At 46.1% G+C, this 57,671-nt stretch carries 49 protein-coding genes, 1 pseudogene, 1 riboswitch and 1 other annotated feature (1 of these 52 running past the window's edge); of the genes and pseudogenes, 45 read left to right on the forward strand and 5 right to left on the reverse strand.

Annotated features, from left to right (window positions below):
- From AA84_RS19375 to AA84_RS0108150, 3 genes are all read left to right on the forward strand, one after another.
- Positions 1-241: hypothetical protein (locus AA84_RS19375; RefSeq protein WP_037563287.1), on the forward strand; the 241-nt coding region annotated here is incomplete at its 5' end.
- A gap of 231 nt (positions 242-472) precedes the next feature.
- Positions 473-1,450, forward strand: coding sequence for a class I SAM-dependent methyltransferase (locus tag AA84_RS0108145; protein WP_028976791.1), 978 nt, complete (start codon positions 473-475; stop codon positions 1,448-1,450).
- Positions 1,451-1,472: 22 nt separating this feature from the next.
- Complete coding sequence (locus tag AA84_RS0108150; protein ID WP_028976792.1) at positions 1,473-2,684, forward strand: acetate/propionate family kinase; 1,212 nt, start codon at positions 1,473-1,475, stop codon at positions 2,682-2,684.
- Between the two features lie 108 nt (positions 2,685-2,792).
- Here the strand turns inward: AA84_RS0108150 and AA84_RS0108155 are convergent, their stop codons facing one another.
- Positions 2,793-3,890: a M24 family metallopeptidase gene (locus AA84_RS0108155; protein WP_028976793.1), complete on the reverse strand. Its 1,098-nt coding sequence runs from the start codon at positions 3,888-3,890 to the stop codon at positions 2,793-2,795.
- A 249-nt stretch (positions 3,891-4,139) separates the two neighbouring features.
- Between AA84_RS0108155 and AA84_RS0108160 the strand changes: the two genes are divergently transcribed.
- From AA84_RS0108160 to AA84_RS0108205, 10 genes and pseudogenes are all read left to right on the forward strand, one after another.
- Positions 4,140-4,823 carry a metal-dependent hydrolase gene (locus tag AA84_RS0108160; protein ID WP_028976794.1) on the forward strand — a complete coding sequence of 228 codons (684 nt, stop codon included), beginning with the start codon at positions 4,140-4,142 and terminating at the stop codon, positions 4,821-4,823.
- A gap of 21 nt (positions 4,824-4,844) precedes the next feature.
- A complete protein-coding gene (locus AA84_RS0108165) occupies positions 4,845-6,158 on the forward strand; it encodes a DRTGG domain-containing protein (RefSeq protein ID WP_028976795.1) in 1,314 nt (437 codons plus the stop codon).
- A 46-nt stretch (positions 6,159-6,204) separates the two neighbouring features.
- Entirely contained in the window at positions 6,205-7,134 is a 930-nt protein-coding gene (locus tag AA84_RS0108170; RefSeq protein ID WP_028976796.1) for a DHH family phosphoesterase, read from the forward strand.
- Positions 7,135-7,190: 56 nt separating this feature from the next.
- Positions 7,191-10,622 (forward strand): DNA polymerase III subunit alpha, encoded by a 3,432-nt coding sequence (dnaE, locus tag AA84_RS0108175; RefSeq protein ID WP_028976797.1) that lies wholly within the window; start codon positions 7,191-7,193, stop codon positions 10,620-10,622.
- Positions 10,623-10,854: 232 nt separating this feature from the next.
- On the forward strand, positions 10,855-11,727 hold the full coding sequence (accD, locus tag AA84_RS0108180; protein WP_028976798.1) for an acetyl-CoA carboxylase, carboxyltransferase subunit beta: 873 nt from the start codon (positions 10,855-10,857) through the stop codon (positions 11,725-11,727).
- Positions 11,712-12,725, forward strand: coding sequence for an acetyl-CoA carboxylase carboxyltransferase subunit alpha (locus AA84_RS0108185; RefSeq protein WP_028976799.1), 1,014 nt, complete (start codon positions 11,712-11,714; stop codon positions 12,723-12,725). Before accD ends, AA84_RS0108185 begins: the two co-directional genes overlap by 16 nt.
- 30 nt (positions 12,726-12,755) lie before the next feature.
- Positions 12,756-13,715, forward strand: a complete 960-nt coding sequence (gene pfkA / locus AA84_RS0108190; protein WP_028976800.1) for a 6-phosphofructokinase — start codon at positions 12,756-12,758, stop codon at positions 13,713-13,715.
- 21 nt (positions 13,716-13,736) lie between these two features.
- Positions 13,737-15,173, forward strand: a pseudogene (pyk, locus tag AA84_RS0108195) (pyruvate kinase); the annotation flags it as partial.
- Between the two features lie 134 nt (positions 15,174-15,307).
- Entirely contained in the window at positions 15,308-15,736 is a 429-nt protein-coding gene (locus AA84_RS0108200; protein ID WP_028976802.1) for an acyl-CoA thioesterase, read from the forward strand.
- A 21-nt stretch (positions 15,737-15,757) separates the two neighbouring features.
- On the forward strand, positions 15,758-16,156 hold the full coding sequence (locus tag AA84_RS0108205) for an FxsA family protein (protein WP_028976803.1): 399 nt from the start codon (positions 15,758-15,760) through the stop codon (positions 16,154-16,156).
- Here the strand turns inward: AA84_RS0108205 and ytvI are convergent, their stop codons facing one another.
- Entirely contained in the window at positions 16,157-17,299 is a 1,143-nt protein-coding gene (ytvI, locus tag AA84_RS0108210; RefSeq protein ID WP_028976804.1) for a sporulation integral membrane protein YtvI, read from the reverse strand.
- Between the two features lie 264 nt (positions 17,300-17,563).
- On the opposite strand from ytvI, the gene AA84_RS0108215 reads away from it, so the two are divergent.
- The 21 genes from AA84_RS0108215 (at position 17,564) to AA84_RS0108320 (ending at position 39,587) form a co-directional block, all read left to right on the forward strand.
- Complete coding sequence (locus AA84_RS0108215; protein WP_028976805.1) at positions 17,564-18,679, forward strand: citrate/2-methylcitrate synthase; 1,116 nt, start codon at positions 17,564-17,566, stop codon at positions 18,677-18,679.
- A 68-nt stretch (positions 18,680-18,747) separates the two neighbouring features.
- Complete coding sequence (icd, locus tag AA84_RS0108220; RefSeq protein WP_028976806.1) at positions 18,748-20,016, forward strand: NADP-dependent isocitrate dehydrogenase; 1,269 nt, start codon at positions 18,748-18,750, stop codon at positions 20,014-20,016.
- Positions 20,017-20,651: 635 nt separating this feature from the next.
- A complete protein-coding gene (locus AA84_RS0108225) occupies positions 20,652-21,578 on the forward strand; it encodes a phosphate ABC transporter substrate-binding protein (protein ID WP_028976807.1) in 927 nt (308 codons plus the stop codon).
- A 125-nt stretch (positions 21,579-21,703) separates the two neighbouring features.
- Positions 21,704-22,672, forward strand: coding sequence for a phosphate ABC transporter permease subunit PstC (gene pstC / locus AA84_RS0108230; protein WP_028976808.1), 969 nt, complete (start codon positions 21,704-21,706; stop codon positions 22,670-22,672).
- A complete protein-coding gene (gene pstA, locus AA84_RS0108235) occupies positions 22,669-23,553 on the forward strand; it encodes a phosphate ABC transporter permease PstA (protein WP_028976809.1) in 885 nt (294 codons plus the stop codon). Before pstC ends, pstA begins: the two co-directional genes overlap by 4 nt.
- Positions 23,554-23,577: 24 nt before the next feature.
- Positions 23,578-24,381, forward strand: a complete 804-nt coding sequence (pstB, locus tag AA84_RS0108240) for a phosphate ABC transporter ATP-binding protein PstB (RefSeq protein WP_223362592.1) — start codon at positions 23,578-23,580, stop codon at positions 24,379-24,381.
- 71 nt (positions 24,382-24,452) lie between these two features.
- Positions 24,453-25,148 (forward strand): response regulator transcription factor, encoded by a 696-nt coding sequence (locus AA84_RS0108245; RefSeq protein WP_028976811.1) that lies wholly within the window; start codon positions 24,453-24,455, stop codon positions 25,146-25,148.
- Positions 25,132-26,832, forward strand: coding sequence for a two-component system histidine kinase PnpS (pnpS, locus tag AA84_RS0108250; protein ID WP_236628080.1), 1,701 nt, complete (start codon positions 25,132-25,134; stop codon positions 26,830-26,832). Before AA84_RS0108245 ends, pnpS begins: the two co-directional genes overlap by 17 nt.
- A 316-nt stretch (positions 26,833-27,148) precedes the next feature.
- The gene (polA, locus tag AA84_RS0108255; protein ID WP_037563291.1) at positions 27,149-29,779 is read left to right on the forward strand and encodes a DNA polymerase I; all 2,631 of its coding nucleotides are present in this window, start codon (positions 27,149-27,151) and stop codon (positions 29,777-29,779) included.
- Positions 29,780-29,835: 56 nt separating this feature from the next.
- Positions 29,836-30,675 carry a DNA-formamidopyrimidine glycosylase gene (gene mutM, locus AA84_RS0108260; RefSeq protein WP_028976814.1) on the forward strand — a complete coding sequence of 280 codons (840 nt, stop codon included), beginning with the start codon at positions 29,836-29,838 and terminating at the stop codon, positions 30,673-30,675.
- Positions 30,672-31,271 (forward strand): dephospho-CoA kinase, encoded by a 600-nt coding sequence (gene coaE / locus AA84_RS0108265; protein WP_028976815.1) that lies wholly within the window; start codon positions 30,672-30,674, stop codon positions 31,269-31,271. The genes mutM and coaE overlap by 4 nt, the downstream gene beginning before the upstream one ends.
- A gap of 85 nt (positions 31,272-31,356) precedes the next feature.
- The gene (gene nrdR, locus AA84_RS0108270) at positions 31,357-31,836 is read left to right on the forward strand and encodes a transcriptional regulator NrdR (RefSeq protein ID WP_028976816.1); all 480 of its coding nucleotides are present in this window, start codon (positions 31,357-31,359) and stop codon (positions 31,834-31,836) included.
- Between the two features lie 66 nt (positions 31,837-31,902).
- A complete protein-coding gene (locus tag AA84_RS0108275) occupies positions 31,903-33,276 on the forward strand; it encodes a replication initiation and membrane attachment family protein (RefSeq protein WP_028976817.1) in 1,374 nt (457 codons plus the stop codon).
- 24 nt (positions 33,277-33,300) lie between these two features.
- Positions 33,301-34,233, forward strand: coding sequence for a primosomal protein DnaI (gene dnaI, locus AA84_RS0108280; protein ID WP_028976818.1), 933 nt, complete (start codon positions 33,301-33,303; stop codon positions 34,231-34,233).
- A 92-nt stretch (positions 34,234-34,325) separates the two neighbouring features.
- A complete protein-coding gene (locus AA84_RS0108285) occupies positions 34,326-35,153 on the forward strand; it encodes a putative sporulation protein YtxC (protein ID WP_028976819.1) in 828 nt (275 codons plus the stop codon).
- A gap of 536 nt (positions 35,154-35,689) precedes the next feature.
- Complete coding sequence (locus AA84_RS18995) at positions 35,690-35,842, forward strand: YrzI family small protein (RefSeq protein ID WP_160168710.1); 153 nt, start codon at positions 35,690-35,692, stop codon at positions 35,840-35,842.
- A gap of 173 nt (positions 35,843-36,015) precedes the next feature.
- Entirely contained in the window at positions 36,016-36,597 is a 582-nt protein-coding gene (locus AA84_RS0108295; protein WP_028976820.1) for a DJ-1 family glyoxalase III, read from the forward strand.
- Between the two features lie 344 nt (positions 36,598-36,941).
- Complete coding sequence (gene infC / locus AA84_RS0108300) at positions 36,942-37,445, forward strand: translation initiation factor IF-3 (RefSeq protein WP_028976821.1); 504 nt, start codon at positions 36,942-36,944, stop codon at positions 37,443-37,445.
- 75 nt (positions 37,446-37,520) lie between these two features.
- A complete protein-coding gene (rpmI, locus tag AA84_RS0108305) occupies positions 37,521-37,715 on the forward strand; it encodes a 50S ribosomal protein L35 (RefSeq protein WP_010023946.1) in 195 nt (64 codons plus the stop codon).
- A 67-nt stretch (positions 37,716-37,782) separates the two neighbouring features.
- A complete protein-coding gene (gene rplT / locus AA84_RS0108310; RefSeq protein ID WP_028976822.1) occupies positions 37,783-38,139 on the forward strand; it encodes a 50S ribosomal protein L20 in 357 nt (118 codons plus the stop codon).
- A gap of 290 nt (positions 38,140-38,429) precedes the next feature.
- Positions 38,430-39,587: a GNAT family N-acetyltransferase gene (locus AA84_RS0108320; RefSeq protein WP_028976823.1), complete on the forward strand. Its 1,158-nt coding sequence runs from the start codon at positions 38,430-38,432 to the stop codon at positions 39,585-39,587.
- A 65-nt stretch (positions 39,588-39,652) separates the two neighbouring features.
- Here AA84_RS0108320 and sspI read toward each other — a convergent pair whose 3' ends face one another.
- Positions 39,653-39,856: a small acid-soluble spore protein SspI gene (gene sspI / locus AA84_RS0108325; protein ID WP_028976824.1), complete on the reverse strand. Its 204-nt coding sequence runs from the start codon at positions 39,854-39,856 to the stop codon at positions 39,653-39,655.
- A gap of 166 nt (positions 39,857-40,022) precedes the next feature.
- On the opposite strand from sspI, the gene AA84_RS0108330 reads away from it, so the two are divergent.
- The 9 genes from AA84_RS0108330 to AA84_RS0108370 all read left to right on the forward strand — a co-directional run bounded on the left by AA84_RS0108330 (position 40,023) and on the right by AA84_RS0108370 (position 54,167).
- Entirely contained in the window at positions 40,023-40,781 is a 759-nt protein-coding gene (locus AA84_RS0108330) for a TrmH family RNA methyltransferase (RefSeq protein WP_037563298.1), read from the forward strand.
- A gap of 81 nt (positions 40,782-40,862) precedes the next feature.
- Positions 40,863-41,094, forward strand: a binding site (T-box leader).
- A gap of 52 nt (positions 41,095-41,146) precedes the next feature.
- Entirely contained in the window at positions 41,147-42,184 is a 1,038-nt protein-coding gene (gene pheS, locus AA84_RS0108335) for a phenylalanine--tRNA ligase subunit alpha (RefSeq protein ID WP_028976826.1), read from the forward strand.
- A 16-nt stretch (positions 42,185-42,200) separates the two neighbouring features.
- A complete protein-coding gene (gene pheT, locus AA84_RS0108340) occupies positions 42,201-44,618 on the forward strand; it encodes a phenylalanine--tRNA ligase subunit beta (protein ID WP_028976827.1) in 2,418 nt (805 codons plus the stop codon).
- Between the two features lie 538 nt (positions 44,619-45,156).
- Positions 45,157-45,708: a CvpA family protein gene (locus AA84_RS0108345; protein ID WP_037563299.1), complete on the forward strand. Its 552-nt coding sequence runs from the start codon at positions 45,157-45,159 to the stop codon at positions 45,706-45,708.
- A 52-nt stretch (positions 45,709-45,760) separates the two neighbouring features.
- Positions 45,761-47,530: a DNA polymerase/3'-5' exonuclease PolX gene (gene polX, locus AA84_RS0108350; protein ID WP_172968996.1), complete on the forward strand. Its 1,770-nt coding sequence runs from the start codon at positions 45,761-45,763 to the stop codon at positions 47,528-47,530.
- A gap of 58 nt (positions 47,531-47,588) precedes the next feature.
- Entirely contained in the window at positions 47,589-49,940 is a 2,352-nt protein-coding gene (locus AA84_RS0108355) for an endonuclease MutS2 (RefSeq protein WP_028976830.1), read from the forward strand.
- A gap of 95 nt (positions 49,941-50,035) precedes the next feature.
- Positions 50,036-50,353 carry a thioredoxin gene (gene trxA, locus AA84_RS0108360; protein ID WP_028976831.1) on the forward strand — a complete coding sequence of 106 codons (318 nt, stop codon included), beginning with the start codon at positions 50,036-50,038 and terminating at the stop codon, positions 50,351-50,353.
- Between the two features lie 362 nt (positions 50,354-50,715).
- On the forward strand, positions 50,716-52,497 hold the full coding sequence (uvrC, locus tag AA84_RS0108365) for an excinuclease ABC subunit UvrC (RefSeq protein WP_028976832.1): 1,782 nt from the start codon (positions 50,716-50,718) through the stop codon (positions 52,495-52,497).
- A gap of 61 nt (positions 52,498-52,558) precedes the next feature.
- A riboswitch (Lysine riboswitch) is annotated at positions 52,559-52,758 on the forward strand.
- 176 nt (positions 52,759-52,934) lie between these two features.
- On the forward strand, positions 52,935-54,167 hold the full coding sequence (locus tag AA84_RS0108370; protein WP_028976833.1) for an aspartate kinase: 1,233 nt from the start codon (positions 52,935-52,937) through the stop codon (positions 54,165-54,167).
- A 90-nt stretch (positions 54,168-54,257) separates the two neighbouring features.
- Here AA84_RS0108370 and AA84_RS0108375 read toward each other — a convergent pair whose 3' ends face one another.
- Positions 54,258-54,725 carry a YslB family protein gene (locus AA84_RS0108375; protein ID WP_010026146.1) on the reverse strand — a complete coding sequence of 156 codons (468 nt, stop codon included), beginning with the start codon at positions 54,723-54,725 and terminating at the stop codon, positions 54,258-54,260.
- Between the two features lie 220 nt (positions 54,726-54,945).
- Here AA84_RS0108375 and fumC point away from each other — a divergent pair, with 220 nt between their 5' ends.
- Together fumC and AA84_RS0108385 are read left to right on the forward strand one after the other, a co-directional pair.
- On the forward strand, positions 54,946-56,334 hold the full coding sequence (fumC, locus tag AA84_RS0108380) for a class II fumarate hydratase (RefSeq protein WP_028976834.1): 1,389 nt from the start codon (positions 54,946-54,948) through the stop codon (positions 56,332-56,334).
- A 132-nt stretch (positions 56,335-56,466) separates the two neighbouring features.
- A complete protein-coding gene (locus AA84_RS0108385) occupies positions 56,467-56,691 on the forward strand; it encodes a helix-turn-helix domain-containing protein (protein WP_010026148.1) in 225 nt (74 codons plus the stop codon).
- A 210-nt stretch (positions 56,692-56,901) separates the two neighbouring features.
- Here the strand turns inward: AA84_RS0108385 and AA84_RS0108390 are convergent, their stop codons facing one another.
- Positions 56,902-57,671, reverse strand: the final stretch of a protein-coding gene (locus tag AA84_RS0108390; RefSeq protein WP_051575107.1) for an AMP-dependent synthetase/ligase. Its footprint extends 832 nt past the window's final position; 770 of the gene's 1,602 nt are visible here — the last part of the coding sequence; its start codon lies beyond the right edge, outside the window — the gene reads right to left on this strand; the stop codon is at positions 56,902-56,904.

Below are 57,671 nucleotides of genomic sequence, written 5' to 3' on the forward strand. Positions count from 1 at the left end.
GAAGCGGCGATTCAGCACCGAAAAGACACTAGTCCATCACACATGGTTGGAGATTAAGGACCGGGCGTATTTTGCCCGGTTTTTCTTAATTGCTTTTACAAATGTGGTGAACCAAAATCGAAATTTGTTGATTGGTGAAACAAAACAGGCGCTAAGTGCGTATGTAGGAAGCAAGATCTATGCATCAATTGCTCTGCTCGCAAATTTGGTCTATAGTGAACATAGGCATGTGAAAGAATAGCAAAATGGAAGGAGTGAGCAACAATGAGACAACTGTGCAATGGCTATGTAACCAGATTTGACACGTGTCGTCTGTTCGTAGCACAGAGCCGCAACGTCATTCCATTTTTTTATAGAATTTCACTATTTTGTCACAAATACATAAATAGGCGCCAAAAACAGCAAGTAATCTTTTTAACTTCGCTGTATAATATACAATGTAAGCGTTTTAATTGGTATGGAGGAAATCGTTTTGCAGACAACAACAGTCAGTGAACTTTTTACAATGATTGATCAAGCAGCACTTTATACAAAAAAAGAACGAAAATCAGATTACTTAACCGCTCTATGCGAAACTGCTGAGGGGTTGGTTCAGGATGAAATTAAGGCTGAAACAATTGCTGATAAACTGAAACCGTTGTATGAACGTTTCTACAATCAGAAGATGACGGCAGAAGATGTACGGCGTTCGCTTCAACTTGCGTTGCTCAAGGGGATGAAAGCATCGCCTCAGCCAAATCACGAATTGACTCCAGATACTTTGGTGCTGCTGATGGGGCATATGGTTGCCATGCTTGCTGGCAAAAAGCCGTTTTCAATACTTGATCCGGCTGTTGGTGCGGCAAACTTGCTGACAGGAATTATGAATCAGTCGGCGACCGATGACATAAAAGCGTTTGGTGTCGATGCAGATCCATTGCTTATTCGTCTGGCTGCGGCGAATGCCAATTTGCAGCAGAAAGCGGTGCAGCTTTTTCATCAAGACGGCTTGAAGCCAATCTTGGCTGACCCGGTCGACTATGTTGTTTGTGATTTGCCGACCGGAGTCTATCCGGATCAAGAAACAGCAAAAAATTATACCTTGAATGCTGTTGATCCGAAGCAGCCGCTGATTCATTTTCTATTTGTGGAACAAGCATTGCGCATGCTTAAAGACAAAGGATACTTCCTTGCGCTTGTTCCCAACCATCTGTTTTCAGATGATCAGGGGCATGTTTTTCACGATTTTCTTCAAAAGAAAGCGACCATTCTCGCATTGATTCAGCTCCCGGTGTCACTCTTTCTTCGAGCGGATCAAGCGAAGAGCATCTTGTTGATGCAGAAGAAAACCGATATCCAGGATCATGCAAAACAAGCATTACTTGCAGAAATGCCCGACTTCTCCAACGAAGTCAAGATGCGCAAGTTTATGCAGCAGCTGGATCATTGGTTTCTACATCGTTCGGTTTAAGAAGACGAGAGGGTGATCGACAATGGCTTTAATACTCGCGATCAACGCCGGCAGTTCATCGCTGAAGTTTCAGCTTCTCGATATGCCTGCTGAGCATTTGGTCACTAAAGGTTCGGTAGAACGTATTGGTTTGTCGGATTCAATTTTTACCATTCAAGTAAATGGCGAAAAACAGCAGGAAATCGCATCCATCTCAGATCATGAAGAAGCAGTTCGTATCTTACTTGATAAGCTCACGGAGCAGAAAATAGTCGGATCATTAGATGAAATTGAAGGCATCGGTCATCGTGTGGTGCACGGAGGCGAAACCTTTGATGATTCGGCACTGGTCACAGATGAAGTGATTCAAAAGATTGAAGACCTTTCCGAACTGGCCCCGCTTCATAACCCGGCCAACCTGGTGGGCATTCGCGCTTTTCGCGATGTTCTCCCGAAGGTGCCGGAAGTTGTCGTCTTCGATACTGCGTTTCATCAGACCATGGACAGCGCTGCTTTTTTGTACAGTCTGCCTTATAAATATTACACGGATTATGGGGTGAGAAAGTACGGATTTCACGGCACCAGCCATAAATATGTTGCCTACCGCGCGGCTGAACTTCTGAAGCAGCCAATTAAAGAGTTGCGCTTGATTTCTTGTCATCTGGGCAATGGTGCAAGTATCACCGCGATCAAAGGCGGCAAATCAATTGACACCTCGATGGGCTTTACTCCGCTGGCCGGATTGACGATGGGGACGCGCTCCGGTGATATTGATCCCGCGCTGATTCCGTACATTATGGATAAGACCGGAATGAATGCCAGCGAAGTTGTGAACGTGCTGAACAAGAAAAGCGGTTTGCTTGGTATCTCCGGATTCTCCAGTGATTTGAGAGATATTGAAAAAGAAGCGAAAAGAGGCAATAAACGGGCGATTCTGTCGATTAACGTGTTTGTCGAACGGATTCAAAAGTACATTGGTTCGTTTGCAGCAAAGATGAATGGTGTTGACGCAATTATTTTTACTGCGGGCATTGGGGAACACAGTTCTATGATTCGCGCCCGCGTTCTTGAAGGGCTCAGTTTTATGGGCGTTGATTGGGATCGGAAGCGCAATCAGGTTAATGGCCAGGAGACATTCATCAGCACCGATCAATCGACTATAAAAGTTCTGGTCGTTCCGACAAACGAAGAAGTGATGATTGCGCGCGATACGGTGCGTCTCTCAAACTCGCAGAAAAAAATTGACGAATCCTAAGTGTACGCAATAATGTATGTAAATTTCCTGAAAAATAATAAGAAGGTGTCTCTTTAGCAAAAATGGCTTTTGAGACACCTTCTTATTTTATGAAGCGTTCGCTTTTATTTAGTCAATAATTTGAAGCTCTTTTGGGAAATGGGTTAATGTTTCCGGGCCGTTTTCAGTGAGGTAAACATCGTCCTCAATACGAACGCCGCCGACGCCTGGAACATAGATCCCCGGTTCGATTGTAAATACCATCCCGGTGGTTAACGTTTTATCATTTGCAGCACTCATTGACGGCTGCTCATGTTCGCCAAGCCCAAGTCCGTGTCCAAGACGGTGCGTAAAGTATTGACCGTAACCGGCATCTGCGATCACTTTGCGAGCGACACCATCCAGATCGCCGATTCGCAGCCCTTTTCGCGCAGCCTTAATCGCTTCTAGATTGGCTTGCAGCGTTGTCTCGTAGATTTTATGTTGTTCGTCGGTTGCGTGTTTGAAGCAAACCGTTCGTGTGATATCAGAACAATAGCCGTCAATGACAACGCCGAGGTCAAACAAAACAAAATCGCCTTCGTGAATCTGATGAGTACCCGGATAGCCGTGCGGGTTGGCAGTGTTTTCGCCGGTCAGTACCATGGTATCAAAGGCCATTTGCGAATAGCCCTGTTTGGCAAGTTCATGCTCAATTTCCGCAACAATCGCAGCCTCTGTTCTGCCTTTTTTGATTGCATCAATGCCCAATTTAACGGCATAATCGGCAATCTCTCCCGCCTTCTTCATGGCTGCAAGTTCATGCGCATCTTTAATATTGCGCATATCTGAAAGGTAGTCTTCGATCGAGCCAAACGTTACTTTTTCGTCAATGCTTTTCAATGCAAGAGCCTTTTGATAAGGCAGTGTTGTTGGTTCGATGAAAACTTTAGTCGAATCAGCATGGCGTCTATCCAAGGCTTTTTTTACAAAAGTCCATGGGTCCTGGTCGTCTCGATATCCGATCACTTCATGACCGAAATCAGAAGCTTGTGCCTGACCGACTTCGAGCTCAGGGCAAATTAAGAAGGGTTCATCTTCAGGAAAGAGAAACAATCCAAGAAAACGTTCATGCGGATCACATTTAAAATGTGTCAGATAGAATACATTCGTCGGATCAGCAATGTATGCGAACCGACCGTCCTGTTTTCTTAACCATGCTTCAATCTGTTTCATTTTCTCTGACAATAAGGGTCACTCCAGTTTCATTCATAATACCTTTAATGTATCACAATCTCGAGCGTTGCGGATAAATCTAAATCGATTTCATTGGAAAAAGGTTGGCGAATCTTCAGGCCAAGCAACCGACCGATGCGGATGGTGTGCAGCGTAGTGTATAATTAAGGTAAAAATTAAACACTTGTCCAAGAACGATCCGATTAGACAAAAACGATTGCTTAAATACGAACAAACATTCTATAATAAGGAGTGAAGAGGATGCATGTGACTTATGTTGGTCATTCAACAGTTCTTATTCAAACGAAAAAGGCAAATTTGATTATCGATCCTTTTATCAGCGGCAATTCGCATACGCCGCTGTCTCTTGACGACTTGCCGAAAATTGATGCTGTTTTGCTCACTCACGGGCATGGCGACCATATTTTGGATACTCAAGCGATTGCTGAGCGGGACGGATCACTTGTGATTGCAATCGCAGAGCTTGCTACCTATTTTAGCTGGAGCGGGCTTCATGTTCATGGAATGTCCATCGGCGGTTCTTATATGTTTCCGTTTGGTAAGGTGAAAATGACGCAAGCGTTCCATGGTTCAAGCATCACCAACGCCGAGCGTAAGCAGATCATCTATGCTGGGATGCCGGCAGGACTGTTGTTAAGTTTGGACGGCAAAACAATTTATCACGCAGGAGATACGGCACTGTTTTCTGATATGAAGCTTATTGGCGAACAAAATGATTTAGATCTCGCCTTCTTGCCAATCGGCGACAACTTCACGATGGGCCCTGAAGATGCTTTGATTGCTGCAAAGTGGCTTAAGGCAAGACGTATTGTCCCCATTCACTACAATACGTTCCCCGTCATCACTCAGGATGCCGATAAATTTACAGATCAGCTTGGCGGACATGGATATGTATTGTCACCTGGTCAAACACTAGAGCTGTAGGGGCTGTTTGGAGCGATTGAAATGGAGACGAAGCACGAGCAGATCATAAAATATATTGAAAATCTGGAAATCGGGAGTAAAATTTCGGTGCGCCAGACTGCAAAAGCACTTCAAGTCAGCGAAGGAACGGCCTATCGCGCAATTAAAGATGCAGAAACCCAAGGATTAGTCAGTACGGCTGAACGTGTCGGAACGATCCGGATTGAGCAGAAAGTGCAGGAGAGCATTGAGAAGCTGACCTTCGACTCTGTGGTAAACATTGTTGACGGTCAGGTTCTTGGAGGAAAAGCCGGTCTGTCGCACACGCTGAATCATTTTGTGATCGGTGCCATGGAGATGGATGCAATGAAACGCTACATCGGCGCAAACGATCTGATGATTGTCGGCAACCGCGAGTCGGTGCAAGAGTATGCGCTTAAAGAAGGTGCAGCTGTGCTCATTACAGGTGGATTTAATACGAGCGAGCGAATTAAAATACTTGCGGATCAGACAGGGCTTCCGGTCATCTCCACTTCATACGACACGTTTACGGTTGCGGCGAAAATCAATCGTGCGATCTATGATCAATTAATTAAAAAAGAAATTGTTCATGTTTCCGACATCATGATCCCTTTCGCTGAGACGGAGTTTGTCTTTACCTATGATGCGCCGAAACGCTGGTATGAATTAAATCATAAAACGTCGCACAGCCGTTTTCCGGTCGTTGATTCTCAGATGAAAGTTGTCGGTATTGTGGCGATGAAAGACGTCATGAAGCAGCAGACGGCCGATACCATCGAAACCTTGATGACGCCACTTCCGGTTGTCGTGAATCCGACAACATCCGTTGCTGCCGCTGCTCATCAGATGATTTGGGAAGGCTTTGACGGGCTGCCAGTTGTTGACAAGCAGCAGCATCTGCTCGGGATGATTACTCGGCGTGATGTACTTAAAGCATTGCAAATGATTCAGCAGCAACCGCAAATGGGCGAAACGATTGAGGACATTGTCTCCTCGCAATTAAAGGACTATTCGAAGAATGACCATTATATTTTTCGCTTTAATGTCACACCGCAAATGAGTGATTATCTGGGATCGGTATCCCATGGCGTGATGACGTCCATGATTACGACGGTATGCCGCCGGGTACTTAATCACATGAGACGTGGCGATTTGGTCATTGACAATCTTTCCTTTTACTTTTTTAAACCGGTGCAGTTGGAACAAACCGTCACCGTTCAGCCGAAGGTTCTTGAGATGACAAGGCGAAATGGAAAGATGGATATTGAATTATTTGTAGATGGTCAGCTGTGCGGCAAGGCATTATTGAATGCTCAGTTTATTGACCGTTATTAACGGCGGTTCGGCACAATGCATTGAACGCATAAGGAGGAAGTTCACAATGATCGATGAGATTCTGACGCTTATTCAACAGTACGAAACCATTATCATACACAGACATGTCCGGCCCGACCCTGATGCATTAGGATCACAGGGCGGCCTTGCGACGCTCATCAAAGACAATTATCCGGATAAGAAAGTTTATGTGGTCGGCGAGGAAGCAGAGTCGCTGCGCTTTCTCATTCATATGGATGCGATTGAAGACTCCGTTTATAATCAAGCTCTTGTTATCGTCTGTGATGCTGCAACACAAGAACGTATCTCAGACGAACGCTACATGCGTGGTACACACCTTGTCAAAATCGATCATCATCCGCTCGTTGATTCTTATGGAGAACCTGAATGGGTGAATACCCAAGCAAGTTCAACAAGTGAAATGATTGCTTCAATCTATCGGGCACATCCCGAACTCACACTGTCTAAGGAAGCGGCCCGACTGCTTTTTGCAGGCCTTGTTGGTGATACCGGAAGATTTCAGTTCAGCAACGTAACTTCAGAGACGTTTCTCGCTGCTTCGGAACTGGTAAAACAGCCGTTTGACCGTCAATCCTTTTTTGATCAGCTGTATGCACGCAGTTTAAAGCAGGCCCGGCTTAATGGTTATGTACTGCAGCACTTTTCTTTAACCGAGGAAGGCGTCGGTTATATCAGACTTACAAAAGAATTGGTTCACTCTTTTGGGCTTGAGCCTTCCGATGCGTCGGCACTCGTGAACTGTTTTGCCAATGTCGAACACTTAAAAGCCTGGGTACTCTTTTCAGAAGATGAGGATCAGATTCGTGCACGTATCCGCTCCAAAGCGCCTTCAATTCATGAATTGGCAGCAAAATATCATGGTGGCGGACACCCAATGGCCTCGGGTGCGACGGTAGCTGATTGGGAAGAAGCGGATCAGCTGGTTGATGATCTGCGCGCGTTGTGTGCCGATTGATGCCCCCTATTCCGCTTCTTTTTTCAAACACCACAGATTAAAGGAGGTACAGGCGTATGGGGTTTGTTCATCTTCATGTACATAGTGAATACAATTTGCTAGACAGCACTTGCCGAATCAGCGATCTTGTTGCTCAAGCGAAACGAGCGGGACAAAAAGCGATTGCGATTACGGATCGAAACGTCATGTACGGCGTGGTTCCTTTTTATCAGGCGTGTCGAGACGCTGGTCTCCATCCCGTGATCGGCATGGAGGTAGCTCTTGATGGTTCAATGAGCACTGAGGTCGGTGCAGCACGTCCTAAGCCTGCTGCATCAATGCCTGTACTGGTTCTTCTTGCTCAAAATGATTTAGGGTATCAAAACTTAGTCCAGCTTTCTTCTCTTGTACAGCTGAATACACGTGACTATGTGTCGTTGGATCAGTTGAAGCGCTATACGGACGGGCTTATTGCGCTGTCCGGCGGTACCGACGGACCGGTGGACCAAGCACTTGCGATCGGGGAACCGAAACGCGCAGAACAATGGGCGGTTGGTCTGCAAACGTTGTTTTCCGGTCGGTTTTTATTGGAGATCCAACGGCAAGGCGATGGAAGCCAGCGGCAAATCGAGAAGCAAGTGCTGGAAATCGCGAAGCGCCGATCGATCCGCTGCGCAGCAACAGGAACCATTCATTATTTGAGCAAAAATGATGCCAAGGCCCATGCCTGTTTACGATGCATCAAGGATGGAACGAAACTTGCAGAACAGCCGCAAGATCCACGCGATTTGTCCTTCCAGACGACAGAGGCCATGCTGGAACGCTTTACCGATTTGCCGGAGACCATAGTGGTGACCGAGAAAATCGCTGCGGCATGTCAGGTTTCTTTTTCATTCGGACGAGCGCGCCTGCCTCATTTTCCGATTCCTGACGGGATGACTGCTGGCCAGAAGCTGCGTGAACAGTGTGCGAAAGGGTTAAAAGAACGCTATTCGGATGTGAACGAAACGATTGAAGCGCGATTGAATGATGAGTTGTCAATTATTGATCAAATGGGTTTCAACGACTATTTTTTGATTGTTGCCGACCTTGTTGCCCATGCGCGACATTCAGGTTATCTTCCAGGTCCTGGGCGCGGTTCAGCTGCTGGTTCACTTGTTGCCTATGTGTTAAAAATAACTGAAGTTGATCCAATTCGCTATCATCTGCTTTTTGAACGTTTCTTGAATCCAGAGCGTGTGACCATGCCGGATATTGATTTGGATTTTCCCGATGTTAATCGTGATCAAATGATCGCCTACGCGTTTGAAAAGTACGGCCATGATCATGTTGCACAAATCATTACATTTGGAACTTTGGCAGCAAAAGCGGCGATTCGTGATGTTGGCCGTGCTCTGGGTACAGACCCGCGACTTGTGGATCGCATGGCGCGACTGATTCCCGGTGTTCCGAAGATGAGCCTCGAGAAAGCTTATAAGAATTCGGACAAACTAAAGAAACTGCTGCAAGCGTCAACCGAGGCAGCGGCATTATTTACACTGGCACGTCGCGTTGAAGGACTGCCGAGACACACCTCAATCCATGCAGCTGGAGTAATCCTGAGCGACCAGCCGCTGAAACGTTCGGTGCCGATTCAAAGCGGCCATGAAGGCATACCGGTCACGCAGTATCCCATGGATGTATTGGAATCACTCGGCTTGTTAAAAATTGATTTTCTAGGCTTGCGTAATTTGACATTCATGCGTGAGGTGTTAAAACGTACGCCGGCATTCCGCGAAGGGCGGATGACCATCGATTCCATACCGCTCGACGATCCGGAGACCTTTCAACTGCTGTGCAGCGGAAATACAATGGGGATCTTTCAATTGGAATCCGAGGGTATGAGGCAAGTGCTTCGAAAGCTGAAACCAACTGAGTTTGAAGATATTGTTGCCGTCAACGCACTGTACCGTCCCGGACCTTCGCAGTTTATTGATCAGTATATTCGACGAAAGCATGGATTGGAAAAAGTTGTCTATCCACATCCGGATTTGGCACCGATACTGCGTCCGACTTACGGCGTTTTGGTCTATCAGGAGCAAATCATGCAAATCGCTGTACAGATGGCCGGCTATACGTTGGGAAAAGCCGACATTCTGCGTCGAGCCGTCGGCAAGAAGAAGCGCGAACTGCTTGAGGCGCAGAAAAAAACCTTCATTTCTGGATGTATTGCCTGCCACTACTCGGAGCAAACCGCGCATCAGCTGTTTGATCTGATTGTACGGTTTGCTAATTATGGATTTAATCGTTCTCATGCCGTTGCGTATAGCTTTCTTTCATACAGGCTTGCCTACCTCAAAGCACATGAGCCGCAGTCATTCATGGCCGCTCACTTGACGGGAATTATCGGAAACCAAGAGAAAATGGAGGCAACGCTTCGTGAACTGCGTGATCAGGGCATTCGGCTACTTCCACCGTCGATTAATGAGAGTGTCGGCAGTTTCGAACCATCGGAACAGGCGATCCGTTTTGGTTTGTCAGGAATCAAAAATGTCGGCATTGGTGCGATTGAAGCACTCGTTGAGGAACGAACTAAGCATGGATCTTTTAAAAATCTTTATGATTTCTGCCGGCGTGTGCCTGCTCGGAAAGTGAACAGAAAAGCGATTGAATCGATGATCTTTGCCGGCGCGTTTGATTTATTTGGCGTTGATCGTGCGGGTTTACTTGCTACCTTAGACCGCGCCCTCCAATTTGGGGAGGAGCAGCAAAAACAAAGTGAAGGACAAGCATCCTTTTTAATTCCGGAGCATGATGAAGAAAATTACATTGAAGTGCCGCCGCTTACCCCGGCAGAAAAAATGCATTACGAACATGAAGCACTTGGCTTGTTTTTGTCCGCACATCCGATCGAAGACTATCGGGATGCTCTGCCCCAATCGGTCCTGACTGTTCGCGAAACAGAGCAGCTGGCTGAAGGAAACGATGCCTTACTTGCAGTTATGGTGGAGCAAGTCAAACGGATTCGTACAAAATCAGGGCAGCCAATGGCCTTTTTTTCCGCAAGTGATGAATCTGGATTAATTGACACCGTTTGTTTCCCAAATACGTATGAAAAGATTGAGCAATGGATGAATAATGGTCAGATGCTCGTCATTCAAGCGAAAAAGTCGTCAGGAAAACAGAACAATCCGCAGCTTATCCTTCAACGGGCACTTTCGTTAAAGGATTATCTTGATGAATGGGACACTGCGCTTTTTTTGAGAATTGATCAGGCACATCATCAGCCTCAGCTTCTTGAAAAAGTGAAACAGGCCATTGAAACTGCCCCAGGACTGCATCGCGTGATTCTTTATTACGAAGCGACTAAACGTACGGTGGCACTTGGATTAAACCATGCGGTTCAGATCAATGAATCGCTTGTCAAGTCGATGCGCAGCTTGCTCGGGGAGCAGAATGTCATGGCGAAACGAATGATGGGAAACGGAGCTGCTCGCAAACCTCGGAAAGACGATCAGCGGTTTTCTTGAGCGGAACGATCAGGGATGTCACTTATTTTTTGATGGAACGTTTGTTATAATGGTGTGGTTTAGTGCATTTTTCAATTCAGGATCGCAATCGGAACGCATTTATTTTATCTCTATTTTTATAGGACAACCCGGATGAATATTCGACGATTCCATGAATTATACGTGAAGAAATAGTGACATGTTGTCCGACAAAGCAAATCACGAGCTTTGACTATGTAAGAGGGTGATATACTTGATGAAGGACTTTTTTACCAAGAAAAAAAAGTACGCAACCGTCCCATCCGCAAAAGCGAGACAGGATGTTCCTGAGGGCATTGTCCGTAAATGCCCAAAATGCAAGAAGATAATGTATGTCAAAGAATTGAAGAAGCATCTGTTTGTTTGTCAATCTTGCGGCTACCATTATCCCATCGGTGCGTATGAACGTGCGGAAATGCTTTTTGACGCAGATTCATATGTCGAATTTGACAAGAATATGGTTTCATTAAATCCGCTTCAGTTTCCCAATTATATGCATAAATTGGAATCGGATCGCAAAAAGACCAAGTTGAACGAAGCGGTTTGGACAGGAAAAGGCCGGATTGAAGGCTGTGAATGTGCGGTAGCTATTATGGATAAAGGCTTCCGGATGGGCAGCATGGGCTCGGTTGTCGGTGAAAAGATTACGCGAATGGTTGAATATGCCGGGAAACAGGGAATACCGGTCATTATCTTTTCAGCATCCGGCGGGGCACGTATGCAGGAAGGTGTCCTCAGCTTGATGCAAATGGCAAAAACGAGTGCTGCACTAAAGGGCTTCAGCGAGAACGGCGGTCTCTATATTTCAATCATGACCCACCCGACCACTGGTGGGGTTTCGGCAAGCTTTGCTTCTTTGGGCGACTATAACCTTGCTGAACCAGGGGCATTAATCGGCTTTGCCGGGCGGCGCATTATTGAACAGACGATCGGTGCGGAGCTCCCTCCGGATTTTCAGACGGCTGAATTTCTGTTGAAGCACGGACAGCTCGATCAAGTCATCCCACGCGCTGAATTAAGAACCGTTTTGGGACAGATCTTGTCGATTCATACGGAAGGGAGTGCTGAAGCATGGGACCGGAACTAGAATTTGAAAAGCCGATTCATGAGCTTCAGGGGAAAATAGCTGAATTAAAACAGTTTATGGATGAGAAGGGCATTGACCTCTCCGATGAATTGAATCACCTGCAAGAACGACTGGCAAACCTTGAAAAAGAAACTTACGGCAGCATGACTCCTTGGGAACGTGTCGGTGTCGCCAGAAAATTGAACCGCCCGACAACATTGGATTATATTCCGCTTCTTTTTACAGATTTTCTTGAATGTCACGGTGACCGACTCTATGGCGATGATTCGGCAATTGTAGGCGGAATCGCAAAATTTCATGGATGCCCGGTCACGGTTATCGGCGAACAACGCGGCAGGGATACAAAAGAAAACATTATGCGTAATTTTGGAAGTCCTCATCCGGAAGGCTATCGCAAAGCGTTGCGTCTGATGAAACAGGCAGATAAGTTTCATCGGCCGATCATTACCTTTATAGATACAAAAGGAGCGTTTCCAGGGCAAGCTGCTGAGGAACGCGGCCAAAGCGAAGCGATTGCCCGCAATCTTTATGAAATGTCTTGGCTGTCCGTACCGGTCATTTGTGTCGTAATCGGTGAGGGAGCAAGCGGCGGGGCACTTGCCATCGGTGTCGGCAATCAGATTTTAATGCTGGAAAATTCCTGGTACTCGGTTATTTCGCCCGAAGGAGCTGCAGCATTACTGTGGAAAGATGCCGGTCAAGCAGAAAAAGCCGCAGAAACGATGAAAATTACCGGATCAGATTTGAAAAAACTCGGCATTATTGATAAACTGATTCCGGAGGTTTTGGGCGGTGCACATAATGACCCGAAGAAACAAGCTGAACGCATTGATCAGGCGCTCGTGGCTTCGATGGAACAATTGGGTCAATTAAGTCCCGATCAAGTTCGCCAGCAGCGGTTGGCCAAGTATCGCGAGATCGGTGATTACGATACTGCCCAGACGAATCAAACCGATCTTTCTGTTTTTTCTTATTCATCTTCATCAGATAAGCAATAGTAAGGACACTAAAATGAGGTGATTATTGTGATGAAAAAAATTGGAGTTCTGACTAGTGGCGGAGACGCTCCGGGTATGAATGCAGCGATTCGTTCGGTCGTCCGCTCAGCGATTTATCGCGGTGTGGAAGTTTACGGCATTTACCACGGGTACAAAGGCTTAATCACCGGCAACATCAAAAAGCTTGAGGTTTCTGATGTTGGCGACATCGTCCAGCGCGGCGGTACCATTCTTTACACCGCACGTTGTGAAGAATTCAAGACTGAAGAAGGTCGTGCGATCGCAATTGAACAGTTGAAGAAGTTCGGTATTGAAGGGCTTGTTGTGATCGGCGGCGACGGATCCTTCATGGGCGGTGTCAAGTTGACTCAGCTCGGTTTCCCTACGATCGGTATTCCCGGCACAATCGACAATGATATCCCGGGAACCGACTTCACCCTTGGATTCGATACAGCATTGAATACCATCATTGATGCGATCGATAAAATCCGTGATACGGCAACTTCGCACGAACGCCGATTCATTATTGAAGTTATGGGTCGGGGCTGCGGCGATTTGGCGATGTGGTCCGGACTTGCTGATGGCGCCGAATCGATTCTGATTCCGGAAACAAAAGAAGATTTGAACACGATTGTTGAACGTTTGAACCGAGGCATAGAACGCGGGAAACGGCACAATATTATTGTTGTGGCTGAAGGTGTGGGCAGTGCCGATGAAGTCGCAAAAGCAATAAAAGCGAAAACGAACATGGATACTCGCGTAACGGTTCTCGGACATGTTCAGCGCGGCGGTGCACCAACAGCATTTGACCGTGTATTGGCAGCCCGGATGGGCAATAAGGCTGTCGACTTGTTATTGACCGGCGAAAAGGGCAAAATGATCGCCATTCAAAATAACAAGATTGTCACTCATAACATTCTCGATCTTCTCACGAAGAAACACGAGTTTAACGATGAGTTGTATAAGTTAGCAAAAGTATTATCCATATAAATTGCTGGAGGGAACTATTTAATGAAAAAAACAAAGATTGTTTGTACACTGGGGCCATCAAGTGATACGGTTGAAATGCTTGTCAAAATGATTAACGCAGGAATGAATGTTGCGCGTTTTAATTTCTCGCATGGTGATCATGAAGAACACCATCAAAAAGTACTTAACCTTCGTGAAGCGATGAAGATTACCGGCAAAACGATTGGTATTCTTCTCGATACAAAGGGACCGGAAATTCGTACACATGATATGGCAACGCCGGAAGTTCTTCTTGAAGAAGGAAAATCGGTTGATATTTCGACGAAAGAAGTTGCCGGAACAGCAGAAGAATTCTCCATTACTTACGCAGAATTGATTGACGACATTCATGTTGGTTCAAAGATTCTGATCGATGACGGCTTAGTTGAACTTGAAGTGACAGGTATCGATAAAGAAGCCGGACTTATCCATAACAAAATCTTGAATACGGGTGTTCTGAAGAGCAAAAAAGGTATTATCGTACCTAACGTCAGCATCAACTTGCCGGGAATGACTGAAAAAGATGCGAATGACATCGTTTTTGGTATCGGCGAAGGCATCGACTTTATTGCCGCTTCGTTCGTACGTCATGCATCGGATGTTAACGACATTCGCAACCTGTGCAAAGAACATGGTGCAGAAGACGTACACATCTTCCCTAAAATCGAAAGCCAAGAAGCGGTTGACAACATCGACGAAATTCTCGAAGTTTCTGATGGTATCATGATTGCCCGTGGTGACCTTGGTGTTGAAATTCCGCCGGAAGATGTACCGCTCGTTCAGAAGCGCCTCATCAAAATGTGTAACAAAGCCGGCAAAACGGTTATTACAGCAACACAGATGCTTGATTCGATGATTCGCAACCCGCGTTGTACACGTGCCGAAGCAAGTGACGTTGCAAACGCAATCTTCGATGGTACCGACGCAATCATGCTTTCCGGTGAATCTGCATCCGGTAAATGGCCGGTTGAAGCTGTGACGACAATGAATAACATTGCACTGAAAGCAGAATCTGCGCTTGACTACAAAGCGACACTCAAGAAATTGAGCGACTCCAGCGAAGCAACTGTAACGGCTGCAATCGGCGAAGCCGTCGCTCATACGGCATTGAACCTCGATGTTGGCGCAATCGTTACGTCGACGGTCAGCGGCTACACCGCTCGCGTTGTTTCTCACTATCGTCCGAAAGCACCAATCGTGGCGGTTACCAACTCACAACGTGTGGCAAACAAAATGTGCTTGGCATGGGGCGTGACTCCGGTACTGAGCGAACAAGCAAAGTCAACGGATGAAATGTTCGAAATCGCTGTTGACAGTGCAAAGAAAACGGAACTTGTTAAAGACGGTGATCTTGTCGTCATTACGGCAGGTCTTCCGGTTGCTGCGTCAGGCAAAACGAACATCATGCGTGTTCACCAAATCGGAGAAACACTGACACAAGCTTAAGAAATGTGTTGAATTTCTCAACTTATTTCTATTCAGTAAGTTCATCGTTTATGATAAGAGGAGGCACATCCTAATGTGCCTCCTCTTTTAATTCAAGAAAAGCGAGTAGCTAAACGGAGTGATGAATGATGATAGAATCAACAACGGAAGTCGTTGTCCGCTACAATGAGACGGATAAAATGGGCATTGTGCACCACAGTCAGTATGTCATCTATTTTGAGTTGGCGCGCACTCATTTTATCCGAGAATCTGGGATCTCTTATCGAAAAGTTGAAGAAGAGGGGCTAATGATGCCGGTGCTGGGCGTCGAGGCTCACTACCATTCACCGGCATTCTATGATGATACACTGATCGTGAAAACCAAGATTGCTGCCTACGACAGTATCAGAATGAAATTTAATTACAAGATTTATCGCAAAACGGATCGGAAGCTGCTTGCGGATGGTTCAAGTGAGCATTGCTGGACTGACCTGTCTTTGCGTCCGGTATCGATAAGAAGAAAGAATCCGGAATTGCATCAGCTGATCGTAGAAGCTGCCGGCAAAGCGGAAGATTAAAATAAGGGAGATTATAAGAAGATGCTGAACAAACTGTTAATGGTGATGATCCTCTATGCCCTGGTTGAAGTCTGTACCCTTATTTATGTCGGTGGACTGATCGGTGGCTTTCATTTGCTGCTGATTTTGCTTGCATCCGCCCTTTTGGGAGCATGGATGATCAAGCAGCAAGGACTTCTTCTCATACAGAAGTTCAGGCAGGATTTCGAGCAGCGAAGAGTCCCCAGTGAACCGCTTATTGACGGGGCCGGATTGCTGATTGGTGGTCTGCTGCTCATGTTGCCTGGATTAATCAGTGACTTGGCAGGCATTATTTTGCTGATTCCTGCGGTTCGCGTCGTATTAGTCAGACGTACGTCACGTTGGATCCGTGAACGGATGCGCAGCGGCGAATTTACCTTTCACTTCTTTCGGAGATGATCAGGCGCTCTTTTTGCCTAAGATGTACTGCCAAAGGTCCATCCAAGTCCCGGAATAGTACAGTGTTTTAATGACAACAAGCACTAATGGTCCGATAATCAGACCGGCAAGGCCGAACCAACGAAATCCGAAATAAATGGAAACAAGTGAAGCAAGCGGATCAATGCCAATACTGACGGAAATGATTTTTGGCTCCATCAGCTGCCGTTGAATGATTGCAGCGATATAGAGAGCGGTTAGGCATATGGTGAAGGAATAGTTGTGTGTAAAAAACTGATAGATAATCCATGGAATGAAAATAACACCGGTACCCAAATAAGGAATTAAATCAACGACTCCGGTGATTAATGTAATGGTGATGGGATGCGGCACTTTTAAGATCAGCATGCCGACAAAAACCAAAGCCATGGTCATAAAAATGAGCAGAAACTGGGCCCGTACAAAACCGATGCATGTTTTCTTTAATTCTGAGAGAACTTTGTAGACCGGACGCCCAATCGAAGAATGCATGGATAATCGATGAACATGAGTCTTGATCCGTTCAGAATCTTTGGATAAGAAAAATGAAGCAAGGAAAATAAAAAGTGCTGAAACCAAAGTGCTGGGAATTGTAGCGACAAATTGGCTTAAGTTGGTCAGCAACCGACCGGCTAAATCATTCAGCATGTCGACGAGTGTTCCTGCCATGCTTTCTACATTCAACTGGATCACTTTCTGCTGTCCGTTCGGAAGCCCGGAAAAAATGTGTATGGCTTGTTCCCATGACGGCACAAGGCGTGAAAAAAAGAATGTTTGCATGTCACCAATTAGGACAGACAACTCATCCGGCACTGTCCGAGAGAGCGAAGCAACGCCGCGAATCAGAGCAAAGGCGATAAATAAAAGACTGCCGATGGAAATGGAAAAAAAAGAGAAAAGAACAACAAATGAGGCTGCTCCCCGGGGCAACCCCGTTTTTTTTTCAATAAACAGGACCAGTGGATTGATTAAGAATGCAAGCGCGCAAGCAATGATGAAGGGCAGCGCATAACGAACGGCAAGCATTAACATCACAATGATCGATGTTGTAATCGCAATGACAACAAGGGCACGTAAAACAATAAAGATAATCGTAAGAAACGGTTGCGAATTTTGAGCGTTCATGTCCTCATCCCACCTTACGTCTATAGGTATGCGGACAAGGTGCGAATATACACAGAAAACAAACTGCAAAAAAATAAAATATATTCACAAATTAGTTGAAAGCATATATAATCAATATAATGATGTTAAATTAGGTATCGATACGATAATTAAAATGCATGAATAAAGTGGATCTGTTTTTATTCATGCCAATCGAATGAATGGGCACTTTGACAGAGCAAAGTTCTGCGCAGAAAAAGAGATGTTATTAGGGAGGGGACCAATGTGACCATGACAAGAGGGCTTGAAGGCATTGTTGCTACAACATCAGCCATCAGTTCAATAAAAGATGATGTACTTACCTATCGTGGATACAGGATACAGGACTTGGCCGAACAAACAACTTTTGAAGAAGTCATTTATCTGTTGTGGAACGGAGATCTTCCAACATCAGAACAGTTGTCCGTGTTCCGAAAATCGCTTGCGGCTAACGCTGCTGTCCCTGATGAACTGTTCGCAATGATGAAGATGTGCCCGCTCGATCAGGTGCACCCAATGGCCGTATTACGCTCGGCCGTCTCAAACCTTGGTATCTATGATACCGACGCTGAACGGGCAGGTATTGAAGCAAATCAGACTAAGGCGATTCGGCTGCAAGCTAAAATGGCCACACTCGTTGCCGGGTTTTCGAGAATTCGCCAGGGTCTTGACCCGGTATCGCCTGACCCATCGAAGCATTTTGCGGAAAATTTCCTCTATATGCTGCGCGGAAAAGCGCCTTCAGACCTTGAGGCGAAATTGTTGGATCACGCATTGATTCTTCATGCAGATCACGAACTGAATGCCTCAACATTTACAGCACGTGTTTGTGTTGCAACACTATCCGACATCTATTCGGGAATAACGGCAGCAATCGGTGCATTGAAAGGCCCGCTCCATGGCGGCGCAAATGAGCAAGTCATGCACATGCTCGAAGAAATTGGATCGATCGATTGGGTTGATGATTATATCTATGAAGCGCTTGCAGCAAAAAAGAAAATTATGGGTTTTGGTCACAGAGTCTATAAAAATGGTGACCCGCGGGCACGTATCCTTAAAGATATGGCACGACAAATCAGCGAACTGCACGAAGATACACGTCTTTATGAGATGTCGCTCAGAATTGAACAAATCATGAAAGCGAAAAAAGGGCTGCTGCCGAATACGGATTTCTATTCAGCAACCCTGTACCATCTCCTAGGCATTGACCACGATTTATTTACGCCTGTCTTTCCAGTGAGCAGAACATCGGGTTGGGCGGCACACATCATGGAACAGTATAAAGATAACCGTCTTATTCGCCCGCGTGCTGAATACAATGGTCCACATCTGCGGCGCGTTACCCCCATTGATTTGCGCTGAAACAGAAGATGACTAAGTGAATGGACTGTAAATCGGATCAGAAAAACAGGTATGGAGGACAGAATTTGATGACACAAAAACAGCAAATTAAAGTAGATCAACGCAGCCTAGTCGTTCCCGATCATCCGATTATTCCCTTTATTGAAGGAGACGGAATTGGACCGGAAGTGTGGCAAGCAGCTTCACGTGTTCTTAATGCAGCGGTTCAAAAGGCATATCAAGGAAAGAAAAGTATTGTGTGGAAAGAAGTATATGCTGGTCAGAAGGCGTTTGACCAGACAGGAGAATGGCTGCCAAAAGAAACGGTCGATGCAATTCGAACCTATGTAGTCGCCATTAAAGGACCACTCACAACCCCGGTAGGCGGCGGCATTCGTTCGCTTAATGTCGCGCTTCGCCAGCAGCTCGATTTGTTTACATGTCTAAGACCGGTACGTTATTTTGAAGGCGTTCCATCACCGCTCAAGCATCCAGAAAAGGTTGACATGGTTATTTTTCGCGAAAATACGGAAGACATTTATGCAGGCATTGAGTTTCCGGCAGAATCATCTGATGCTGAAAGGCTGATCCGTTTTCTGCAAGAAGAAATGAATGTTCAAAAGATTCGTTTTCCTGAAACGTCTGGGATCGGCATTAAGCCGGTTTCAAAAGAAGGGACGGAGCGGCTGGTTCGCGCGGCCATCCGCTACGCCATTCGTGAAAATAGGAAAAGTGTGACTCTTGTGCACAAAGGAAACATTATGAAATTCACCGAGGGAGCTTTTAAGAACTGGGGCTACGCATTGGCCGAGCGCGAATTTCCGGATCAAACGTTTACGTGGAGTCACTATGAGTCCGTGACGAAAAAGCAGGGGAAAGCAGCTGCAGATCAGCAATTGCATGCGGCATTGCAAGATGGCCGTGTGCTCGTCAAGGACGCGATTGCCGATAACTTCTTGCAGCAGATTCTGATTCGTCCGGAAGATTTCGATGTCGTTGCAACATTGAATCTAAACGGTGACTATATCTCCGATGCACTGGCAGCGCAGGTTGGCGGGATCGGCATTGCTCCGGGAGCAAACATCAATTTTGAGACAGGTACCGCTCTTTTTGAAGCAACGCATGGAACCGCACCAACCTTTGCAGGGCTGGATAAGGTCAATCCATCGTCCCTTCTTCTTTCCGCAGTGCTTATGCTTGAATATCTGAAGTGGTACGAACCAGCAAAAGCAATTATGAACGCGATTGAAAAAACCATTGCCAGCAAGATCGTGACCTTTGATTTTGCCCAATTAATGGACGATGCAACTGAAGTGAAATGCTCGGAATTTGCTGATGCACTGATTCGAAATCTTTGATTGAATACACTTAATCATTGCCCGGATAAATGACGCAGTTCATAGGAAATCTCTTTCCTATTCGTATAAAAATTCATGCATGAAAATGCAGATCCACATATAAGGAAAAACGGGCAAAAAGCGCCCGGTCCCTATTCTTCAGCCATGTGTGATGAACTTGTGTCTTTTCGGTCTGAATCGTCGCTTCGGTTACTCGCTTGCCGCGGGCGTCAGAGTACCTCCACTTTGATTCTCGGTCAAGACACAGGTCTATTGGCTTGAAGACGGGGCAAATCTTATATTTTCTTATCTTATCCTGTAAAAAAAGTAAAAGAGTCTTAAAGCGAGCGCTTTAAGACTCTTTTACTTTTTAAGCTTACTGATCAACTCCGCTTGCTCGCTCTGATCGTCCAACAGATCTCCAGACTACCCGCTCCATACCTACAATTGCGAAAAGCAAATGGCTTATTCTTTTCTGTTTTTTCTTTTATCAATGCATGATTGAGTCCGTTGTGTCCATTCTATGGGTATATACAATGATCGACACAATTCGTCTTTACAAAACCTTTACAATTTGTTTATACCCGTTTAAAAGTCAAGCCTTAATATAGATAGTGCAATAAGGTGACTCAACATTCTGAGGGGGAAATATTCTAATGAAAAAGAAAAACTTGCTTGCGATTGGATTGGTTTTCATCCTTTCATTAACGCTCGTATTGAGCGGCTGCGGAAACAGCTCGTCAGGTAGCAGCAGCGACTCTTCAAAATCTGAATCCAGCTCCTCTGCTGCATTGTCCGGAAAACTGACGATTGGCGGATCAACCGCTCTCCAGCCGCTGGCGGCACAGGCAGCAAAGGAATTCATGGAAAAGAATCCTGATGTACAGATCGAAGTACAGGGCGGCGGCAGCGGTACCGGGCTGAGCGAAACACAAGCTGGAAACTTTGATATCGGCATGTCCGACGTTTTCGCAGAAAGCAAGTCAAACGTTGACGCAAAAGCACTTAAAGATTATAAAGTTGCGGTTGTCGGTATGACGGCAGCAGTTAACCCTAAAGTGGGCGTTAAAAACCTTTCTAAGAAAGACCTTCAAGACGTTTTCACAGGCAAAGTGAAGAACTGGAAAGACGTTGGCGGCAAGAATCAAAAAATTACGCTTGTAAATCGTCCGGATGGTTCGGGCACGCGCGCAACGTTTGACCAGTTTGCTCTTGATAACAAAACTCCGGCAGAAGGAATCACTCAAGATTCAACCAATACGGTAAAGAAAATTGTTGCTGAAACACCTGGAGCAGTGGGTTACATGGCTTTGTCTTACTTCACCGCTAATGATGATTCTGTTGTTAAACTCTCTATTGACGGTGTGGAAGCTTCAGACGCTAACGTTGCAAGTGGTGAATTCCCTGTATGGGCTTATGAACACATGTATACGAAAGGTGAACCTTCAAAACTTGCTAAAGCATTCCTGGATTTCATGATGAGTGATGATGTGCAAACCAAAGATGTACCGGCACAAGGTTACTTGTCGGTTAAAGACATGAAAGTTGAACGTGATGCGACAGGAAAACAAACCGATAAATGATGACTTTTCCTGATGTCAGGTTAAGTGAATAAAGATTAGTCCAATGGCGGCTTAAGCGGGAACGGTCTAACGTACCCGCTTGCCGTCATATGGGCGTTCGGACACTATGCAAATGAGGTGTGAAAATGATTAAGAATAGAATAACTTCGAATGCTGGATCTGCATTAGGGGGCGGAAGATCACCGCTGATTAATGAGAAAAATTTTTTTGCCCGCCTGACTGATCGCAGAAGCGAAAGTCGAGGAAAGGCGCTGATCTACTGCAGCGCGTTATTAATGATTATTGCGGTCACGGCCATCACTTTGTTCTTAACGCTGCAGGGACTTCGCTCATTCGTTGTTGATCACCTTAACCTTTGGACGTTTATTACCGGCACGGAATGGTATCCGGATCGCGCGAATAACCCCTCATTCGGTGCGTTTCCATTCATTTTCGGTTCGCTGGCAGTAACCTTTTTGGCTGCTCTGATTGCAACACCGATTGCAATTGGAACCGCAATCTTCATGGCTGAAATTGCTCAAAAATGGGGCACAAAAATTATGCAGCCGGTGATTGAAATTTTGGTAGGTATTCCGTCGGTTGTTTATGGTTTGATCGGTTTATCAATCGTTGCTCCATTCATGCGGCAACACTTTGGAGGATCGGGATTTAACTTGATTACCGGCGCTATTGTTGTCGGCGTTATGATTTTGCCAACAGTCGCGAGTATTGCTGCAGACAGTATTCGTGCTGTTCCTGATTCGCTGCGTCAGGCCTCCTATGCCATTGGCGCTACGAAATGGCAGACGATATGGCGTGTCGTCATTCCAGCCTCGGGTTCGAGTTTGATTACTGCGATTGTCTTAGGGATGTCGCGAGCATTTGGAGAAGCGCTGGCCGTTCAGATGGTGATTGGCAATGCGCGAAATCTTCCAGGCTCAATTCTTGATCCGGCAGCAACCTTAACAACGATCATTACTTTAAGCATGGGACACACAACAACAGGCAGTGTGCTTAACGATGTGCTTTGGTCTCTCGGACTTATTTTGTTACTGATTTCCTATGTGTTTATCGTTATTGTACGTTACTTAGCAAAAAGGGGTGAAGTACGATGAACAGTAAAGTCACGAATCGTATTGCCCTATCAGTCATTGTTCTCTGCGCCGCGGCTATGGCTGCGGTACTCATTTCAATGCTTGGTTACATCTTAGTGAAAGGTCTATCGAGCATTTCATGGCATTTTCTAACAACGAGTGCCAGTCCCTTTATGCCCGGTGGAGGGATAAAGGACCAGCTTTGGAACTCTTTCTATGTCTTGTTCATTACCATGCTGCTTACGGTTCCAATTGGTGTTTGTGGCGGTATTTATTTAGCTGAATATGCGAAACCAGGAAAAATCACCTCATTTATACGCACATGTGTTGAGGTGCTCGCTTCGCTTCCTTCAATCGTGGTTGGTATGTTCGGTATGCTTTTATTCGTTAATTATTTTGGCTTTAAGTATTCGGTTCTTTCAGGAGCGCTTGCCCTTACAGTCTTTAACTTGCCGGTCATCGTCCGCGTGACCGAAGATGGTTTCCGTGCACTGCCGAGACATCAGAAGGAAGGCGGACTCGCTCTTGGAATGACGCATTGGCATACAATTAAAACGATCCTCTTGCCTGCAGCGTTTCCAAGCATTCTTACAGGAATTATTCTTTCAGCAGGACGTGTATTTGGCGAGTCAGCGGCACTTTTATTTACGGCCGGATTATCAACACCAGATCTCAATTTTGAAAATTGGAATCCGCTTGCACCGGATTCGCCGCTTAACCTCTTTCGATCTGCCGAAACGCTTTCGGTACACATCTGGTCCGTAAATACTGGTGGAATTATGCCCGATGTGGATACGATTGCTAATGGTTCTGCTGCAGTACTTGTTATCTGCGTGCTTATTTTCAATCTGTTTGCACGCATGCTTGGAAAAATCATTAATCAAAAATTTTCTGGGAAATAAGTGGGAGGAATCATCATGATTGAAATGAAAAATAATATTGTTTCATTTACAAATAATACAGTGACCCAAGAGCGTCCCGTTCAACTAAGTGTTGAGCATGTGAATATTTTTTACGGCGAAAACCATGCAGTTAAAGACGTTACGATTCCAATTCATGAGAAGTCGATTACCGCATTGATCGGACCATCCGGATGTGGAAAATCAACTTTTTTGCGCACCATTAATCGAATGAATGACTTAATTCCAAGCGCACGATGCGAAGGAACGATCAACTATAAAGAGGTCAATATTCTTAACCCTAAGGTGGATGTTGTTCAACTTCGTAAGGAAATTGGAATGGTTTTCCAACAGCCGAACCCATTTCCAAAATCAATTAGTGAAAATATTCAACTGCCGCTCCGCTTTGCAGGTGTGCGCAGTAAAAAAGTATTGAAACAAGTCACAGAAGATTGTTTAAAACAGGTTGGGCTGTGGGACGAGGTTAAAGACCGTTTGGATCGTTCGGCAACAAGCTTATCCGGTGGTCAGCAGCAGCGTCTCTGTATTGCACGTGCGTTAGCGCTTAAACCGGATGTGATTCTGCTTGACGAACCAACCTCTGCGCTTGATCCGGTGTCAAGTGCCAAGATTGAAGAACTTTTGCTTGAATTGAAAAACAGTTACACGATCATTATTGTGACACACAACATGCAGCAGGCAGCCCGTATCGCTGATTACACAGCATTTTTCTATCAGGGCGAACTGGTCGAATTCGGTACAACAAAAACCTTGTTTACGACTCCAGAGAAAAAGAGCACAGCTGACTATATTTCGGGTCGATTTGGTTAATTCCGCCAACTCATTGCTGTATCTTTGATTCAAAATTGATATGATAAGAAGAGATGCAAGGAGTGATCGGTTTGGCAAAGAAAATACTAGTGGTTGATGATGAAGTATCCATTGTTACTCTACTCTCATTTAACTTGAAAAAAGCAGGGTTTGATGTCCAGACGGCAACAAACGGTACCGATGCGTTGAAGCTTGCGCAAGAAGGGCAACCGGATTTACTTGTTCTTGATCTCATGCTTCCTGAAATGGATGGCATGGATGTATGCAAACAGCTTCGGCAAGAGAAGAATTATGTTCCGATTCTGATGTTGACGGCTAAGGACGATGAATTTGATAAAATACTCGGGCTAGAGCTGGGCGCCGATGATTATATGACGAAGCCATTCAGTCCCCGCGAAGTTGTTGCTCGAGTTAAAGCGATCTTAAGAAGAACCGAAATTGGCAAACAGGAACATAGCGATGTGCTCGTGATTGGCGACTTGAAGGTTTATCCGAATAACTTTGAGGCGCTTTTTAAAGATGAGGAAATGGTTTTAACACCGAAAGAATTTGAACTGCTTGTTTATATGATGAGGCACAAAGGACGCGTACTAACGCGTGAACAATTGCTAAATGCTGTATGGAATTACGATTTTGCCGGCGATACACGGATTGTTGATGTTCATGTCAGCCATCTGCGAGACAAGATTGAAGACGTCACGCGTAAGCCGCTCTATATCAAAACGGTGCGTGGTCTGGGGTATAAACTTGATGAGCCGAAGGTTTGAAGTAAGAAATGTACTGCGATGGGCGTTCGCACTCACCAGTTTGCTTTTTATCGTTTTCGTCACAGATGAGGTCGTTGATGTGACGATGCTGCATAATGATCGGCAGACCATGGAATCACGTGCGCAGTGGATTGCAACTTTGGTAAGCCAAGATGAATCAATCCAGACCAGCGCGACGAAAAGCATGCTTGTTCAGTTTGCTAAAGAACAAAAGGTGCAGATTTCAGTCTATGATCAAAGACGGCAGCTCGTGTTTTCTACAAAAAATAAGGAACAAAGAATGCTTGAGGGGACAAAGCAGTTGGTCGTATCAGGACATTCTTTAGCGTACATAAAGCAGTTGCCAAGCACCGACGCTCAGGCCGGCTATCTGAAGCTGATCGGGAACAAGTCGTCGATTGTTGGACTTAACCTTTTCTATTGTTTCTTTATCGCTGCAGGAGTTGCTTTGCTTCTTTATCGTGACTATCTCGTACGTACGTATGCCAGACCGATTCGTTTTGCGACCCGAATGGCGGAGAATGTGTTGGAAGGCTCTTACAATATGATCGCTTCTGATCAAGTGAAACGAGAGAGTATCCTGCATTTGAATCTCGCGATGAACCGGATTTCAGAGTCAATCCATGATCTCAAGCATTCGTACAATCGTCAGCGGGCCAGCATGGCAACTTTAACTGAGAATATCGGAAATGGCTTGATCCTCATTGATGGAGTCGGCAGAATCAACTATGTGAACCAAACGTTTAAAGATTCCTTTCAAACGAATGCCAGTTACTGGGAACTCGCGGACTATCATGAAGTGATTACTTATGACAGCGTGAAGCATATGATTGACGAGGTTTACACCACAAAAGCGACGCTTGCTCGTCAACTGCAGCTGAATGTGGGAATTGAGCGCAAATATTATGATGTTTCTTGCGCTCCCATTTTAAATAAACACAAAAAAGTCAGAGGCATTGTTGTCGTATTTCACGATATAACGACAATCAAAAAATTGGAGAAAATGCGTAAAGATTTTGTCGCGAATGTGTCGCATGAGCTGAAAACGCCGGTAACCTCTTTAATTGGTTTTACCGAGACGCTTCTCGATGGCGCTCGTGAAGACAAGGAACTTGAGGATCAGTTCCTGCACATCATGCTTCATGAAGGGCAACGTTTGCAAAGCCTTATTAAGGATTTGCTTGAACTGTCCAAAATTGAACGCGAGCACTTTAACCTTGAGTTCGCCAAACTGTCGCTTAAGCAGTTGATTGAAAGTGTACTGCTTATTTTCAAGGAAAGAGCGAAAGAAAAAACGATTGATCTAAGGTTTGAACCGGGGGATGAGGGGATCATTGAAGGAGATGCATTCCGGATTCGCCAAATCATGATTAATTTGGTCACGAATGCGATCGCCTACACGCCTGAGGGCGGCAAGGTTTCGATTGCAATCCATGAACGAAAAGACGAGGTAGACGTTGTGATTACCGATACTGGTATTGGCATCGAAAAAGACAAAATTCCACGTATTTTTGAACGCTTTTACCGGATTGACAAGGCGCGCAGCAGGGATTCAGGCGGTACTGGATTAGGCCTGGCGATTGTCAAGCATTTAGTTGAAGCGCATGAAGGGCGCATCCATGTTGAAAGTGAACCTGGACGGGGCTCTGCCTTTACGATTACCTTTAAGAAAAATTTAGTTTAGTTAAGTCGCAACCGAATGCCGGCTGAATTTGATCTTCTGTTAAATAAAATGCTAAATTGGATAAATCACCTGTGATGCTTTAGAATAAAGGAATAAGCAGCGCAGGTTTTTTTATTTAGTCGGACAAGTTTCACTCAAGCACAAGATTAGTGAATTGACCACATACAAGCGTACAGAATCGACTCTGCCGTGATTTTAACGGCAGGGGTCATTTTGTCACATAGATGAAGGCTTAATGATAGATAAGAAAAACGAACGTTTGCCCGGTTTGACGGGTGATGCATAAAACTTTTTGGTGCTTTTCAGGAGGAACGTTATGAATAAATTAGTCTTAATTGATGGCAATAATGTTGTTTATCGCGCTTTTTTTGCGCTGCCGCTATTAAGTAATAATCAAGGCATGTATACAAATGCCGTATACGGCTTCACGATGATGCTGATGCGCGTCATTGAAGAGGAAAAGCCAACGCATTTGCTTGTCGCTTTCGATGCAGGAAAAACAACATTTCGCCATGCAACGTACAAAGAATATAAAGGCGGCCGCCAGAAAACACCACCGGAACTGTCTCAACAATTTCCGCTCGTTCACGAATTGCTTGATGCCATGGGTATTCGGCGCTACGAGCTGGATAATTATGAAGCGGACGATATCGTTGGCACGCTTGCTCGAGAGGCAAGCTGCAATGGGTTTAATGTGCGCATTGTGACTGGGGATAAGGACTATTTGCAGCTGGTCGATCAAGGCGTACGCGTGTCACTGATCCGTAAAGGAATCACTGATACGGTTGATTATGATATTGAGAAGGTCAAGGAAAGGTATGGAATTAATCCTCAAGAAGTCATCGACCTTAAAGGGCTGATGGGCGATGCTTCGGATAATATTCCCGGTGTGCCCGGAGTTGGCGAGAAGACGGCAATCAAGCTGTTGAAGCAATTTCAGACCGTCGAAGGTGTCTACGAACACATTGAACAGGTATCCGGTAAAAAACTGAAGGAAAAGCTGGAAACCAATAAAGAACAAGCACTGTTGAGTAAGAAAATCGCAACCATTGACAGAGAGTCGCCGCTTGAGATTACGCCCGATGCATGCAGCTATACACGTGAATTTACAAGTAAGTTGAGAGATCTATTTAACGAACTGGGCTTTCAATCACTGCTTGAAAAAATTGATGTTGCCGGTTCGGATGAATCTCAGACCGAAAAGAAAGACATTGCTGTCCAAACGGTTACTCATTTTCAATCGAATCAGCTTGTCTCTCCGAGTGCATTGATTCTCCAAATGCTTGATGAGAACTATCACTATGCAGACATCACCGGAATCGCTGTTTCGAATAAAACCGGTACCTATTTTATTGAAACACAACACGCCCTTAAGGATGACGCGTTTCGAGAATGGCTAGAAGATCCAAAAATGAAGAAGGTGCTGCTTGATAGCAAATCAGCAGAAGTTGCCTTAAAATGGCGCGGGTTAAGCTTGCACGGCGCAGCGTTTGATGTTCGGCTTGCTGCTTATCTGATCGACCCATCAGAAGCGGGGCAGGATCTGGCTCTTTTGGCGAATAAACGCGGCATCAGCAATGTCGAAACCGATGAAGCCTTCTATGGAAAGGGTGCAAAACAGAAAATTCCTGAAGGGAACGGACAGGCGCAGCATTTGGGCAAAAAAGCGGCCGCATTGCTGCAGCTTGAACCGAAATTAATTCAGGAGCTTATTGAAAACAAGCAGAGGGAGCTGCTTTTTGAACTGGAACTACCGCTGGCTCATGTGTTGGCTAAAATGGAATATACGGGGATAAAAACAAGCAGTGAAACATTGAAAGCAATGGGCGGAGAACTTGATCGTACGCTTGAAATTATAGAACATGCTATTTATTCAATGGCTGGTGTGACGTTTAACATTAATTCACCGAAGCAGCTTGGCGAAATTCTATTCGAAAAATTGCAGCTACCACCAATTAAAAAAACGAAAACAGGCTACTCGACTGCAGCCGATGTTCTTGAGAAACTGCGTGGCCGCCATGAGATCATTGATAAGATTCTTGATTACCGGCAACTTGGCAAATTAAAATCCACTTATGTTGAGGGATTGCTTAAAGTTATCCATCCGGAAACCGGACGCGTGCATACCGTCTACAATCAGGCATTGACGCAAACCGGCCGACTGAGTTCAACAGATCCGAACTTGCAGAATATCCCGATTCGACTTGAAGAAGGTCGCAAGATTCGCAAAGCGTTTCTTCCAAGTGAAGAAGGCTGGCAGATTTTTTCCGCCGATTACTCGCAAATCGAACTTCGTGTGCTCGCACATATTGCCGACGATGAAAACCTGAAACAGGCATTTCTTGAAAATATGGATATTCATACAAAAACAGCAATGGATGTTTTTGGTGTAACCGAAAATGAAGTGACACCGTTGATGAGGCGCCATGCGAAAGCCGTTAATTTCGGCATCATCTATGGGATCAGCGACTATGGACTATCGCAGAATCTTGGGATTACGCGTAAAGAAGCGGCACAATTTATCGAGCAATACTTAAAGAGCTATCCGGGGGTTCATCACTATATGAGAACCATCGTTCAAAAGGCGAAAACAGATGGGTATGTGACCACCCTGTTGAACCGTCGCCGCTACTTGCCGGATATTAACGGTCGCAATTTCAATCGACGCAGTTTCGCCGAACGAACGGCGATGAATACGCCGATTCAGGGCAGCGCCGCCGATGTGATCAAGCAAGCGATGATTCATATGGATCATCGGATTCAAGAAGAAAAATTGCAAACCCGGATGCTGCTACAGGTGCACGATGAATTGATTTTCGAGGTCCCGGAACACGAACTCGGTATCATGAATCGCATTGTTCCTGAAGTGATGGAGCATGCCATTGAACTTCGCGTGCCACTGAAAGTCGAGTGCTCATACGGACCGACGTGGTACGATGCAAAATAAAGAAAGCGTTTGGCGCCGACTCAACGGCGCTGCTTGGCTAGTTGGGAGTGAGCGATTTGCCGGAATTACCAGAAGTTGAAACCGTCAAACGGACATTATCACAGCTTGTCTTGGGGAAAACGGTGAAAGAAGTTGAGGTACGCTGGCCGAAGATCATCCGGCGCCCGGATAATCTTAATCAGTTTAAGCACGCACTTATCGGGCAGACGATTCACGATATAAAGCGGCGGGGGAAGTTCCTGCTCTTCTGTTTGGATGAGTCAGTGCTTGTCTCGCATTTGCGTATGGAGGGGCGCTATCGCTTGGATCCGGAGTACGCGCCGATTGATAAGTATACGCATGTGATCTTTCATTTTACCGATGATACGGCGCTTCGTTATCGTGATGTGCGTAAGTTCGGAACCATGCATCTCTTTAATAAGGGTGAGGAATGGCAGCATCCGCCGCTTGCAAAATTAGGGCCAGAGCCGCTCTCAAAGGACTTAACGGTTGATTACCTAACCGCAGCATTTTCGCGAACCGGCCGCTCAATTAAACAAGTATTACTTGACCAGACGGTTGTGGTTGGCTTAGGCAATATCTATGTCGATGAATCGCTGTTTAAAGCCGGGATTCATCCGCTTACCCCTGCATCAAGCCTGAGCACGGAGCAGCTGGAGCAGCTGCATCATGCGGTTGTGGACACGTTGACAAAAGCGGTCACCCTTGGTGGAAGTACGATTCGAACGTTTGTAAACAGTCAAGGGCATATGGGGTTCTTCCAACAGGAGCTTGCGGTCTATGGGCGGAAAGGGGAGCCGTGCGTACGCTGCGGGACTGCGATTGAAAAAATCAAGGTCGGCGGTCGTGGCACACACTATTGCCCGATATGCCAGCCTAGGCGTTCAAAGCAATGATCAAAATAGGCTTAACCGGAGGCATTGCCAGCGGGAAGAGTATGGTTTCACGCTGGCTCATCGCGCATGGCTATCCGGTGATCGACGCTGATCGCGTCTCTCGAGAAGTTGTTACACCTGGAGAAAAAGGGCTGGACTTAATTGTACGCCATTTTGGTAAAGGGATGCTTTTGCCCAGTGGTGCATTGGACAGAAAGAGACTGGGCGCGCTCATTTTTCAGGATGACAAGAAACGCAAGCTGTTAAATGAACTCTTGCATCCTTTGATTCGAACACGCATGCTTCAGCAGTTAGACGAACTGGAGAAGCGCAGGGAGCCGATCGTCTTTTTGGATATCCCATTGCTCTATGAGAGCGGTCTTGAGACCTGGACGGATAAAACGTTGGTTGTTTATGTAACCCCGGAGGAGCAATTAAAACGTTTGATGAAGCGGAACGGCCTTGCTGAGGAACAAGCGCGTGATCGGATTAATGCGCAGATGTCTCTTGAAGCGAAAGCAAAGCGAGCAGATGCCATCATTGATAACAACGGCTCTGTAAAGAAAACCGAAGAACAGATCCGTGCACTGTTTTGCAATGGGCTGTTTGATTGTTAAGTCTAGGTACATCTCACGCGGCTTTTCATCCGTTGTCCAGTAGGATACAATAAGCTTATCGATAACAGCGAATGGAGTGAGAATAATGCGCTGTCCGAATTGCAAACAAATGGCAACGAAAGTGCTGGATTCACGCCCTGTCGATAATGGACGTGCCATCCGCAGACGTAGAGAATGTGAATTGTGCCATCATCGCTTTACAACGTTTGAGAAGGTAGAAGAAACGCCTTTGGTCGTTGTGAAAAAAGGGGATAACCGCGAAGCTTTCAGCCACGAGAAGATGCTGCGCGGGCTGATTAAAGCGTGCGAAAAACGTCCGGTTCCACTCGAACGTCTCGAGCAGCTTGCCAACGATGTTGAAAAAGCGCTGCGCGATGAAGGGCGTTCTGAAGTGAACAGCCATGAAATCGGCGAACGTGTGATGAATGAATTGGTGAAGGTGGACGAGGTCGCGTATGTCCGCTTTGCTTCTGTATATAGACAGTTTACAGATATCAATGTTTTTGCGAAAAAAATACAAGAATTAAAAGATCAGCTGGAAAAAGAGAAAAACAACAAGAAATAAATTTTGTCCGGACAATGAAAAAGTATGGATTGATGCAAAATTGATGCAGAGCAGGGGGATAAAGACATGCTGCAGTCTTGGAAGGAAGTGCTGCCGGGCGATCATTATCGCGTTGAGACAAACGGACTGCTTCATTCTTTTGACCAAAGAGTCGTAACACTGCTGTATCAGCCGCTCATTGGTATCGAAGCAGCAAGTCTGTATTTTACGCTTTGGCAGGAAGTTGATGTTTCAGAAGAACATTTAACCCATCATCATTTAATGGGTTCGATGAACTTGTCTTTGGATCGTATTTTAAAAGCGAGAAAGAAACTTGAGGCCGTGGGCTTGCTGGAAACTTTGAAAAAAAAGGAGGCAGCCCCCGGTCAGTTTGTCTATCGTCTAGAACCGCCGCTCACGCCGAATCGATTTTTCAAAGACGGTTTTTTAAATTTGTTTTTATATCGTCAGATCGGTGCACGTGAATACAAACGTCTTACAGAATTATTCGCCGTTCACAGGGTAAATACCGTCGACTATGAAGATGTATCTGCATCATTTGATGAAGTCTTCAAATCGGTCCCTGCTTCAGAGACGAATGATGAGCGCAATCATGTGAAGACGGACGGTTCATGGGCGAACCGCGCGACTTCGCCGAAGGTCGGGCTAAAGACACACTTTGACTTTAAGCAAATGATGACGTATTTGTCTGATGCTATTGTTGATGAGGATGCGTTGACCGAAGACGTGCGCCAGGCGATTGATAAACTTGCTTTCGTGTACCGTACTGAACCGTATGATATGAGCAAGGCGGTGCAAGCAGCGGCGCTTCATACCGGAGAGGTCGATATCGAGGCACTGCGTAAAGAGGTTCGTGATTTCTATCTGCTTGAACATGGTGCAGATGAAATGCCGGCACTTTACGAACGGATACAGCCGGAGTCGCAACGGGAATTTACAGAGAAAGAGCCACAAACCGAAGAAGAACAGTTGATTGCGTGGTATGAACGCAATTCCCCGTATCAACTGCTTGAAGCGCTTGGACAAGGCAGTAAGCCGGCAGGACCGGATTTGAGACTCATTGAAAATTTAATGTTCGACACGAAGATGAACCCAGGTGTAATTAATGTATTGATTGACTATATTTCGCAAGTCAATGATCATAAATTAAACAAAGCATTCGTCGAAAAAGTCGCCGCACAATGGGCACGGGCGGATGTGACAACCGTACGTCAGGCGATGAACTATGCACGTGAGGAACAGAAGAAACGGAAGCAGATGAAAAAGCCTCCTGCAAACCGAACGGCGGCTTCAGCCCGCACCTCAGTTCGAAAAGAGCATCAGGAGGTCATTCCGGAATGGATGAAGCGGCCGAAGAAACCAGAGAAACAAACCAAAGCGAATGAAGAAGCGGTAAAACAGAGAGCCAAGTGGCTTGAAGACTATTTGAATCAAATTTAACAACATCAAAAGGGGGTGCCTTACATGGATTCATTAGGTTCACTATTTAAAACGTTGTCAGCGGGCCGGAATGTGCAGAAGCAGTGGAGTCAACTAGAAAACGAGCTGCGTACTCACCCAGATGTTCGTGAATTTGCAGAAAAAAATCCGGATATTGATGAAGCGGCTTGGTCAAGAAACGCGTCACGGCTGTTTCAGTTCGTCACGGAACGAAAGGCTTGTGCGCATTGTCCGGGACTCGACCACTGTCCGAACATGATGAAGGGTTACCGCCCTCAATTAGTGAATGACAAAGGGACACCGTCCTTGACCTTTGTTCGATGCCCGCTTCTTGAAGAACAGGAAGTAAAGCAGCGACAAAGTAATCTCATCCACAGCTATTATGTGCCGAAAGACGTATTGAACGCAACGTTTGACTCCATTGATAAGGAAGAAGGCGGCCGGCAGGAAGCGATTTTGGCGGCGGGAGAATTTGTAAAGCGTTACCTAAATAATCCCTCGGAGACTAAAGGTCTTTATCTTTGCGGCGAGTTTGGTGTCGGCAAGACCTATTTGATGGGTGCAATCATGAAGAGACTCGCTGAACGGCGCCATATTGCCTCGCTTATTGTGTACGTACCCGACTTTTTCAGAGAAATAAAAGGAGCGATTCAGAACCATTCGGTCGATGAGAAATTAGAAGTCTTGAAAAAGACACCAGTCCTGATCCTTGATGATATCGGTGCGGAAACCATTACACCGTGGGTACGCGACGAAGTCCTCGGTAGTATTCTTCAATACCGAATGATGGATCATTTACCGACCCTTTACACGTCGAACTTCACCTATGACGAACTAGAAGATCATTTCTCCTATTCGCAAAAAAGCGGGATTGAACATGTAAAGGCAAAGCGTTTAATGGAACGTATCCGCCATTTTACCCAATTGGTTGAAATGACCGGTGTCAATCGGCGTTGATTAAAAGTCTAAAAAAATGAAAACAAAAGTGCATGAATAAGGACTTCCTCCCATATAGTCTTTATATAAGTTGGGACGGGGAGGATGAACCATTGGAGATTGATTTTGATACCCGGCAGGAGGCTGCAGAATTCTATCGGAATTTGCCTTCTTCTTTTAGACAAGTAACTGGTGTGATGCTTATTAACAGTCGACTGGCTGTTTTTCCGGAAAAAACGACGGATTATAAAGAATTTGCGCAGTTAATTGCCCGTTATATTAGCGAACGTTATGAAAAAAAATGGATTATGACCATTATTAAAAACTATTACTATTTTACAGACCCGGAGGAACAGGTTGCTATTTTAAACATTGTATTCGCAATCTTTGCCGGCGAAAAAAATGATCTGCCTCAGACAGAAGTGCTTGAGGATCGGCGTACGATTATCATGGATGCGCTTGAAGGTATTTTGCAGGAGCATCATAGCGTTTCGTTCGCATCCATCGTTCGCTTTCGTTTAACCGCTTATCGAAAAGCACTAAGACGCTATGTCGAGATTGCGATCGATGAGTACAAGCTGGAGCAGGAGTATCAAGTTTTTATTGACAAGTTGCGTCGCATCATTCGCGCCTATAAACCGCTTTGCGAGAAGATTGAAGTCTATGATGAACAGCCTTTCAAACTTTATGACGAGCGTCATCATCTTATTCGTAACATTCAATCGGTTCGATCCTTTTACCCGATCTTAAAACAATGGGGGATTGAGGCAGAGCCCTCGATTGTCCTTTCTTTGATTGCCCTGGCACCGAAACAAGTCATTGTCTATACCGATCGCCCGGATTATGGTGTGATGAAAACGTTGCATCGGGTTTTCGAAGACCGTGTCTGCTTTGTTCCGTCCTCCCTGCATATGACCAGTGGACATCGCGTATCACAATAAAGGCGAATCAAGTCGAAAAATAAGGAAAAATATTACAGCTAATGTATGGATTCGGGTTTACATTGTAATAATTTCCATCTATACTAGAAAAGTAAATTGACGAAAGGAGGTCATCAAAACATGATGACACTTGGAATGAACGTTAAAAGAAATCCAATTGCATATAGAGTTCGGATGACCTCCACGGATTCATTCATGCATTAATCATCTGTTCAAATGGTGGTTAGTGGTTAAACTTAATGACTGAACGAATCCGCAGGTCATAGTGCCTGCGGTATTTTTGTGCGCTTAAAACCGTATTGGCGATGCCTTTGCGGTTTTTTTTATACTTAATTTACCAATATATGGTATATAAAGCCTGCGCTGGACGCTGTGCTTTTATATAAATTTTTTCAGACTGCCGCGCAATCAGCGGCCGGTCCACGACGACTAAGAAAGGATGATGAATGATGCACGCATCTGCAGAGCTGCAATTACCGATGGAACAACGAGAATTCTTTCACGACCCACATCTTTTAAGGAGGGGAGGTAAGAAAATGGTTAAGTTTAATCTGTTTGCGCTAACCTTTACAGTATCAATCAGAAAGACGAAATCAGCACATGAACGCTACGAAGATCGTAAAAGAATTAAAGCAATTCATGAAAAAATGCTTGATAAACGTTTTGAATACGAACGCTATATTCGGTAATGATTTCTAAAAAAATTTTGATGGGAGGCGTTGTTAATGTTAAACGGCATTATTGTGGGGGTTCGCGCACGTTTTGGAAAGGGGACACAATTTCTTTAACTGTGCTGCACTGTGAATGGCCCAGTCGATATGATACGATAACAGCAGAGCAACAACAATGGGAGTGAACGATGATGAAAAGATTTCTAGTCCTTCTTGCCAAAGGCTTTGAGGAGACTGAGGCGGTTACAGCGATTGATGTTTTGCGCCGCGGAGGCGTTGACGTGGTGCTTGCTTCAGTTGCCGATACGCCGCTTGTTGAAGGCTCACGTAAGATTGTTGTGAAAGCCGACGTGTCGATTGACAGTGAGGGACTTCTTGATTTTGACGGCATCTATCTTCCAGGAGGCGCAAAGGGTGCCAAGACGCTTCGTGACGATGCACGCGCGCAGAAATTGATTCGTGCCTACAAAGAGAATGGGAAGCTGGTTGCAGCAATCTGTGCCGCACCGATTGCACTGGAGCAAGCCGGCGTGCTTAAAGGCGAAACGGCGACGAGCAATCCGGATTTCAAGGATCACATCAAACAAGCGGCTTATCATGAGGAGCCGATTGTGGTTTCAGGGAAGCTTCTTACCTCTCGCGCAGCGGGTACAACGCTTCCTTTTGCATTGGAAATCTTGCGCCAGCTTGGTTTGCAAGACGAAGCGAAACAAGTCAGCCGTGATATGATGTTCGATTATCTCATTGAAAATCGTGAAAAGATCTTTTATTAATGAATAGGAAAGATAAGAATCTTAGTACAACGAAACGCTGTAAACCATACGTACAGGCACCGGCGGGTACGAAGACGTGATGAACTGCCTGCGGTAAGCGGGCAAGTTTTTCAATTTTAACTTGCATGAAAAGCAAGTGCATGATATAGTATTAGATGAATTTACTAAAGAGTAAAGCAGAGGCGCCCGGCTTCTCACCTGTTCGACGCATTTTATGTTGTTGCCAGGTATGAATTAACGAATGTATGGTCAATGCGGGCGTTTTTGCGCCCGCATTTTTGTTTGCTCAAATAGCCAGCGATTTGCTTAATTTTATTTGGAGGTGGCTCAATATTAGCAAAGATATGATTGTCAACGAAGGTATTCGTGCACAACAGGTTCGTCTGATTGGTCAGAACGGAGAACAGGTCGGCATTAAGTCGAAAGCAGAGGCACTAGCGATGGCTCAGAATGTGAACCTCGATCTCGTGCTGGTTGCACCAGGTGCCAAGCCGCCGGTTTGCCGAATCATGGATTACGGGAAATACCGTTTTGAACAGCAGAAGAAGGAACGGGAAGCACGAAAGAACCAGAAGGTCATCAATCTTAAAGAAATCAGGCTCAGCCCGAGTATTGAAGAACATGACTTCAATACAAAAATGCGCAACGCCAAGAAATTTCTTCAAAAGGGTGACAAGGTCAAGGCGTCCGTTCGCTTCAGAGGACGCGCGATTACGCACTCAAATCTCGGACGCCAAGTGCTTGAGAAGCTCGCTGAAGAGTGTGCCGATGTTAGCGTTATTGAGGCGAGACCGAAGATGGAAGGACGCAGCATGTTCCTTGTGCTTGCACCTAAAGTCGATAAATAATCGAGCAATTACACTGCGTTTTGAATGACAGCACGTGCTGTTCTGAAAAACGGATTTTACTAGGAGGATTTAGTTATGCCAAAAATGAAAACACACAAAGGTGCCGCAAAACGTTTCAAGAAGACCGGTACCGGCAAGTTCAAACGGGAACACGCCTACACGAGCCACATGTTCAGCCATAAGTCGAACAAGCAAAAGCGCAACTTGGATAAGAGCGCAATTGCAACTCCAACTCTAGCTAACAAGCTCAAGAAACTGATCAACAACTGATTTTAACGTCAAAGAACGATTCATTTTTAGTGTCGCAGCAGGCGGCTTATTCTAGGAGGTTTTTTCAATGGCAAGAGTTAAAGGCGGATATGTGACTCGTCGCAGACGCAAAAGAGTATTAAAATTAGCAAAAGGTTATTTCGGCGCAAAACACAAACTGTTTAAAGTTGCACAACAGCAGGTTTTCAAATCCCTGACTTATGCTTATCGTGACCGTCGTCAAACGAAGCGCAACTTCCGCAGACTGTGGATTGCACGAATCAATGCAGCAGCACGCTTGAACGGACTGTCTTACAGCAAGCTGATCTACGGCTTGAAAGAAGCAGGCGTTGAAGTAAACCGTAAGATGCTCGCTGACCTCGCCGTTAACGATGCAGCAGCATTTGCAACACTCGCTGAAAAAGCAAAAACAGCAGCTAAATAATTTTACCCGTTAAAACAAGCACTCCTGCCGTATTTTTTGTATGGCTGGGGTGCTGTTTTATTGCTTTGAAACTTATGGGTTCCTCTGGCAGCGCTTTGCATGGTGATGAAAACTTCGAACAGATCAGCGCAGGAAAGTCCGTGTCCGAGGAGACTTCCGGATCGCCCGCGGCAAGCGAGCAGCTGTTCAAAGCATAGCGTTGATGAATGAAAGCTGTATGAATTCTAACTCAGAAGGGATCGCCGCATTAAGAATCTAGAAATTTATAGTGCTGGAGTACGGGGGTCGAAATGGACACAATTGAAATCAGGCAAGCAGAAAACGGTGAGGAATGGAATGCTGCGCTCAGCCTGTGGAGCGACGTTTTTCAGAAGGACTGCGCATTCTTTAAAGACAGAATTGAATGGGATCCAAACACGAATTGGCGCCATACATGGATTGCCAAAGTGAACGGGCATTTGGCTGCCGCTGTTCATCTTTTCCAATTCTTTCTTAACTATGATGGGGTTGCACTGAAATGCGGCGGGATTGGCAATGTTGCTGCACGGCCTGAATATCGCGGCAGACATCTTGTGCGAAACTTGTTGAATCAACAATCGAAATGGATGATCGAACATGACTTCGATCTGTCGATGCTCTATACAGGAATTCCTGCTTTTTATGAAAAAGAAGATTGGCATGTGCTGCGTGTGAAAGAACACGTGCTTGAAGTTACGCACATACCGGAAGAGTCTAAGGGAAACGCGCTTTATCTTATTCGCGCATTGCAGGAACAGGATCGCAACGACATCGCGATGCTTTATGACAGGTTTAATCAATCCTTAGTCGGTCCGACGATTCGATCAGCGGCTTACTGGAACGGGCAGTTCAAGTGGCTGAACAATCGAGCAGGTGGCGGTTTCGCTGCTTTTTGTAATCAGCAATTGGTTGCCTATCTCAGATGGGAAGCATTCGATCACGAAAGCGTCGGTCTGCAGGAATGCTGTTATCTGCCAGGACATGAAGCAGCTCTACCTGCATTAGTGCACCGTGTGATAGAAGCTTGGCCTCGAGGAAAAATGATGAGTGTACAAATGCCGGAATCTCATGCGCTGCGGCAATGGTTTGAACGATGGGGCGCGCATCGCCAAGACAATACAAGGACGATGTGGAAAGTCATACGGCTTCCTAAGCTTTGCCGGAAACTGGAGCCGATTTTTTCGAAGCACCTGACGGGTGGGGAACGTCTTTTGTTAAGCGTCGGTTCTGAAACGATTCTTTTTTATCGTGAAAAGGGGCAAGTGACTGCGGCAATGCCGAGCGACTCGATCACTTTTCAAACGTTCATTGAACGCGATGAAACGGATTTCATTCATGATCTTCTGCTTGGAATGGATGAGAAAAAGCAGCCTTATGCTTCTCTCTTTCAAAAGAATGCGTTTGTTTGCTGGAAAACGGATCGTTTTTAAATGCATTTTGCGCGGAAACAAAAACAATCGGAAGCCTAAGCTCCCGATTGTTGCCTTGCGGCTTGTTAGACACCTTGTTCTAGACGCGCCAGCATTTGATCGCGAAACGAAGAATCGGCCTTGTTCCAAATGACTTCAAAGAGAACACCGAGGCCGGGAAGCATCTTTTCTTGACCGTTTTGAATGGCATCAACCACGGTATCTTGCAGTTGCTGCTTATTATTGCCCGATAGATTATGCAGCACAGCACGGCGAATGTCTAAATCCATGAATGACATGCTCCTTTCTAGCAATGAAATGAGTTGAACTATGGTATAGTATGGGTAGCGAAAGCGCAATTATGCGAAAAAATTGGGTATAAGTACAGATTGAATAGACAAAGCAGCGAGCATGCCGCGTGTTTACTGCTTAGAAGGAGTTCTCATTGTGCGTCGAATGGTGTCTTTGCAAAACGAAAAAGTTAAGTTATGGAAAAAATTAAAAACGCGAAAATGGCGCGAACGGGAGCAAATGTATTTGATTGAAGGACCGCATCTTGCACAGGAAGCGGTTTTTTCTGCCAAGGAACATGTGCACTCGATTCTGATTGATGAAGCTTTTCATCTTCCAGCTGATTGGCCGCTTGATTCTATTGAAGTCTTTCAGGTGACCCACAAAATTTTTACCGAGTTATCACAAACGGAAACCCCACAAGGCATTATTGCTGTTTGTGATATGAAAAGCTCATCGCTTGCTCTTAAACCGGGACGTTTTTTACTCGTTGACGGGGTACAAGACCCAGGAAATCTAGGGACGCTGATCCGAACTGCGGACGCTTTCGGACTGGACGCGATCTATCTCGGGGATGGGTGTGTTGACGGCTACAATGCGAAGACGCTGCGTTCCGCGCAAGGGTCGCACTTCCATCTTCCGGTGATCCATAAGAACTTGTTTACGCTGGCTGACGAAATGAAACAGCTGAACATTCCATTATATGGTTCTTCCCTTCAAGGCGATGAGCTGCATCAGGTTAAGGTGTCCAGTCCTCATTATGGACTCGTTGTCGGCAATGAGGGCAACGGGGCGTCACCGGAACTGTTGGCACAAATGAATCGGCAGGTAAAGATCCCGATGGCTGGCCGTGCTGAATCGCTGAATGTCGCCGTGGCATCCGGTATTCTGCTTTATTGGCTTGAATCAGCAAGGCTTGCATAAGCGACTTGAATTGCCTATACTAGGAGTACACGCATAAGTGAAAGATCGGATTCATGTTTCATGAGATGAACCGATATGAATGGAAAAACGATGATGGAGAGCAGTACTTCGATATTTACCATTCAGGGAGAGCAGGCCGTCGACTGGAAGCCTGCTTATGGGTCGGATCGAATGAATTCACTCTTGAGTTGCCGTTTGAACACCGGTAGACATGCCGGTCTAGAATGCGCCGGCACGCGCCGTTAAACGTTTTAAGTGGACAGTCGATCAGAGACTGTCAACGAGGGTGGTACCGCGACGCTTCGTCCCTTTTCAGGGGCGGAGCTTTTTTGCTTTCCGAAAAAAGTGCAAAGGGATGAAGACAGATGTTAAAAGAGAAATTGCTTGAGCTGCGTCAGCAGGCACTGAGCACCATTGACTCAGCGGATGAGTTGAAGGCACTTCAAGAAGCGCATGTCCGTTTTCTCGGCAAAAAAGGACCGATTACGGAAATTTTGAAAGGCATGGGTAAGCTTTCCAAGGAAGAACGGCCGGATGTCGGCAAGCTTGCCAACGAGGTTCGTCAATTGATCGCTGCGAGAATTGAAGAAAAGAAGACCGATTTAGAAGCCAGACTGCTTGACCTGAAACTCGAATCGGAGAAACTTGATGTCACGCTGCCGGGAAGAAAAACCGTACCGGGGAGCCATCATTTGCTCGCATCAATCATTCGTGAAGTGGAGGATTTGTTTATCGGTTTAGGCTTCTCGATTGAAGAAGGACCTGAAGTCGAGCAAGACTACTACAATTTCGAAGCGCTGAATTTGCCGAAGGATCATCCGGCTCGCGATATGCAGGATTCCTTCTATATTACGGATGACATTCTGATGCGTACCCATACGTCACCGGTGCAGGCACGTACGCTTGAGAAGCATAAAGGAGTTGGCCCGGTGAAAATTATTTGTCCGGGCAAGGTATACCGCCGCGATAATGACGATGCGACGCACTCCCATCAGTTTATGCAAATCGAAGGACTCTATGTGGATCACAAGGTTCGCTTAAGCGATCTAAAAGGAATTCTGACGGTATTCGCCAAGCATATGTTCGGGGCAGATCGTGAAATCCGTCTGCGTCCAAGCTTCTTTCCATTCACCGAACCATCGGTGGAAATGGATATCTCCTGTTTCAGGTGCGGCGGTCATGGCTGCAACGTCTGCAAGGGAACCGGCTGGATTGAAATTCTCGGTGCCGGAATGGTACACCCGAATGTCCTTCGGATGTCTGGGTTTGACCCGAGCGAGTATACCGGTTTTGCATTTGGCATGGGACCGGAACGGATTGCGATGCTGAAGTACGGGATTGAAGACATTCGCCATTTCTACACCGACGATATTCGTTTCTTAAAACAATTTTATCGGGCTTAAGGAGGAAAATTAAACCATGCTGGTTTCTTATAATTGGCTTCAGGACTACGTTGACTTAGACGGTATTACACCGGAAGATTTAGCAAATAAAATTACCAACGCCGGAATTGAGGTGGAACATCTCAATTATCCCGGCGAAGGATTAAAAGGAATCGTTGTCGGCAAAGTTGAGTCATGCACGCAGCATCCGGAAGCAGAAAAGCTGCATCTATGCCAAGTGAACCTTGGCAGTGAGACGGTGCAAATTGTGTGTGGTGCGCCAAATGTTGCTGCCGGTCAAAAAGTACCGGTTGCAACGGTCGGTGCAAGAATCGCCGGCAATGTTAAAATCAAACGGGCTAAATTGCGCGGTGAAGTGTCGAACGGAATGATCTGTTCGCTAGATGAACTGGGCTTTGATCATAATTATGTACCAAAGGAATACGCAGACGGGATCTACGTCTTTGATGACGAAGTGCCAGTCGGGGCGGATGCGCTTCCTTTCTTAAATTTGGATGATGCACTTCTGGAATTGGATATTTTAGTGAACAGTGCGCATTGTATGAATATGATCGGTGTTGCCTATGAAGTCAGCGCGATTCTTGACCGTCCACTTCACTTAGCCAAACCGCATGTTGAAGAGTCGGATCAAGAGGCAAGTGAGAAGATTCAGGTCATGATTGCCGACCCGAAAAAAGTTCCTTATTACGGTGCACGTCTGCTGACCGGAATTAATGTGAAGCCTTCCCCGCGCTGGATGCAGCTTCGATTGATCGCGGCCGGCGTTCGGCCAATTAACAATGTTGTGGATAGTTCAAACTATGTCATGCTGGAATACGGGCAGCCGCTCCACACGTTTGATTATGATCAATTCGGATCGGAACGCGTACTGGTTCGTGCAGCGGGAGAGAATGAAGAAATCACGACCCTGGATGGACAACGACGCAAGCTGACAAACGAGGATCTTCTGATCACTAACGGCAAGCAAGGTGTAGCAGTCGCCGGTGTGATGGGCGGCGAAAATACGGAAGTTTCTGCAGCAACGAAAAATGTTTTGCTTGAGGCAGCCGTTTTCGATTCGATTTCCATTCGCCGGACGGCTGCCAGACTGCAGCTGCGCTCCGATGCCAGCAGCCGTTATGAAAAAGGAATTGATCGCAATCGCGTTGTTTCCGCAGCGGATCGTGCAGCGGAATTGCTGACTCAGTTTGCTGATGCGACCGTTCTGCGCGGGATTGTCGATGCCGGCGAACGAACGGTTCCAGATTGCATGATTACGATGCCGTGGCAAAAGATTAATCAAGTGCTTGGTGCCCAACTGACGCTTGAAGAGATCACCGGTACGCTGAAACGGTTGCATTTTTCTGTTGAAACCGAGGGCGATACCATGCATGTATCCGTCCCGGCTCGACGTTTTGATGTAACCATTCCAGAAGATCTCGTTGAAGAAGTCGGCCGTGTTTTCGGTTATAACCACATTAAGGCGACACTGCCTGAAGGCACATCGGCACATGCGGCCCTTACTCCGTATCAGAAGGCACGTCGCAGGGTCGAGGCGCTGATGGAAGGAACAGGGCTCAGTCAGGTATACACCTATTCGTTAACGACAAAGGAAAGCGTAGCATCTTATGCAGTTCGCAATCAAGAGGCAGCGCCAACGCAAGTCATTTGGCCGATGAGCGAAGAGCATGCGGCTTTGCGTCAGAGCATGATCCCGCAACTGATAAATGTGGTGCACTACCATCTCAATCGGCAAATGCCCAATGTAAAGTTTTATGAAATTGGAAAGGTATTTTTGCCTGTTGCCGGCGCAGCACGACCTGCGGAGGAAGAACATCTGGCGGGAATAATTACCGGCAAACGCAGTGAGCGGACCTGGGAAGGCGAAGCAAACGATGTTGATTTCTTCTCGGTAAAGGGAATTGTTGAAACACTGTTTGATGCACTTGGTGTGAGCAGCCAGATTTCTTATCAACCAGCGAAGCGTTCGGGCATGCATCCTGGACAAACTGCTGATATTCTTAGAAATGGAGAGGTTATCGGTTATGTCGGCGCCCTTCATCCAAAAGTTGAGAAGGATAACGATCTGAATAAAACGTTTGTTTTTGAAGTTGCCCTTGACGCGTTGATCCGTCATGGTGAACTGGGCATCACCTATCAGGGGCTGCCGCGTTTTCCATCGACAACGCGCGATATTGCACTCGTTGTGAAGCGGGCAACAGCAGCGTCCGATCTTGACCGTGTCATTCGCAAAAATGGCGCGCCGCTGCTTCATTCGCTCCGTCTCTTCGATGTCTATGAAGGTTCCCATGTCGCAGACGACGAGAAATCACTTGCATTCTCGCTTGTCTACCAAGACCCGGAACGCACGTTGACCGATGATGAAGTAAACGCAGTGCATGAAAAGATTATCAAAGCCTGCGCTGATGAATTTGGAGCAGAACTGCGCGGATAAATCAGAATGACGAAAAGATCAGTGCGAGCGAATCGCATTGGTCTTTTTTTGCAGGCAAAGAAAACTTATGATATTGCCCCATCTACAAACCCATAGCCCCATGGCTTGGTTAAGAATCAAAGCGGAGGAGCTCGGGCGCCCGCGGCAAGCGAGCAATCGGAGCGACGATTCAGCACCGAAAAGACAGGAGACCATCATACATGTATGAAGGAACTTTTCTAAAGGAACTTTCGCTAAGTGCGCATACGTCCTGTATGCAACGCGAAAGTCATCACATCCTGTGAAAGTACGTCCTGTATGCAACGCGAAAGCCACCGCATCCTGCGGAAGTAAGGATCAAGCACAACTTGGTTTTTCAAACAACTTGTTAATTTCCAGTCTCTCTATCTAAGTGAGAGGAGTTCATACATGGAAGTTGTTTTTCAATCGCTTGCGTTTCTGATATGATAAAGACAAAAAGCGGCTTTAATCGCTAAGTTTTAAGAATGATTGTGAACAGCTCGAAATGATGCAAAAAAAGAAAGTTGGGATAGATCTTATGCTTCTCACGCTCATTTTAATTATTCTGCTCGCCTCAGGACTTTTTAATGGTTTTCGGCGCGGTTTAATTTTGCAGCTCGTGCATTTGGCGAGTTTTATCATCGCCTATATTGTCGCATTTATGTACTTTAAACCATTGGCAGGCACATTGAAATTTTGGATTCCATTTCCAACCTCTGCTTCAGAAAGCGGAATGTTTCAATTTCTCGGGACGATGGACCTGCAGACCGCTTATTATCGCGCGATCGCATTTGTGATCTTATTTATTGCAACCAAAATAATCTTGAATATTCTCGGCTCGACGCTTAACTTTTTGGCTGAATTGCCAATCTTGCGCTCAGTCAATCACTTAGGCGGAGCGGTTCTTGGTTTCGCAGAGATTTATTTAATCTTATTCTTTTTACTTTACGCGGGCTCATTAACGCCTGTCAGCGAGATTCAATCAGCCATTGATAAATCCTCGCTCGCTCAGTCGATGATCACCCACACGCCGTACTTTTCCAACCTGCTGAAAGAAATATGGGTTGCTTTTGCCGGATTAATCGGCTGACGATAATGGAGCACATGCGGTTTTTAACCTAACTGACAGTGTTTCTAGCTAGATGCATGCGAATAATAAGCACTCAAAGGTGACAATTGTGGATAAAAAACAAATCATCAAACACTTAGATACGATTGCATTATATTTGGAAATTAAGGGCGAGAATACGTTCAAAGTTGCCGCTTATCATCGTGCCGGACTTGCACTTGAGAATGATCCACGGTCGATGGATCAAATTGAGGACGTCAGCAAGCTGAAGGGTATCGGCAAATCAACAGCAATGGTCATTGATGAACTGATGAGCAGCGGCAGATCATCAGTGTTGCAGGCATTCGAAAAAGAGATTCCGAGCGGGCTGCTTGATCTGCTGCGGTTGCCCGGGCTTGGCGGGAAAAAGATCGGCAGATTGTATCGAGAACTGGGTGTAGTCGATCAAAACACCTTGAGAGCCGCCTGTGAACAAGAGAAGGTGCGTGCACTGTCCGGTTTCGGAGCGAAAAGTGAGGAACGCATCCTTCAAGCTTTAAATGAACAAAAGCGTCCGGCACAGCTTGCGCTCCCTTACATGCTTGACTTGTCAGAACAATTGGCACAGATTCTCCAATCCATCGAGGCTATCGCTCGCTTTTCAAAGGCAGGGAGCTTGAGACGCACGAAGGAGAAGATGAAGGATTTGGATTTCGTCATTGAAACCGATGAACCTGAATTCGTCTCAGAACAATTGTTAAAAGAATTGCCGATACACGAAGTGGTCGGCAAAGGCGAAGCGAAGATGACCGTCATTTTAGATGATCCGAATCATGTATCGGTCGATTTTCGCTATGCAACGAAGCAAACGTATGCATCGATGCTGCTTCATTTTACCGGGTCAAAGGAACACAATGTTCTGCTTCGTCGTCTCGCCAAGGAGCGCAATGAAAAAATCAGCGAATATGGGATTGAATGTGAGGACGGTTCAGTACGTACATTCACAACGGAGTCTGCGATTTATCGCGACTTTGGCTGCAGCTTCATTCCGCCGCAAGCTCGCGAGGGTAAAGATGAATTGGAGTGGGCGAAGAAAGGTCCGCTGCCTCTGATTCACTTGTCTGATATTAAAGGGGATCTGCATATGCACTCGACCTGGAGTGATGGGGCACATACGATCGCTGAAATGGCTGAAGCGATGCGAGCGAAAGGGTATACTTATGCCTGCTTGACCGATCATTCGCATTCCCTGCGTGTTGCTCATGGATTAAGCAGTGAGCGGTTGTTGCGCCAGCGCGAAGAAATTGAGAAAATCAATGCGCGCTTTGATGATTTCACACTCTATGCGGGTGTTGAAATGGATATCTTGCCGGACGGATCCTTGGATTATCCGGATGATGTGCTGGCCCAGCTTGATTTCGTTATTGCTTCGATTCATTCTTCCTTTTCACAGAGTCAGAGCCAAATCATGAAACGGCTGGAGAACGCCTGCCGCAACCCCTATGTCCGTCTGATTGCCCACCCGACCGGCCGATTACTTGGTAAACGACGCGGGTATGCTGTTGATGTGGAGCGGTTAATTGAACGCGCAAAAGAGACGGGAACAGCGCTTGAATTAAATGCCAGCCGATTCCGGCTGGACTTATCCGCAAAATGGCTGGGCAAGGTTCAGGATGCAGGTGTAAAAATTGCCATTGATACGGACAGTCATTCGATGGAAATGATGAATGACATGGCGCTTGGCGTTGAAACAGCAATCCGAGCGGGAATTCGACCGCAAACGGTGCTGAACACTTGGAGCGAAGCACAGTTAAAGACCTTTTTACATCAGCAAAAATCCGGTATAACGGTCACAACGGAATAAACGAATTTTGCACGAGAATCGATAAAGAAACAACCTCAAGTTGAGGGAGATGTCATGATTGAACGAACACGCACTAAGCATTCTCGACTACAAAAAAATTAAACAACAGTTAATGCGCCATACGGCCTCATCACTTGGAAAAGGGCTGATCCATGCGCTCACACCATCAGGAGAGCTAGATAAAGTCATAGAAATGCAAGAAGCAACCGATGAAGGAGCAACCGTACTGCGTCTCAAGGGTTCCGTACCATTTGGCGGCATTACCGATGTTCGTCCGGCACTCAAACGATCAAAAATCGGCGGGTTACTGCAAGCCAGAGAGTTGATTGATCTTGCCGACACGATTCGCGGCGCTCGCCTGATGAAGAAGTTTATTTTGAATTTAATTGAAGATCAAGAACTCGAACTTCCCATTTTACAGGAGTGCACGGAAACGATTGATCCTCCGGGCGAATTAGAACGAAAGATTCGTCGTGCGATTGATGATCAAGGCGCCGTCATGGATTCGGCAAGTCCTGCGCTTCGGCATATTCGCGGACAGATTCGTACATGTGACAGCCGTGTGAAACAAAAGCTGGAAAACATCGTCCGTTCGAGCGGAAAAATGCTTTCAGAAACAATCATAACCATTCGAAATGATCGTCAGGTCATCCCGGTCAAACAGCAGTACCGTGCTTCGTTTGGCGGTATTGTTCATGATCAGTCTGCTTCCGGAGCCACCTTATTTATTGAACCTCAGGCAATTGTTGACTTGAACAATCAACTGAGTGAAGCACGAGCAAAGGAGCGCCATGAAATCGAACGGATTTTACGCGCCCTCTCTGAGGAAACCTCCGAGTACGCGGAAGTGATGCTTGAGAACATAGAAGTACTGGCGCAATTGGATTTTATCTTTGCCAAAGCCGGTTATGCGCACGAAATCAAAGCAACTCGCCCGAAACTGAACGATCAAGGGATTATTCGGTTGAAAAAAGCGCGTCATCCGCTCATTGATCGCCAACGTGTCGTTCCGATTGATGTTCTATTTGATGAGCAAACACACGCACTGATCATTACCGGCCCCAATACTGGCGGGAAAACCGTTTCATTGAAAACAACAGGACTGCTGACGCTCATGGCCCAGTCCGGGCTGCAAATTCCAGTTGATGAAGGATCAGAAGCTAGTGTGTTCCGTGAAGTATTTGCTGATATTGGCGACGAGCAGTCAATTGAGCAGAGCCTGAGTACTTTTTCTTCACATATGACCAATATTGTTGCGATTTTAAAACGGGTAGACTTCAACAGTCTTGTTCTTTTTGACGAACTGGGTGCGGGAACCGATCCCCAGGAGGGTGCAGCGCTCTCAATGTCGATTTTAGACGCGGTTTATGGTAAAGGGGCAACGATTGTCTGCACGACGCACTACAGTGAGTTGAAAGCCTATGCTTACGAGCGGCAAGGCGTGATGAACGCCAGCGTCGAATTCGATGTCGGAACGTTGAGCCCAACCTATCGATTGCTGCTTGGCGTGCCGGGGCGAAGCAATGCTTTTGAAATCTCTCGAAAATTAGGTCTGCCGGCAGAGATCATTGCTGGCGCTAAGCTTCAAATCAGCACGGAAACGAATCAGGTCGATAAAATGATTGCCTCACTCGAGCAAAATCGAAAAACCGCAGAGCGCGAAGAAGAGCGAGCACGCAAGCTGAAGCTCGAGGTTGAGGCACGTGAAGCGGATCTGACCAAAAAGCTCAATGAATTGGAGCGGTCAAAGGAAGAAATTCTTAACAAAGCGCGTGAAAAGGCAGAACGAGCACTAAGCGGTGCACGGCGTGAGGCAGAAGAAATTATTGAGGAACTGCGTAACTACCAGCACAGCGGCAATGTAAAGGAACATCAGCTCATCGATGCCAAAACCAAGCTGACACACGCACTGGATTCATTGCAGCCAAAGGATTCCGATCAAGTCAAGAAACCGGAACAGAAGTTGGATCGTAGTTTTCATCCTGGCGATACGGTGAAAATTATCAGCTTCGGTCAGGAAGGCTACATTGTCAGCAAAATCAGCGATCAAGACTATTTGGTTCAGGCCGGGATTCTGAAAATGAATGTGAAAGCAAATGATTTGAAACGGATCAAGGAGAAGAAACAAGCGAAACCAGTCGTGAATGTTCGAACAGCTGCCCAAACCGTCCGACCGGAACTTGACCTTCGCGGAGAGCGCTATGAAGATGCAATGCGACGCGTCGAGAAATACCTTGACGAAGCCATGCTGGCCGGTTATGCACGCGTCTCGATTATCCACGGGAAAGGAACGGGGGCGTTGCGAAAAGGCGTCACCAAGTTAATTGACCGTCATCCACGCGTGAAAAACGCGCGACTTGGGTCGCAAGGTGAAGGCGGAAGCGGTGTCACTGTTGTTGAATTTAAGTGATTTAGTGCTCAAGCTGAATAATGGCATCAAATCATTGCACATGCTATACTTTGTTTCATAAGGCATTCTGATTTAATCAAGGAGGTTTTTCTGAAATGGCGATTAGTCAAGTAAACGACGCAAATTTTGCGGATGAAACTTCTAAGGGACTTGTCCTTGCCGACTTTTGGGCAACTTGGTGCGGACCATGCAAAATGATGGCCCCGGTTCTTGAAGAAGTCGATTCTGAATTAGCGGATAATCTAAAAATTGTGAAGCTGGATGTTGATGAAAATCAAGCAACAGCAAGCAAATATGGGGTTATGAGTATCCCAACGATGTTCTTGTTCAAAGACGGCGAAGTGGTTGACAAAGTTGTCGGCTTCCAGCCGAAAGAAGCACTGGCAGAACGGATTAAACAGCACATCGGCTGATTCGAACTGAATGCAACCAAAGAAGCCGGGACGATTTGCAGACGCAAAGCCGCCCCGGCTTTTCTTTGCAAGGTCTATGCGTTTGGTCGAGGAAAGCCTGTGAAGCAAATGCTCATATGCTCGGGCACGCCCGCGAGATTGCACCTTGTTGATGCAAGCCAGGTGGAGACCCCGCAGGCATTTTGCCAAGAGCCGAGGAGGTTTCCGGACTGCCCGCGGCAAGCGAGCAACCGAAGCGTTGATGCACAACCGCAAAGCTACAAACCAACGTCAGCCTGAAAATTAAAAAACCGGCGCATCCTGCGGAAGTAAGCTCGAGCTTGTTGGTTTTTCTAACTGCAGTTAAAGGATGATCATCAATGATAAATGAAAAAATTAAAGAAAAATTGAGCCTTCTTCCCAAACAGCCGGGCTGTTATCAGATGAAGAATAGCCAAGGCGAAATTATCTATGTCGGCAAAGCGAAAAACTTATTTAACCGCGTACATTCGTATTTCAGCGGGTCTCACGATGCCAAAACACAGCGTCTGGTTGCTGATATTGCCGATTTTGAATATATCGTGGTCTCATCAGAAATTGAATCATTGCTTCTAGAGATTAATTTGATTAAAAAGTACGAGCCGCGTTACAACATCATGCTCAAGGATGATAAAAGCTATCCCTATATTAAATTAACTTCTGAAAAGTATCCGCGGCTGATCATCACACGTAAAGTCAATCGCAAGAGTGGCAAGTATTTTGGCCCGTACCCGAACGTCACCGCAGCGAATGAAACGAAGCGGCTTCTGGATCATCTCTATCCGCTGCGAAAATGCCGTACCTTGCCGAACCGCGTCTGTCTTTATTATCATATCGGCCAATGCCTAGCCCCTTGCGTCAACGAAATTCCTCCAGAAACCTACAGGACGATGGCAGAGGAGATCACCCGATTTCTTAACGGCGGGGGTTATAAGGACGTGAAGAGGAAACTGAAGCAGGAAATGCTGGAAGCTTCCGATCAACTCAACTTCGAGAAGGCAAAAGAGCTGCGCGATCAGATCAATAATATTGAAACGGTCATGGAAAAACAGAAAATTATTTTTAATGATCTGGATGATCGTGACGTTTTCGGTTACTCCTTTGACAAAGGCTGGATGTGTGTCCAAGTCTTTTTCATGCGCCAAGGCAAGCTGATTGAACGAAAAGTATCTCTTTTTCCTTTCTATCAGGAACCGGAAGAAGATTTTCTAACATTTATCGGTCAATTTTACAGCCATCAGAATCATTTGAAGCCGAAAGAAGTGCTGATTCCGCAATCGGTGGACCGAGCGTTAATCGCGCAAATGCTGGAAACCGATGTAATCCAACCACAGCGCGGACGAAAAAAAGATTTGGTTGAAATGGCCGTAAAAAATGCACGCATTGCGTTGAAAGAAAAATTTGCACTGATTGAACGTGATGAAAATCGGACCATTGGCGCGGTCGAACAGTTGGGCGAAGCGCTCGATATGCCGGCGCCGCGCCGCATTGAAACCTTTGACAATTCAAACATTCAAGGGGCAGATCCGGTTTCAGCGATGGTTGTTTTTGAAGATGGCCGTCCAAAGAAAAGCGACTATCGCAAGTATCGGATCAAGACGGTGAATGGGCCGGACGACTTTGCGACCATGCGTGAGGTTGTGCGCCGCCGCTACGGACGCCTCCTAAAAGAAAATAGGCCGCTGCCGGATCTGATTTTAATTGATGGAGGCAAAGGCCAGTTATCCGCAGCGATTGATGTGCTGGAAAATGAATTTGGTCTGTATATTCCGGTAGCCGGGTTGGCAAAAGATGAAAAGCATCGCACGGCGCAACTGGTGGTCGGCGAACCGTCGCAGCCGGTTCCGCTTCCCCGTAACAGTCAGGCGTTCTATCTGCTGCAGCGCATTCAAGATGAAGTCCACCGATTTGCGATTACGTTCCACCGCCAGCTTCGGGCGAAAGCGATGATTCATTCGCTCCTTGACGATATTCCGGGAATTGGAAATCAGCGAAAACAGATGCTGCTGCGAAAATTTGGTTCGATGAAAAAAATTCGAGAAGCGAGCAGAGAGGAACTGCATGAGGCAGGGCTTCCGGAGAAAGTTGCTGAATCGGTGCGTACTTATTTGGATCAGAACGATTAAAAGGTATTGTTTCGGCGGTTGAGGTTTGTTATAATTTCCATAACTTAATTTTTCAAATATCTGAAGTGATAGAGGAGCAGTCTTCATCAGTAGGCCGCGCGAGAAGCATGAACTTTTATGAACGCGTCCGGAAGGGAAGTCTGCCGAAGCGGGAACGGATTCATGTCCGTTCCGGGCTGGACCTGCATTGAATAAATGCAGAGCTGTCACACTTGAAGGGGCTATTGCCTTGACGAAGTAGTGTGGAGAACTATCTCAGCATGTTGAAAAACGATTGACTGTTCAACAGCGGGGATTTTCTCGCTGTTCTTTTTGTCACTGCAGATCTTGATGAATAAGGAGTCATCGCTTATCAGAGAGATCCCAAAGCTTCTTGAGAGAGGATCCGGAAAAGCGAAATGAAAAATGCCGGTCAGCGTTTAAAGGAGCGAGTTTAGGTGGCTTTAACAGTAATGAAATTTGGCGGAACCTCCGTCGCATCGGTGGAACGGCTGCAGAAGGTAGCGGATAAAGTCATTAAGAAAAAAGAAGCCGGCGATCAAGTGATCGTGGTTGTTTCTGCCATGGGGAAAACAACCGATCAGTTGGTCTCTATGGCCGGCGAGATTTCTGATCGGCCGTCAACACGGGAAATGGATGTGCTTTTGTCAACGGGTGAACAGGTGACCATTGCTTTACTGTCAATGGTGCTGAACGAACGCGGCCATAAAGCGATCTCATACACGGGTTGGCAGGCTGGAATCAAGACGGAAGCGGTTCACGAAAATGCACGGATTGCATCGATTGACACCTCCCTGATCCGTCCACAATTAAATGAAGGCTCAATCATCATCATCGCAGGTTTTCAAGGCGTCACCGAAACTGGCGACATTACAACATTGGGCCGCGGCGGTTCAGACACATCGGCAGTAGCGATTGCCGAAGCATTCGCTGCGAAGCGCTGTGAAATATACACAGATGTGACCGGTGTCTTCACGACCGATCCGCGCTTCGTGAAAAAGGCGCGAAAACTTAAGGAAATCAGTTACGATGAGATGCTCGAGATGGCTTACCTTGGAGCGGGCGTCCTTCATCCGCGGGCGGTTGAGTACGCAAAAAACAGTCATCTTGAACTCGTCGTGTGCTCCTCATTTACCGATGAGGAAGGCACGGTCATTAAGGAGGAAGTATCAATGGAAACGAGTAAGTCGGTTCGTGGACTCGCTTTTGAAAAAAATGTTACCAAAGTGACATTGCTTGGACTGCCGAATAATGTGTCGGCGGTCTCGCGCGTTTTTGATACAATTGCAGATAAAAAGATCAATATCGACGTCATTGTGCAGAATGTGCTTGATGAAGCGCGAACAAACCTGTCTTTTACCGTTGATCATGAACTTCTGGAAGAGACATTGGATGTTCTCCGTGGAAGCGAAAAAGAACTGGGCTATCAGCAGCTGATCTATGAATCGGAATTGGCCAAGTTGTCGATCGTCGGCTCAGGCATGGCCTCTAACCCAGGGGTTGCAGCAGAAATGTTCCATGCGCTCGCCAGCCAAAAGATTAAGATTAAAATGATCAGCACATCGGAGATCAAAGTCTCAACAATCATTGATGAGGCCAAGTTGATTGAAGCGCTTGACACACTTCATGAAACCTTCCACTTGTCGGAGGAAGAGTCGGTCAGCCTTTGATCTGAATACAATGAAACGATTCGATGCAAATAATCCCCCGAGGATGTGACCCATTCTCGGGGGATTTTGATTGTTTTTGGAAGCAACAGATCATTCATTGTTATGTACATGATCCTTTGCATCCCATTTCACTTGAAAAACAATCTTTTTTTGACGACCATTTTTCACTTCCATATAGGTTTCCGCGACGCAGCCGGTTTGATGCTGGATTTGTTCAGCAATAAATCCGGATTCAAGTGAAAAGCTGTCTGTGTTTGGGAAATCCTTAATCCGCGCTTCAACAAGTGCGGAGCTGCATTCAAACGTCGTTTTATTTTTTGATTGACTGACTTGCTGCAAATGCCCCCATCCGGCGCGAGTAAAAAAGTCGATGATTTGCTGCTCATTTTCGAGTGGATACCGTCTGGCGAGCTTACGACCGGACCAGTACAAGATTGGAGCAGTTTCCTTGTTCAGAAGTTCTGGAATTAATAAATTTCGAATCAATTCATAACCAAAAGCCGGTACGGTCGCGTCACCGTAGTGCTCCGGCTGTGGACAGGTTTCATTTCTCGTCATCTTCTATCCCTCCACAAACTATTATAACGGTCTTTTCGCTGTTTCACTATGAAAGAATGATGCGCTGCACAGTTTATTTTTTATGATGTTCTCGTCTTTTTCTTTTAGGGGGAGAACTTCTAAATTGTGTTTCACAATCAAGCACATGTCAAGAAATGATTCACAAAATCAGCCGAATGTGCAAAACTAAAGACAGTAACAAGAAAGGATTGAGAGATGAATGAACGATCGAGTGGAGCATGATACTTTGGGTGAAGTGAGCGTCCCTGCAGAACGTCTGTGGGCTGCACAAACGCAAAGAAGCAAGGATCATTTTAAGATCGGATGGGAAAAAATGCCGCTGGAAATCGTCCGAGCCTTCGCAATCCTGAAAAAAGCAGCGGCGATTGCCAATCAAAAGCTTACGCTTCTAGATTCGGATAAAGCCGAAGCCATTGCGGAAGCAGCAGATGAAGTGATTGACGGAAAGTGGGATGAAGAGTTTCCCCTTGTTGTGTGGCAAACCGGAAGCGGAACCCAGTCAAATATGAATATGAATGAAGTGCTGGCCAATCGTGCCAGTCAGCTTCTTAAGGCAAAAGGGATTGATCAGCACGTACACCCCAATGATGATGTAAACAAAGCACAAAGCTCCAATGATACATTTCCTACGGCTTTACATATCGCTGCTGTTCAAGCGGTTGAAGACCATGTCCTTCCTGCACTGGATGAACTGCAAACCATTCTGGATCAAAAAGCCGCAGAATTCAGCGACATCGTGAAAATTGGCCGTACCCATCTTCAAGATGCAGTGCCTCTGACCGTAGGACAGGAAATCAGTGGATGGGCGTACATGCTGAAGGAGTCAAAGGTGCTGATCGAAAATACGCTTGATCATTTGAAGAGTTTGGCGATCGGCGGAACAGCGGTAGGCACCGGACTGAACGCACCGGCATCATTTGGCGACCAGGCTGCTGAGGAAATCAGTACAATTACAGGCAAGAAATTCCACGCTTCTGCGAACAAGTTTCACGCCTTGACCAGTCATGATGCCGTCGTTGCCGCTCACGGCGCATTAAAGGCACTTGCGGCTGATTTGATGAAGATCGCCAATGATGTGCGCTGGCTGGCGAGCGGACCGCGCTGCGGACTTGGCGAATTGGAAATTCCAGCGAATGAACCGGGCAGCTCGATTATGCCAGGAAAGGTCAATCCGACACAAGCCGAAGCCGTAACGATGGTTGCTGTTCAAGTCATGGGAAACGATGCGGCAATCGGTTTTGCAGCGAGTCAAGGCAATTTTGAGCTCAATGTATTTAAACCGGTGATTGGCTATAATTTTCTCCAATCCACGAAACTGCTTGGTGATGTGATGCATTCCTTTGCCGCTCATTGCGCTGCAGGAATCAAGGTAAACAAAGAACAAATCGATTATTTTCTGCATCATTCTTTAATGCTGGTCACTGCGCTTAATCCGAAGATCGGCTATGAAAAAGCGGCGAAAATTTCTAAATTAGCCCATCGAGAGGGGATCAGCCTTCGCGATGCGGCAATTAAACTGGGCATTTTAAGCGGTGAAGCTTTTGATGCACTGGTTAAACCGGAGCAGATGGTTCACCCGCACCAATAATCGTCCCAAGAACGTTTCATGTAACTTTGCGTAAAATAATCAATCTGCGCACGCATCGTGCCTCACGTCATAAACTGTAAGTGACTAAAAGCCTTTCCCGCCCGCTCTTCTGCTGAGCAAGGAGGGGGAAATTTGAAAGAAGAATACCACCGTCCAAAACCATTGCTGACGAAGAGAGAACGAGAAGTTTTCGAACTTCTCGTTCAAGACAAGACAACACGCGACATAGCAAAAGAACTCTTCATCAGTGAAAAAACAGTTCGGAACCATATCTCGAACACCATGCAGAAATTAGGTGTGAAGGGACGCTCCCAAGCGGTTGTCGAACTTTTGAGACTCGGAGAACTCAAATTATAGCAGCTGCCGGTTCCTGAATAAGGGCCGGCTGTTGTTTTTTATTTAAAAATAAATAGAGAACTTTTTAGCGTATAATAGGGGACAGCGCTAAAAAGCTCTCTGATAAATGATGGTGCGATGAACTTTATCTATTTAAATACGGGCATTAGCCTTGCTTTTCTGTAAGCGGCGTGCTGTCCTCATAGCATGCGCTTTGTTTGCCGGATTCGATCAAACGAGATTCATGCCGCATCGTCTGATTTTTCTTGTCGTTGTTTTCTCAAACTCGTTTTCCAGAATTTCAAACATACGGATGTGTTTATAATTTGGCATTTTGTTGTTCACGTCATCGATAATTGATTTTATCATCGCCTGTAATTCTTCTTTGGCAGGCAGATGGCCGACCAATTCGGTGACGCAATCTAAATTCGGGAATATTTTGGCCCTCACGCAAATACTTCCGTTACGATCGTTCCCCGTAAGAATAAGTGCTTCACTGATCGTTTCTTTTTCTAACAGGCGTGCCTCTAATTCCTCCGGATAAATGTTTTTGCCATTAGCTGTGACAATGACATTCTTCATGCGCCCTTTGATATACAGGGCGCCGTCCTCAGCGATGAATCCTAAATCACCTGTCCGAAAATAACCGTTGCAGAATGTGTTGGCCGTAGCCTCCGGATCGTTAAAGTAACCGAGCATGATATTGTCGCCTTTGGCAAGAATTTCGCCGACACCGGATTCATTGGGGCTGTCGATCATCAATTCGACGCCGGGGACCGCAACACCAGTTGATTTAGCATTGAAATAAAAATCATTGTTACCCGCCAAAAGAGGAGCTGTTTCCGTAAGCCCATAGCCCTGTAAAGCTCTGATGCCAAGTGCTAGAAAATCCTCGACCACAGCAGAGGGAAGATCTGCCCCGCCGACAATGCATGTATGAATTTTGCCCCCAAGCGATTTCTTCACTTTTCGACGAATTGCCATTCTTACAAGCGCAGGTA

Origin of the sequence: Sporolactobacillus terrae DSM 11697, assembly GCF_000648615.1 — a bacterium.
In the GTDB taxonomy this organism is placed as follows: Bacteria; Bacillota; Bacilli; order Bacillales; family Sporolactobacillaceae; genus Sporolactobacillus; species Sporolactobacillus terrae.

Bases quoted from the DNA above. Each gene is read 5' to 3' on its own strand.
- icd (WP_028976806.1), top strand. From the start codon at position 18,748: ATGACACAAAAACAGCAAATTAAAGTAGATCAACGCAGCCTAGTCGTT.
- coaE (WP_028976815.1), top strand. From the start codon at position 30,672: ATGATCAAAATAGGCTTAACCGGAGGCATTGCCAGCGGGAAGAGTATG.
- AA84_RS0108165 (WP_028976795.1), top strand. From the start codon at position 4,845: ATGGAGACGAAGCACGAGCAGATCATAAAATATATTGAAAATCTGGAA.
- AA84_RS0108170 (WP_028976796.1), top strand. From the start codon at position 6,205: ATGATCGATGAGATTCTGACGCTTATTCAACAGTACGAAACCATTATC.
- AA84_RS0108375 (WP_010026146.1), bottom strand. From the start codon at position 54,725: ATGACGAGAAATGAAACCTGTCCACAGCCGGAGCACTACGGTGACGCG.
- AA84_RS0108320 (WP_028976823.1), top strand. From the start codon at position 38,430: ATGGACACAATTGAAATCAGGCAAGCAGAAAACGGTGAGGAATGGAAT.
- AA84_RS0108185 (WP_028976799.1), top strand. From the start codon at position 11,712: ATGGGACCGGAACTAGAATTTGAAAAGCCGATTCATGAGCTTCAGGGG.
- trxA (WP_028976831.1), top strand. From the start codon at position 50,036: ATGGCGATTAGTCAAGTAAACGACGCAAATTTTGCGGATGAAACTTCT.
- AA84_RS0108205 (WP_028976803.1), top strand. From the start codon at position 15,758: ATGCTGAACAAACTGTTAATGGTGATGATCCTCTATGCCCTGGTTGAA.
- pstB (WP_223362592.1), top strand. From the start codon at position 23,578: ATGAAAAATAATATTGTTTCATTTACAAATAATACAGTGACCCAAGAG.
- rplT (WP_028976822.1), top strand. From the start codon at position 37,783: ATGGCAAGAGTTAAAGGCGGATATGTGACTCGTCGCAGACGCAAAAGA.
- AA84_RS0108160 (WP_028976794.1), top strand. From the start codon at position 4,140: ATGCATGTGACTTATGTTGGTCATTCAACAGTTCTTATTCAAACGAAA.
- AA84_RS0108200 (WP_028976802.1), top strand. From the start codon at position 15,308: ATGATAGAATCAACAACGGAAGTCGTTGTCCGCTACAATGAGACGGAT.
- AA84_RS0108225 (WP_028976807.1), top strand. From the start codon at position 20,652: ATGAAAAAGAAAAACTTGCTTGCGATTGGATTGGTTTTCATCCTTTCA.
- AA84_RS0108275 (WP_028976817.1), top strand. From the start codon at position 31,903: ATGCTGCAGTCTTGGAAGGAAGTGCTGCCGGGCGATCATTATCGCGTT.
- nrdR (WP_028976816.1), top strand. From the start codon at position 31,357: ATGCGCTGTCCGAATTGCAAACAAATGGCAACGAAAGTGCTGGATTCA.
- polA (WP_037563291.1), top strand. From the start codon at position 27,149: ATGAATAAATTAGTCTTAATTGATGGCAATAATGTTGTTTATCGCGCT.
- pheS (WP_028976826.1), top strand. From the start codon at position 41,147: ATGTTAAAAGAGAAATTGCTTGAGCTGCGTCAGCAGGCACTGAGCACC.
- infC (WP_028976821.1), top strand. From the start codon at position 36,942: ATGATTGTCAACGAAGGTATTCGTGCACAACAGGTTCGTCTGATTGGT.
- sspI (WP_028976824.1), bottom strand. From the start codon at position 39,856: ATGGATTTAGACATTCGCCGTGCTGTGCTGCATAATCTATCGGGCAAT.
- pfkA (WP_028976800.1), top strand. From the start codon at position 12,756: ATGAAAAAAATTGGAGTTCTGACTAGTGGCGGAGACGCTCCGGGTATG.
- AA84_RS18995 (WP_160168710.1), top strand. From the start codon at position 35,690: ATGGTTAAGTTTAATCTGTTTGCGCTAACCTTTACAGTATCAATCAGA.
- ytvI (WP_028976804.1), bottom strand. From the start codon at position 17,299: ATGAACGCTCAAAATTCGCAACCGTTTCTTACGATTATCTTTATTGTT.
- pstC (WP_028976808.1), top strand. From the start codon at position 21,704: ATGATTAAGAATAGAATAACTTCGAATGCTGGATCTGCATTAGGGGGC.
- AA84_RS0108150 (WP_028976792.1), top strand. From the start codon at position 1,473: ATGGCTTTAATACTCGCGATCAACGCCGGCAGTTCATCGCTGAAGTTT.
- dnaE (WP_028976797.1), top strand. From the start codon at position 7,191: ATGGGGTTTGTTCATCTTCATGTACATAGTGAATACAATTTGCTAGAC.
- pheT (WP_028976827.1), top strand. From the start codon at position 42,201: ATGCTGGTTTCTTATAATTGGCTTCAGGACTACGTTGACTTAGACGGT.
- AA84_RS0108295 (WP_028976820.1), top strand. From the start codon at position 36,016: ATGAAAAGATTTCTAGTCCTTCTTGCCAAAGGCTTTGAGGAGACTGAG.
- polX (WP_172968996.1), top strand. From the start codon at position 45,761: ATGCATGCGAATAATAAGCACTCAAAGGTGACAATTGTGGATAAAAAA.
- pnpS (WP_236628080.1), top strand. From the start codon at position 25,132: ATGAGCCGAAGGTTTGAAGTAAGAAATGTACTGCGATGGGCGTTCGCA.
- fumC (WP_028976834.1), top strand. From the start codon at position 54,946: ATGAACGATCGAGTGGAGCATGATACTTTGGGTGAAGTGAGCGTCCCT.
- rpmI (WP_010023946.1), top strand. From the start codon at position 37,521: ATGCCAAAAATGAAAACACACAAAGGTGCCGCAAAACGTTTCAAGAAG.
- dnaI (WP_028976818.1), top strand. From the start codon at position 33,301: ATGGATTCATTAGGTTCACTATTTAAAACGTTGTCAGCGGGCCGGAAT.
- pstA (WP_028976809.1), top strand. From the start codon at position 22,669: ATGAACAGTAAAGTCACGAATCGTATTGCCCTATCAGTCATTGTTCTC.
- AA84_RS0108330 (WP_037563298.1), top strand. From the start codon at position 40,023: ATGGTGTCTTTGCAAAACGAAAAAGTTAAGTTATGGAAAAAATTAAAA.
- AA84_RS0108345 (WP_037563299.1), top strand. From the start codon at position 45,157: ATGCTTCTCACGCTCATTTTAATTATTCTGCTCGCCTCAGGACTTTTT.